This is a genomic window from Nakamurella deserti, assembly GCF_003260015.1.
GTDB classification, from domain to species: Bacteria; Actinomycetota; Actinomycetes; order Mycobacteriales; family Nakamurellaceae; genus Nakamurella; species Nakamurella deserti.
Genome location: NZ_QCXS01000002.1, coordinates 2,698,391 through 2,755,415 on the forward strand (window position 1 = coordinate 2,698,391; position 57,025 = coordinate 2,755,415).

Sequence of the window (57,025 nt, forward strand, 5' to 3'; positions counted from 1 at the left end):
CCGCTCCCGCTCACCGTCGCCGCGGCGGTCGGCATGGGCCGTTGGCACGACCGGGGCCACTGGCGGCGTTTCCGGTCCGACGACCGGGCGGTCGTCGCCCGCGCGATGGAACAGCTCGACGTCACCGACCTGGCCCAGCGGCAGCTCGGCGGTCTGTCGGGTGGTCAGCGGCAACGGGTCCTGGTCGCACAGGCGTTGGCGCAGCGGTCCGGGGTGTTGCTGCTCGACGAGCCGACCGCAGGCGTCGACGCCGCCGCGCGCGAACGCATCGAGAACGCGATGGCCGCCGAGGCCGAACGCGGCGTGGTGGTCGTGCACGTCACCCACGACGCCGACTCCGTCCGACGCGCCCATCGTCACGTGCACCTCGAGGCCGGACGCGTGGCCGTACCGGTGTCGCCGTCACCCGAGGACCATCCGCAGCGCCGCCGGCCGGCCTGACCCGCCGGCACGCCGGCCCGGTGCGGCACCGGGGTGACCGCCCGACAGTGGATGCCGGCGCGGGTGCCGCGGGTGACGGCGACGCCGACCTCGAGAGGTGGAGTGACAGCACGGCTCTCGGGGTGAGGTGCCGTCCGACGGCCGCCTCAGCGGTAGCGGCGCGGCACGGTCCAGGAACGGCCGAACACCTCGTCGAAGGATCGCGGATGGAAGGGGCTGTCACCGCCGGCGGGATAGTTCGTCAGCTCGCCGACCACGATGCGATCCGGGAGCAGGTACAGGTCCACCCGGACGAAATCGGTGTCGGCGGAGAGCCGCTCGGCCAGGTCGATCATCTCGTCCAGGCGGTCCGGGCGGGGAATCGGTGGGTGCGCCCACGGCGGGCCACCGCTGAACGGCATGTGCTCCCACGACCGCTGGAAGAAGTCCTGGGTACGGTCACCGAACCGACCTCCGTCGACCTGGACGAAATGGCACCGGCCGTGGAAGACGAAGAACTTGTAGTCCTCCGGCAGCGAACCCGCCGCCCCCAGCAGCCGCTCCTCCACCAGGACGCGGGGCGGGATCCTCCCGTACACCCACTCACGGTTGGGTCCCTGCCCGTACAGCTGCCCCAGCCAGGGCGCCGCGATGGCGGCCAGCTCGTCCCGGTCGGCTGCCGCCGGGCGGACGTGCCGGTAGACCCAGCTGTGCTGCGCCGGCGGGAGTCGCTCCTCGGGTGCGGCCATCGGTGAGACGACGATGACCGCTCCGCTGCCGTGCGTCGGTTTCACCACGAACGACTCCGGCAGCGACATCGTCCGCAGCGCCGCCGGGTCGTCCGCGACACCCACCAGCGCAGGCAGGTGACCGGGCCCGACGACGGACTCCACGTACGCCCGCACCGCCCACTTGTCGGCGAAGGTGACGAGGATGTCGCGGTGGTCACGCAGCATCTTGTAGCGGACCTTCTCCGAGAACGTCCGTGGCCGCGCCGTGGAAGCGAGCCGCCACAGACGCACCGCGCGACTGCGCTGTCGCCATCGTGGCCGCGACGGCGGCACGACCACGAGCGTGCAGCCGGGAGAGGAGGTGATGGGTGCGGGCATCCACGGATTGTGCCCTGCGTGACGGGCCCCGATCCCGGGCGGAGGAGACGCGCGCACCGGTGGCTGGCTCCCGAACGCCGTGAGGGTGCTCACCTCCCGGTCGGACCCTGCGCACGCGCTCGTCGTTAGCCAACTGTCGTGCTAACCTGCTAACTGGGTTCCGGTGGTGGGTACGCCGGCTGCCGCGCAGCTGTGGTGCGGTGGGAAGACCCTCCCTGGATCGTCCACCGGTGTCGTCCGCCCTTCCGCCGGCGACGCATCCGCGATCGACCTCGTCGCACATCACCGGAGTGACCGCACCTCCGGCCGCTGCGGCTCGTGCACGCACCCGAACGACGACGGCCGAAAGCTTCGGCCGTCGAAGACGCTTCCCACCGGATCAGGAGTGCCATGACCAGCACCGAGAACGAATTGACCACCGCACGCACCGTGAGCGCCGCGACCGACAGGTCGGTGAGCGCGTGGAAGGAGTCCGTCCACGCGGCGACGACGGGAGCCGGGCTGTGGTCGCGCGCCCCCCGGATCGACCCCACCGTCGGAGTCCAGCGGTACTTCGCGATGGTCCAGAACGCGATCGACGCGCAGCGCGAGCTGGCCGTCACCTGGGCGTCGTCGGTGAATGCGATCTCCGGCAGATGGAGCGATCAGGTGACCGCGGTGACCGGTGCCGCTCGCCGCCAGGTCGAGGTCGTCGCCGACGTCGTCAGCAGCCCTGCCCGGGCGGTCGAGCAGGCCGCCGAGCGCCGGGCCCAGCTCGCGGAGGCCGAAGCCGAGGCCGAGAGACGTCGGGTGCAGGCGGCACAGCGCGCCGCCGCGCGGGCCGCCGAGGAGCAGGCGGCACAGGCGGCCGAAGCGGCGAAGGCGGAGGAACGCCGGGCGCAGGCGGCACAGCGCGCCGCCGCGCGGGCCGCCGAGGAGCAGGCGGCACAGGCGGCCGAAGCGGCGAAGGCGGAGGAACGCCGGGTGCAGGCAGCACAGCGCGCCGCCGCGCGGGCCGCCGAGGAGCAGGCGGCACAGGCGGCCGAAGAGGCGAAGGCCGAAGAGCGTCGGGTGCGGGCCGAGGAGCGCGCGGCCGCCAAGGCAGCGCAGGAGAAAGCGGAGCTGGAGGCGACCAGGGCCGAGGAGCGTCGGGTGCGGGCTGCGGAGCGCGCAGCCGAGAAGGCGGCTCACGACCAGGCCCGCCAGGTGTACCAGGAGGCGACGAAGACCGAGTTGTCGGAGAAGCTGGCCGAGCGCGGCCTGGCCAGGTCCGGCACCGTCGAGGAACTCCTCGAGCGCATCGTCGAGTCCGACCTGGCCCGCGCCCCCTACCAGGACCTGACCAGGACGGAGCTGGCGGAAAAGCTCGCCCAGCGTGGCCTCACCAGGTCCGGCACCGTCGAGGAACTCCTCGAGCGCATCGTCGAGTCCGACCTGGCCCGCGCCCCCTACCAGGACCTGACCAGGACGGAACTGTCCGACGAGCTCGCCCGGCGCGACCTGCCGAAGTCGGGCACCGTCGAGGAGCTCCTGGGTCGCCTCACCGCGGCCGATCAGGCCGGAACCGACGCGAAGTAGGTCTCCGGGGCCGCGGTCGATCATCCGATCACCGCGGCCCGTGCCGGCGTCGGCGTGGCCGGTCACCGACCGCGCCGACGCCGCCGCGTGCATCGACAGGGGCGAGCGCATCGGAAGGACGGCGGGTGTGCGACTCACCGCCCGTCAGGCCGGCGGTCTCAGCCGAGACAACCGTTCGCCGGGCACCTGTCCCGAGTGGCGCCCGCCCCGCCCGCCCGAGAATCACTGTCCGGCAGACCTTCCCGTTCCGACCCGTTCCCGCGACCACAGGAGGATCCGAGATGACCGTGACGACACTGGAGCACGACCGCGCCGGCCGGGGCGAACCGCTGGTGCTGTTGCACGGGTTCGGCAGCACCCGGGACGACTTCACGGCCCTGCTGCCGGCGCTCACCGCGTCCTTCGAGGTGTGGTCGTTCGACCTGCCGGGACACGGCGCGTCCCCGATGATCGACGGGGTGCCGTCCGTGGCGGCCCTGACGGCAGCGGTCGTGGCGGAGCTGGACGCGCAGGGCCTGGACACGGTGCACGTGCTCGGGAACTCGCTGGGTGCGCGGATCGCCCTCGAACTGGCCTGCGAGGGCCGGGCACGGTCGGTCGTCGCGATCTCCCCCTCGGGGCTGGGGACACCGGCCGAACGGGTCCACCAGGCCAACCTGATGGTGACCTCACGCCTGCTGAACGTGGCCCGCCGACCCTTCATCGACGCCCTGTCCGAGACGGCCGCCGGCCGAACCCTGCTGCTGGCGGGCATGCGCGCCCGGCCGTGGCGGGCGTCGCCGACGGAGGCGAGGATCGGCAAGGACGGGTTCGGTGCCCAGCGCGGGTTCTGGTCGACCCTGGTGAACGCGATCGTCGTCGACGTCCCCCGGCACCTCCGACGCATCGACTGCCCGGTGATCGTCGCGCAGGGCTCGTGGGACATCGTCGGCTCCGGACAGACACCCCGGTACACGCCGTTCATCCGCGACGCCCGGTTCGTGGTGCTGCCCGGCGGCGGGCACGCCCCGATGTCGGACAATCCCGAGCTCATCGTCGATCTGGTGCATCACGCGGCGCGGCGGGCGGGCGCCGTCTCCACCCCGTGAGCGCGAACGCGGCCGCGTGACGCCACCGCGCACACCCGCACCGGGCGGTGGACGCCACCCCGACCGGAGACCGGGCGTGCTGCACCGAGCAGCCGGGTTGCAGCCGGGTCTGCGCCGACGAGGATGCCGCCGTACCGGTCGAGCGGCGACGAGCGAGGTCGCCGCCGCTCGACCGGTCCACGACCGATGCGACGTGGGCGGGACAGCGGCGGCGGCGACGCCCCGTCCGGCCCCGCCCTGCCGGGTGACCACCCGCCGGCGTCCGGCAGCGGACCCGAGCACCGACGCACCGGGGCGCCTCAGAACGAACGCTTGGTGAGCCGCCAGACCTGCCCGTCGCTGCCCGGGGTGCCGGTACCGGTACCGGGGGACATCGAGTTCACGGCCACATAGACGTTGCCGGGCTGGTCGACGACCACGCCGGCCGGGGCCGGGACGGACAGCACGACCCGCGCGCCGTTCTTCGGCACGAACACCAGCTGGCCGGTCCTGTTCGCGCCGCCGAAGAGCTCGCTGACGTACAGATTCCCCGCCTGGTCCTGCGCCGCCCCGGTCACGCCGGTGAACCCCGTCCAGGTCTGCTGGATCGCCCCGGTCCGGCGGTCGAGCTCCCAGACCCGTCCCGCACCGGGAACCAGTGACCCCAGGCCACCCACGATGATGTCGCCGTCACGGCTCAACGTCAGTGAGGTGGGGACCGGGTCGCAGAAGGATCCGCCCTGGTTCGGGCGGGAGTCACAGGCGCCACCGGTGACGTGGGGCAGGACCGCGAAAACGCTGATCCGGCCCCGGTCGTCCACGGCGAGGATGTCGTTGCCGGCGGCGTCGGCGACCAGCACCCGGTCTCCCAGGTCGAGCACCGCGTACGGGTTCGACTCGACCCCCTGACCGTCCGGGTCGTTCGCCGTCTCGAAAGCCCGGATGTCGGCGACCACGGCAGGCGGCCGGCCCGCCGCCGCACGCAGCAGCTTGCCTTCCTGCTCCTCCGGTAAGCCGGTGATCCCGTCCGGCACGTCGACGTCCTTGGCGACGAAGATCCGGTCGAGGGTCCGCGCACTGGCCCCGTCGTTCCCGGTCGCGCCGAACCCGCCCGGACCGGACTCCGACAGCAGGCCGGTCACCACGCGCTCCGCGAGGACGTTCTCGGCCTTGCTCGGACGTCGGACCACGCTGACCGCTGCGGTGGTCCCCACACACACCTCGTCCCCGTCGACGACCGCACAGTCATCGCCGCCGGTGCCGGACTCCGCGATGATCAAGGTCCCGTCGGTGGTCAGACCCAGCTGCCGCGGGTTGTCGAGTTGCTTCGCCACCGTCACCGGTGCCAACGGCGCCGCGAAGGCTGGCGTAATCATTATGGTTGATGCCGCGACGCTGATGGCGGCAGCGGTACACACGACACGTTTCATGATGACCTCATCGAGGTGAGAGTTCGGCCGCCCGTTGACCCGTTGTGATGAAACAGTCGCAGACCATCCGAGGGCTGTCAATGACGTCCTCGGAGCCCCCGGCGTCGTCGGATCCGCGGTCGCGATGGGCCGCCCGGGGTGTGCCCGACCCCGGCGTCGTGCCGCACCACACCTCCCCCTCTCCGAGCGGAGCGACCCTCTCACCGTCGCGGTATGGTGCGCAGGGAAGGACCGGACGGTGCGGCGGGACTCCGCGGATCGGCGCGCCGATACCGGTCGGTGAAGCCGACGGCGCCTGGCGCGCGCGTCGCCGACCGGACACCTGGGCATTCAGTTCCTACGAAGGGCAGCGACCCGGAGCCTCCACCCGGTGCTCGTGTCGCTGCAGCCGCCCCGCGTGCCGGGGCGCCACCCTCCACGCCCGGGGGTCTGTCCTCGGATCCGGGCAGGAGCGACGACATGCACTCCCATGAGACGACAGCGTGGATGGAAGCGCTGAGCGCGGCCGTCGTGGACGCGGACGGCGACGTGGATCCCTACGGCGCGGTGCTGGAGGCGGTGGTCTCGGCGCTGCCCGAAGTGGATGGCGCGGTGTTGTGTGTCGTGAAGGCCGGCAAGCCGGTGACGGTCGCCGTTCACGGGGACGTGGCCGATCCGTTCACGGAAGCGCAGCGGCATCTCGGGCAGGGCCCCACCGTGCAGACGTTCGAGCAGCGGACGACCATCACCTCCGCCGATCTGACCACGGACATCCGCTGGCCGAAACTGGGGCAGATGGTGGTCGCGCTGCCGGTGCGGTCGGTGGTGTGCTTCCCGATGGGCGATCCCGAGCGACCGGTCACGCTCACCCTCTACGCGGCGCAGCCGTCGGCGCTGGACCACCTCGACGCCGACCTGCTCCGGCTGGTGCTGGCCCACACGGGTATCGCCCTCGCCGCACTGGCCCAGCGCACCCGCGCGCAGAACCTGCAGCGCGCGATCAGGACGAACGAGCCGATCAGCGTGGCAACCGGGATCCTGATGACCCTGCACGGCTGTACGGAGGCCGACGCCATGGCGGTCATGACGGCGGCGAGCCGGGCACAGAACCGGAAACTCAGCGACATCGCCGCCGAGGTCGTCCTCACCGGAGCGATGCCGCCGCCACCGACCGGGTCGTAGCCCTACCGGCTCCGACGCCACCGACCGGGCCGCTGCGCGGTCGCCCCGCGGTCATCCTTCCGGCGGAGCCGTCCGGCGGCGACGGGTCGCGGAGCGGGGTGGACTCGCACGCATGTGGTCCCGCACCGGGGCGAGCAACGACGCGAGCGCATGGACGCCCTCGTCACCGAGGGGCGCGAGGAACATCTCCCGCAGGACGTCGACATGGCCCGGCAGGACGTCTCCGAGGCGTCGGCGGCCGGCCGCGGTGATGGTCACCATGATGCTGCGCTCGTCGTCCGGTGACGGGGCACGCGTGACGAGACCGGCCTGCTCGAGCAGACCCGCCTGGTAGGTCAGACCGCTGCGACTGTGGACCAGGCCGTCGGCGAGGTCGGTCATCCGGAGGCTGCCGGCCGGCGCGTCCAGACCCAGCCGGGCGAGCAGCTGGAACTGCACGTAGCTGAGGTCGGCCGCTTCCCGGAGCTGTTGTTCCACGCCGTGACGGAGCAGTCCGGCCACCTCCATCACGGCGAAGTACGCGCCCAGCTGGTCGGGTTCGAGGGGCTTCTCCGGGGTGTCCACGTCCCGAGTCTACGAGGCTATTGCTTCGAACTCGAAGCGCTGCTACCGTCCTGGTGTGCTTCGAATTCGGAGCAACACCCTCGGACGATGAAGAAGGTCACCATGAAGGCAGTCCGTTTCCACGAGTACGGCGATCCTGCGGTCCTGCGCCTGGAGGACGTCGAGGTGCCGGCGCCGGCCGCCGGCGAGGTGCGGGTGCAGGTCGCCGGGACGTCGTTCAACGGGGTCGACGGCAACATCCGCGCCGGTCGGATGCAGGGACCGATGCCCTTGGCACTCCCGCACACCCCGGGCCTGGACCTCGCGGGAACCGTGGACGCCCTCGGAGCCGGCGTGTCCGGGCTCCGGGTCGGCGATCCGGTGATCGGATTCCTGCCCTTCGCCGCCGACGGTGCGACCGCCGACTACGTCATCGCCGCGGCCGCCAGTCTGGCGACAGCCCCCTCGAGCATCCCGCTGGCCGACGCCGCCGCCCTGCCGGTGGTGGGCCTGACCGCCTGGCAGGCTCTGTTCGAACACGCGGAACTGCAGGCAGGACAACGGATCCTGATCAACGGTGCGGGCGGTGCGGTCGGCGGCTACGCCGTGCAGTTGGCCCGGACGGCGGGCGCGGTGGTCATCGCCGCCGGCAGCCCCCGCAGCCGCGACCGACTGACCATCGCGGGAGTCGACCAGTTCGTCGACCACACCGCGGCAGACACCGCCGCCCAGCTGCGCGAGCCGGTCGACGTGGTGCTCAACCTGGCCCCGATCACCCCGGAACAGTTCACCGCGCTCGCCGGTCGGGTCCGCGACGGCGGGGTCGTGGTCAACACGACGGTCTGGATGCCCGCCCCGTCCGACGAGGCGCGCGGGGTCCGCGGGATCGACCTGTTCGTGCGCAGCGACGCGGCGCAGCTGGCCGAGCTGGCCGGCCGGGTCGACCGCGGCGAACTCACGGTCGACGTCGCCGAGCGCGTACCGATGGCCGACCTCGCATCCGTGCACGAACGCGCGGCCGCCGGCATCCTGACCGGGAAGATCATCGTGGTGCCGACGGTGCGTTGACTTCGTAGCGGCGACCCGGTGGTTCAGCTGCCCGCGGCGCCACCGTCGATGTGTCGCCGGAGACCGGTGGCGAGCAGAACCAGCGCATCGGCCAGCTCCCCGAGGCGCCGGGGTGGGATGTCGGCGAACGCACCGAGCATGAAATCCGTACTGCGATCGGCGATCTCGCGGCCGCCGCGGGTCAGCTCGACGACGAAGCGGCGTCGATCCGTCGGATGCGGTGTGCGCTGGGCGATGGAGTGCGCCTCGAGACGGTCGACCAGCGACGTCACGCTCCCCGTGTTGAGTCCCAGCGCTTCCGCCAGATCCGACTGACCCATCGGGCCGCGGGTGTGGAGGTAGCTGATGGCCTGCGTCTGGCGGAGGTCCAGGCCGGTCTCGCCGGCCACTGCCTGACGGTAGTGCTCGGCCGCCAGGATCAGCACCCGCAGGGCCTCCCCCGCCCGACGCAGGTCTCCCGCCGGCCCCCCGGCTTTACCTGGGCTTTGACTTACCTCGTTCATCGAGTTGCTTGACCATCGAGCGACATCCGGTGATACTAGCAAGAGCTCCGGCAGGCTTCAGCAGCGTAGGTCTGTCGGGCTTCCCTCTCCGGGTCGCCCACCTCGGCAGCGGCAGCCGGCCCATGCCGGCAGCGCCGGCTGAGCCGTCACCGCTGTCGTCACTCGACGCCGCCGTCGGCGTGCGTTTCTCAGTCGGTACCGCGCTGCTCGGCGGAGCCCACTGCCGGCCGGTCGACCGCCAGCCGGTCCCGGCCGGCGGCTTTGGCCCGGTACAGCGCCGCATCGGCCCGCGTCAGCAGCGCAGCGGCCGTACCGATGTCGGCGGTTTCGGGGCCGGGGGTCCAGGTGGCCGCGCCGACCGACACCGTCGCCTGCCAGCCGGGCGCCTGACGGACGACGACGGCCCGGACCCGGTCGAGAAGCCGTGCGGCGACGGTCGCCGCATCGGCCGCACCGGTGCCCGGCAGGACGACCGCGAACTCCTCGCCGCCGTACCGCGCCACCACGTCACCCGCCCGGTCGATCGAGCCGGACAGCGCCCTGGCCACCGCGATCAGCGCGGCGTCGCCGACGAGGTGACCGAAGGTGTCGTTGAAGGTCTTGAAGTGGTCGAGATCGACCATCAGGACCGACAGCGGCAGTTGTTGCCGGGTGCAGCGCCGCCATTCGCTGCGGAGGGACTGGTCGAAGGACCGCCGGTTCGGCACTCCGGTCAGCGGGTCGCTCATCACCATGCGGAACATCTGATCCTGCATGGCTTTCTCGGCGGTGACGTCGAGGACCAGCCCGACCGCCCGCTGCGGGCGGCCGCGCCGATCGCGGGTGAGGACCTTGCCGCGGAGCGAGAGGTGGCGCAGGTCCGTGTCCGATCCGACGCGTACCTCGACCTCCATGGCGCCGGTGCCGACGAGTTGCTGCAGTGCTGCGGTGACGGAGTCGGCATCCGCGGGATGGACCGCGGAGGTGAGTGCCGCGATGGTGGTCGGTACCGCGTCCGGCGCCACGCCGAGGACACCGGCGGCCTGCGCCTCCCAGGTGAACATCCCGTCGGGCACGCCGAGTTCCCACATCGCGGCCGCGGTCTGCCCCAGTGCGAGATCCAGTCCGGCGCGCAGCGTCCGGCGCTGGGCGATCAGCCGGTGGAACTCGGTGGTGTCGCGGCCGGCCGCCCACCAGGTGTCGGTTCCGGGTACCGGTCGGGCCACCCACTGCAGATGCACCGCGTCGCCGCCACAGGGCAGGAAACGGGTCTCCATGAGCACCTCGGCCTGCCCACGTTCGAGGGCGGTGATACCGGCGACCACCTCGCTGATGTCCTCGGGGTGGACGAACTCCAGCAGGGAGCGGCCGTTGATCTGATCGACGTCCAGCCCGAGCAGGGAGGCGAAGGCGCGGTTGACCTCTCGGAGGTGTCCGTCGTGCCCACCGAGGGAGAACAGTTCGATCTCCGTGCCGGTGGCGGTGTCGAGGCGGGTCCGGTCGACGAGCGGGATCCCGGTCACCGGACGCGGTTCTTGGCGTACAGGGTCAACAGGGTCGTGGCGACTCCGGCGTTGCTGATCAGATCGGGGTTGACCAACGGGTACAGCGTGGCCGGCGTGAATCCGTCGACCTCGTCGGCGAGTTCCTCGTCGTCGACGTGCTCGAATCCCATGGTCCAGTCCGGGAAGAGGGCGGCGGACGTGGGGGCGTCGGCCAGCAGCCGCAGGTTGGTGTGCCGCTCGTCGGCGGCGATCCGGCCGTAGGCGGCGCTCAGCGCGTCCGGCTCGCCTTCCAGCACCTGCAGGAAGCTCTGGTTGCTGTACAGCAGCATGCCGCTCAGACCGGCCTGCGCGTTGTTGCGGCGGCACACGTCCAGCAGCGCGACGAGCTCGTCCGGGGCGATGTCGTAGGTGGCCTGACTGCAGTAGATGATGCGTCTCATGGTGACCTCGTGGGAGCGGAAGGGCTGGGCGCTGGACGATTCTCCGGCCGGCGGTGGCGGGTGCTTCCCGTCCGAGCGGTGCTGACGACGGCCGCGTCGCGGGCGGCGCCGTCGTCATGGGACCCGGGCGCCGGCGGCTGGGCGGGCCCCTGCCACCGCTGACGACGGTGCACGCTGTTCGACACCGGTCACACGCAGCGTAGCAACAAGCTTTCTCTGTGTGACTGCTTCGCCGAAGCTCGTGCCGACGGCCGCGGGCCGTGATTACGTTCGGTGACCACCGGACCCTCGGCTGCATGAGAGCCGGAGCGCTCGGCCCTTTCGCCGCTCGCATCGCGTGAGCAAAGTTGCACCGAGCGGAGTGCACAGGGTGATTCTTCGGCCGGAGAGCCGGCGAAAGACTCCGATGCGCGGCGGTAGGTGGTGTCATGGACGGTGGGCGGGGAGTCCCGACAGCCGACGAAACCATCGCCGGGGTGGCGCACGTGAGGGGTGCGCCGGGTACCACAGCAGGTACCCGGATCGAGGAGAAACGCGGTGGGTGTGCCGACAGTCGTTGAGCACCAGGTGGTGTCACACAGCGGGCGGATGCGGGACGTACCTGCCGGCGCCCGCTCACACGACGGCGGGGGCGTCCCGGCGACCACCGACCTGGACGATGTCCTCCGACGCGGCGCCGTCACGAGTCTCCTGCAACCGATCGTCGACCTCTCGACCGGCGCGGTGGTCGCCCACGAGGCGCTGGCCCGCGGACCGCTGGGTCCGCTGCACACACCCGACGCCCTGTTCGGCGCGGCCCAGCGGGCCGGCCGCGTCGCCGAGCTCGACGCACTCTGCCGCGAGGTGGCGGTCCGCACGGCCATCGACCACGGCCTGGCCGCCCCCGCAGCGGTTTTCGTCAACATCGAACCGTCGACCCTGCGGGCGAACGCCCTCGACCCTCTGGTCCACCAGGTGGCCTCGGCGCCCCGACCGTTGCAGGTGGTCCTGGAGATCACCGAGCGGGAGCTGGCGGCACGACCCGCGGAGCTGCTCGCCGCGGTGGCCCGGCTGCGGGCCGCCGGCTGGCGGATCGCACTGGACGACGTCGGAGCGGTGGACATGTCCCTGACGTTCCTGTCGCTGCTCGCCCCCGACGTCGTCAAGATCGACATGGGCACCGTCCAGCGACGGCCCGACGCAGCCACCGCCACGTTGATGAACGCACTGAACGCCTACGCCGAACGCACCGGCGCGGTGCTGCTCGCCGAAGGAGTCGAGACCGAGGCGCACCTGCGGACGGCACTGGCGCTGGGGGCGCGGCTCGGCCAGGGCTGGCTGTTCGGCCGCCCGAACCCCCACCCCGCGGCCGATCGCCCTGCGGGTGCACTGACGTTGCCGCCGCCGGTCCGCACCGAGCTGCCGGCCTCGCCGTTCCGCTGCCTCCCTGCCGGGGTCGAGCTGCGGGTGTCGACCAAGGCACTCCTGATCGAGGTCAGCAAGCACCTCGAGCGACAGGCCGCCGACATCGGGATCTCGGCGATGGTGCTGGCGACATTCCAGCAGGACCACCACTTCACGCCCGCCACCCGGACCCGCTACCGGCAGCTGGCCGGCGCGGTCGGCTTCGTCGGTGTCTTCGCCCGGGATCTCGCGTCCGCTCCGGTCGAGGGGGTGCGCGGCTGCGACCTCCCCGCCGGCGACCCGGTGGTCCAGGAGTGGGACATCGTCGTGCTCACACCGCATTTCGCGGCCGCTCTGCTGGCCCGGGACGTGACCGAGGGCCGGCCGACGGCCGACCGCGACCGACGGTTCGAATTCGCGCTCACCTACGACCGGGAGACGGTGACCGCAGCCGCCCGTTCCCTCATGGGGCGGATGCCGGACAGCCACTGACATCCGCCCGCGCTGTCGCGTACAGCGCGCCGGGCGTCGACAGCGCCGCACCTGCGGTCCGGGTCGGACGCGGGGACGGACGCCGGACCGAGTCGGCGTGAGCGGCCGCGAGGAGGCGCGCCCCGCCGCCGGGCGGTTGCCGGGCGGCTCTCCGGGCACCACGACGTCCGGGTGCACCGGGGCCGGCCGGCGACGCGATGGCCGGGCGGTTCCGGTCGACCGCGCAGGATCCTGCCCGACTGTTTCCGAACGACCGCATCGCCCGATCGGCGTCACGGGCCGGAACCATTCGATGAGACGTACGACGGGGGCGGCACGCCGCCGTGTCGTGACCGTCCGTAGATCGGCACCCGAAGCGCCCGGCGACCGTCCGGTGGAACTTCCGCGGAGTCGGGCCCGAGTCGAGATCCACGTCGTACCGTGGGGCCTGGGCCGACGGATGGTGACCGACGTCGGCTCCCCCACGTTCTGTCCTGCTCGCCACCTCCGCCCGATCGACGACGCCCGTCGCGTCCGGGGCGGACCCGATCTCGAAAGACCATTCCATGAAGAGTTTCTCGTGTGGTGACGTCGTCCCCGGTTGTGACGTCCGTTTTCTCTGTTCGTCCGAGGACGAGGTCCTGCACCAGGTGGCCGTCCACGCCCGTCAGGACCACGGTCTGACCAGCCTCTCCGACGACCTGGTCACAGCGGTGCGATCCGCCGTCGTGACCGTGTGACATGAGCGGTCCCCCGGCACCGCAGCACGGACCGGCTCCGGACTGGCCGGCACTTCTCGAGAGAGCCTGCCGGGGCGAGGGTCTGCGTTCGGTCTACCAGCCGATCGTCGACGTCGCGCGGGGCGTCGTGGCCGGATACGAGGCGCTGATCCGCTTCGAGGACGGGCCGGCCGATCCCGAGATGTGGTTCGCCGCAGCCGCCCGGCACGGTGTCGTCGACGCCCTCGACGCCGCCGCCGTCCGCAGCGCTCTGACCGGACGGTCGACGCTGCCCGGCAACTGCTTCCTGTCGGTCAACGTCTCCCCGATGTCGCTGGTGACACCGGCCGTCCGAGCGGTGTGGGCCGGGCAGGGCCACCTCGGCGGGCTGGTCGTCGAGCTGACCGAACAGACACCGATCGATTCCTACGACGTCCTCGACGGCGATCTGCGGCGTCTCCGCGGCGCCGGCGCGATGATCGCCATCGACGACGCCGGTTCCGGGTACGCCGGGCTGCGGCACCTGCTCACCATCCGACCCGAGATCGTGAAACTCGATCGTTCGCTCATCGTCGACATCGATCTCGACGAGGGCAAGCGCGCACTCGTGGAGATGATGGGTACGTTCTCCGGTCGTCTCGACGCGTGGCTGCTCGCCGAGGGTATCGAACGCGCGGCGGAGCTCGAGGTGCTGACCCGCCTGGGCGTGCCGTTGGCCCAGGGCTACCTGCTGGCCCGCCCCGGACCGGCCTGGCCGGCGTTGGATCCCTCGGTCGCTCTCCAACTGCTCACCGCGGTCGCGGAGCACCACGCCGGCGACACGTTGCGCGGCCTGCTGCAACCGGCTCCGACGGTACGCACGGTCGACGAAGCCCGGTCGCGGTTCACCGATCGCACCGTGGACGTGGTCGTGTTGCTCGACGAACACGGTCGCCCCACCGCCACGATGACCGCCGAGACCGCCCTGGTCGGCCAGGCGCACCCGGGTATCCGGTTCAACGTCGACACACCGCTGGCCGAAGCGGCTCTCCGAGCCATCGGCCGGGATCGACCATCGCGCTTCGCGCCTCTGCTGTGCACCGACGCCGGCGGCCGTTACGTCGGCATCGTGCCCGTCGAACGCATCCTGCAGGCCGCCGTCGGCGGCGTCGACGACGCGGCCCGATCCACCCGGGCGAAGTCCCGGTAGCAGCAGGGGACGACGGGCACTTCGGGTCACCGTGCGTGAGCCGGACGTCGACGGGGCATTATCGACCCGCCTGGCGGCACCGTTAACTAGCAGTGCTAGATTATGGCCATGTCGCCACGCCCCAGCCCGGACCTCGACCGCCGACGCTACGAGGTCGTCCAGATGGCCCGGGATCTCGCCGAGACCGAGGGCTGGGCTGCAGTGACCATCCGCCGCCTCGCATCCGAACTCGACGTCAGCCAACCGGTGTTGTACTCCGCCTTCGACAGCCGCGATGCGGTCGTGGATGCCGTGGCGGTCAGCGGTTTCACCGGGATCGCCGACGCTCTGCACGCCGTCGACGCCACCCCACGGGCACGGATGCGCACATACCTCGAGTTCGCCGCCGCACACCCCCAGGTGTACGAGGCGATGTTCTCGATGCCGTCGGGCCTCGCCTTCGCATCCGCCGACACCCCGGAAGCCCTCGCCCGGGCATTCCGCGGCATCGCCGACGCATTCCCCGGAGCCGGAGGCGCCGAGGTGGAGATCGCCTGGTCGGTGCTCCACGGACTGGCTACTCTCCAGGCCGGCGGGCGGTTGACTCCGGGCCAGGAACAGGCCCGGTTCGAGCTCGCCCACCGCATGCTGACCCATCACCTCAGCGCACCGACAGCCTCGCCGACCGAACGAGACCCGCAACGACGGCGCTGATCGACCGGCCATCCACCCGATGCCGATGACCACTCCGGAACCGAGCCCCACGGGGCACCAACGACGGGAGCACCGACCATGACAACCGTTCACATCACCGACAGCACGTCCCCGCCGGAGGGCTGGCGAATCCTGGGCTTCGGAAAACACCCCGACACCGCCGCCGCCGTGCAGGCCCACCTCCGGGGGCAGGGGCTCCGCGCCCGTAACTTCGCGCTCACCGACGACGCAGAGGGCGACGCCGCGTTGGTCGGACACCTCACCGACGGCGAGTACGACGGCATTCTCATCGGCAGCTACATCAACGGCCAGAACCCCAGCGAGCCACCCACTCCCGACACCACGGCATGGTTCAACCGGATCCTGAACATAACCCACCTGCATGCGCCGACGGCGAAGCTCATCCTCGTCCGCGATCCCGCTGACGCGCTCACCACCATCGAGAACGTTCTCGGCCCCCCCGGGCCGGCGGCACCCCGCACATCCGGTGCGGGTGGTGCACAGCCAACCGGCCAGGAGGTCTGAGTTCGACGGTGGACGCGACCTCCGCTGTGTCGGTGAGGATCCCGCACCCGGGACCAGGTGTCCGGCGGTGGTTCCGCTGGGCGGGCAGCCTGATCACGACAGCGCCGGCTCCCATGGCGCGTCGCATCCGTGGCCGCCAGGCGACGACACTCGGTCATCGGTCAGACCGGCACACCGGGAAACCGGTTTTCGGCCGACGTACGACCCTCGATGCCGGCCCGGGACCGACGCTCCGCCGGCGGCATTCGTTGTCCGGTGCGGTCGGGCACCGCCGGCGTCCTGTCACATCGATGTGTGGTCAACACGTCCCGGGTGAGTGCTCGCAGCCATTGATGGGCGTGGTCGGCCGTGAAGTGGTGATGCCAGGCGAGCACCACCCGCACCGGCGGCACCTGAACCGGTAGGGCGAACTCCGCGACCCCTCCGGCGGAGGTCAGGCGGGCGGCGACGGCGGCCGGCATCACCACGACAGCGTCCGTGTGGCGGACGATCTCCACTGCGGCCGCGGTCGAGGCGACGGCCGCCACCACGGTCCGGCTGTGGCCCGCCGCTTCTAGCTGCTCGTCGGTCCGGTCCCGTAGCCGGCCACGCCGCGACACCAGCACGTGGGGTGTGGCGATCCACTGCTGCAGGTCGACCGCCTCGCCCCGGGCACCCGCACCGGCACTGTCGAGCAGCTGGTGCCCGGTACGGGCCAACCCGACCAGCTGGTCATGACCGAGGTCGTCCCGGTCGATGTCGGGTGAGACGGGGGCCGCGGAACCGATCTCCAGGTCGACCATCCCACGACGCAGGTCCGTGCTGTCGCCTGCCGCCTCGCCGAGGAACCGCAACCCGACCCCGGGGGCCGCAGCCGACACCCGGTGCACCAACTCCGGGGCGAGGATCACGGTCAACGCGTCGTGCGCGCGCAGCGTGAATGTACGGCGCAATGCGGCCAGGTCCAGTGGCGCCTCGGGGGTGAGCACTTCGCGGCTGCGCAGCACCAACGCCCGCACCTCCGCCCGAAGTGCCACCGCACGCGGCGTGGGACGCATGATGCGTCCGTTGCGCACCAGTATCTGGTCACCGGTGGCCCGCCGGAGCCGCCCCAGGCTTCGACTCATCGCCGGCGCCGACAGGTGCAGACGCTCCGCCGCGCCGGTGACGCTCTCCTCCTCGAGCAGGGCGTCCAACGCGGTCAGCAAGTTCAGATCGAGTTGCATGAAACGCAATCTACTAGTGCACGGATTGTATTTGCCTACAACCCAACCGATTCATACCGTGATGACCGGCAGGTGACCGCAGAACCGACGACCGCAGGGACGAGAGATCATGACAGGAAACGAGTTTCAGTCACAGACCGAACAGGACCTCGCACTTCTGGACGGGATGACCGCGGCGGTCACCGCGGCGGGCCGGGTCCTGCTCGACCGGTTCTCCGCCAGCAACCGGGTCGGCGACATCACCGCGCTGCTCGCAGCGATCGACGCCAACGACATCGCCTCCACGGCGGTGCTGCGACCGGCCCTGGAACGGCTGCGCCCCGGCGCCCGGTGGGACGACGACGAAGAGGGCCGCGGTGGTCTGGGGCCCGGTGAGTGGTGGGTGGCCGACGCCGCCGAGGGCAACGTCAACCACATCCACGGCTCCGTCGACTGGGGAGTCACCGCGACCCTGGTCCGCGACGACGTGCCGGTCCTGACCGCGGTGTTCCTGCCCGCCCTCAACCGCACCTACACCGCGGTCCGGGGCGGCGGCGCCTTCCTGGACGGCGCCCCGATCACGGTGTCGGCGAAATCCGACCTCAAGGCTGCACTGGTGGGCACCGGCCAAGCCACACCCGGTGAAGACCCGACGATCCGGCACGCGATGAGCACCTCGATCGACCGGATGCTCGACGCGGCGCTGCTCGTCTCCGCCACCGTCCCAGCGACGCTGCAGCTCGTGCAGGTCGCCGCCGGCCACACCGACGCGTTCTGGCAGTACGGGCAGGTCCGTTCCGGGCTGCTCGCCGGGGCGCTGCTCGTGCAGGAAGCCCACGGCACGGTCATCGACACCTCCGGCGCCCCATGGACCCTCACCAGCGCCGACTTCATCGCCACCACACCAGGCCTCGCCGCCCCCCTCTCCGCCGCCCTCACCTCCTGAACCACCACAGGAAGAAGAATCCCGATGTCCCCCACCACCCGCATCCACACCACGATCGCCGTTCTCGGTGCCGGCCGGGTCGGCTCCAACCTCGCCACCGGCCTCAGCGGTGCCGGTCACCGCATCGTCCTCGGCGTCCGTCAGCCCGATGTCACCCGCGGCCAGTGGGCCGGCTCCCCCGTGACGGTGACCGACACCGCCGCGGCGATCACCGCGGCGGAGCTGGTCATCAACGCCACCCCCGGGGACACCACCCTGGAGCGGCTCTCCGTCCTGCGTGACGCTCTCGCGGGCAGGGTGCTCCTCGATGTGGCCAACGCGACCACCCGCACCCCGGACGGGATGCCCGGCGGGTTACTCTACGAGGGCTCCAGCCTGGGCGCGCAACTCCAGGCCGCGCTCCCCCACACCCGCGTCGTGAAAAGCCTGAACACGATGCTGTTCTCGGTGATGACCTCACCCGCGGCACTCGCCGCCGCCCCCACCGCGTTCCTGTCCGGCGACGACATCACCGCCAAGACGCTGGTTCGGGACGTCCTGCACAGCCTCGGCTGGGCCGATCGATGGCTGGTCGACCTCGGCCCGATCAGCACCGCGCGGGGCCCCGAAGCGATGGCGCTGATGGTGCCGGCCCTGCTCGGCGCGTTCGGGTTCACCCCGTTCGCACTGTCGGTCGCCCGGTGACGCCCGCAGCTGCACCCGGGTGACTCCACTGCCGACGCGGCGGCACCGACCCGTAGCCTCGGGCGACGTCTCCCGCCCGCAAGCCCACCTGCGTTGCCGCCGCGGTGTCGCCGATTTCGCCGCGGTCCGGAGACGTTGTACCGGGAAGGGGTGCGGGGTCTGTACCCGGGGGCTGCGTCGATGTCGTCTGTGGACTCAGCGGCCGTCGTAGTGCTCTCCACCCGGGTGCAGGCCGCGATGACCGCCGTGATCGACGGCCACACCCGACAGGGCATCGGTGCCTACGCCGGCTGGGGCGCCCAGGCCGATGTCGTACGGATGTCGGTTGCCCAGCTTGTGGGCGGCCACCCCCACCAGGTCACGTTCACCCAGGACACCAGCACCGTGTTGGCGATCGTCATCAACAGCCTGGACTGGCGCGGCGGGGACAACGTCGTGGTCCCGGCCGCGGAATCCGCCAGCAACTTCTGTCCCCGGCTTGGAACTGCGGCGCCACGCCGCGGGCGCCGCGGGTACGGCCTCTACGCCGTGCTGCGGGTCCAGCTGTCGGTCAAAGGTGGCATCACGCAGGCTGAGCCGGCCGACTTCGTCGGCGTTACGCAGCCCCGCAGGTTATGGACTCTGCGGCCCCTGCGGGAAGAGAACTTGGTCGACCGTGATCGTCTCGGCTGGACTTGTCACCGATCGGGGCGCGGCGATCGATTGGTCGGTTCAGCACCACCCAGGTCCCGGCAAGACCCGGGTGCTGGGAGCTTTCGGACCATCCTTCAGTCATCGCTGGTCGTACCAGCCACGATCTCGCGGACACTGCTTGCAGACATCCCGAAGGCAAGAAGACCTCGGATGGTCCGGACCCGCGCCACGTCCGCGATGTCATAGCGACGTCTTCGACCGACGCGCAGGGCGGTGATGAGCCCACTGCGTTCGTAAGCATGGAGATCGGACTTGTTGACCCCGGTCTGGGCGGCTAATTCGTTGATGTCCACGCAGGCCCTCCAACAGGTGTCCATGCTGGCCTTTTGACAGTTCCGTTCGAGGCAGGTCTGTAGCTCGCAGTTCTCGACTGTGCTGATCGCGAGTATGTCGACGGCTAGGGGGCGCCAGGGATCGGAGTGAACCACCTCGGTGTCACTGGCGGCTCCGCCGGGTTGAGGTCGCGGCAACCGGGTCGAACGTGGGTTGATGCGCGGCCACGTGGCCGCTGGGGCTGCATCGGGGGTCAGGAAGCTGTCGCCGGCTACGTCGCAACGGAGTCACGAGAATTCGAAGAAGCTCGCCGGGCCCAGGTTGGGTTCGTGCCATTGACGCAGGGCCCACCGGATCGTGTTGTCCGGTGTCACCTCCAACAGCTGAACCGATTGGAGTTGGTCGCGTGCGGGAGTCCGGTCGCTGCACCAGTTGGCGAAGACGGTGTTTCCATTGGGCAGCCTGGTCGCCTGTTGTATGGCGTCCAGCTTCAAGCCGTCCTCGAGCGCGTCGACGCGGTTGTACTCCCATACGATATTTCCCGACGGCTCCACTTCTCGGACGTAGCCGCTGTGGTCGCCGCTGATGAGCGTGTTGCCGTTGGCGAGTCGTTCGACGCCCCAGGGGGTTTCAGCGGTGATGGACCACATCGCTCGCCCGTCGAGGTCGTATTCGACCACCTCCTGGCGATCCATGTGCGCCAAGAGAACCGTTCGGTCGGTGGTGAAGGCGCAGGACCGGAACATGGAGTGCGGGTCTGTCCCTGAGGTGCTGATCTCGATGCGATGCTCGACCGCGTTGTCACGCTTGCGCAGAATCAGCGCTGCGGCCGGGTTGCCGTTGATGACGACGAACACGTGATCGGCGTCGACGGGCCGGCAGGTGTGGATCTCGGTGCCGGGCGCTGCAGGATAGTCCCAGACTCGTCGTCCATGGGGGTCGATTTCGCTGGCTCCGTGGAGCCTGGCGAACAACACGTTGCCGTTGGGCAGCGTGTTGATCTGGCCGAATTCGCCGGGTTCTGGCAGTTCGTAGGTCCACGCGACGCGCCCGCCGGTGATGCGGAACATCCGTTGGTGGTGGAACGAGGCGTTCTGCCATTCGCCTGCGTAGAGGAAGGAGTGCTGGTGCAGTCCGTTGCCGGGCAGGGGTGCTGTCGCTGGGCTCGGGACATCCACGTGGGTGGGGCGGGGCTGGAAGATGCCTTGCGCCGCGATGGTGTTGCTGTTCACGCCGTTTACCTTTCGGCCGTCTGGGGTGGGCGGCGCGTTGTTACTGCGAGGGGTGTGTCGGGTGCCGTTGCGTCGGTCAGCGCACCGGTGTGAGGGCGACGTCGATGGCATCCAGCTCGGCCTGTTCGAAGTCGAGGTGTCGGCTCGCCGCGTGGGTGAGGGTGAGCTGTTCGGGACTGCTCGCACCGACGAGCGCCGATGTGATGGTCGGGCGACGAAGGATCCAGGAGATCGCCATCTGGGCGAGGGTCTGTTCGCGTTGGGCGGCGATGTCGCTGAGCCGCCGGAGGGTTTGTTGCAGCTCGGGTGTGATGGCCTGCCCCTGGAGGAAAGGGCTGTTGCCGGCTGCTCGGGACCCGGCAGGGATCCCATCGCGGTATCGGTCGGTGAGCAGGCCCTGGGCGAGCGGTGAGAAGGCGATGCCGCCGATGCTCAGCGCGTCGATGGCCCCGAACAGTGCTTCCTCAGGACCGCGTGAAAGCATCGAGTAGCGCATCTGGTGCATGAGAAGCGGTGTCCCGTGCGCCGCCAACACAGCATGGGCGGCTCGTGTCTGCTCCGCGTTGTAGTTGGAGACCGCGACATACAACGCCTTGCCTTGGTCGACGATGCTCGCGAGGGCACCCATCGTTTCCTCGATGGGCGTGTCGGGGTCGGGGCGGTGGTGGTAGTAGATGTCGACGTACTCGACGCCCATCCTGGTGAGGCTCTGGTCCAGGCTTGCCATCAGGTACTTGCGCGAGCCGTGGTCACCGTACGGGCCGGGCCACATGTCGTAGCCGGCTTTGGTGGAGATCACGATCTCGTCGCGGTGGCGGCGGAAGTCGCGCCTGTAGATGTCGCCGAACAGCGATTCGGCGGACCCGTAGGGCGGTCCGTAGTTGTTCGCGAGGTCGAAGTGGGTGACACCCAGGTCGAAGGCCCGCCGCAGGATGGCTTGTGCGGTGATGCGGTTGTGGTCTGCACCGAAGTTGTGCCACAGGCCCAATGAGATCACCGGCAGCAGCAGACCACTGCGTCCGGTGCGGCGGTAGGGCTGCTGTTCGTAGCGGTTGGGATCAGCGCGGTAACTGGTCTCAAGATCCATTGACGGTGAACCCCTGCTGCCGGCCGTAGCTGACGATCTGCTCCTGCCACTGCGACAGGCCCGCCGCCAGGTCGAAGCCTGACGCGACCTGCTGACCCGCGGTGTCCTTGTACAGGTTGTTGGCGTAGAGCTGGTACGGCAGGAACTGCCAGCCTTCGGCGACGTCACCGGACAGCTGGACGTAGAGCTGGGCCGCAAGTTGGCCACCGAGGATTTCCGACGGGGCGTTGAGGTACGCCGGGTCCTTCTGCACGGTCAGGCTCGCCGGGAAGGTGGCACCGCCGGCCTTGCCAACGTTGGCCAGCGGCCAGTCGGTGCCGTACCACTGCGCGAACGCCACGGCCGCGGCTTTGTTCGGGCTGGTCGAGCTGACGGCGGTACCCGAGCCGCCCATGGCCGCGTTCACCGCGGTTCCGGCTTCCCAATTGGGGATGGCCGCCGCTCGCCACAGTCCGTTGTTCTGGGTGAGCGACTGCGCGAGCACCGACGACCCCCAGGCGCCGGCGAACCAGGTGGCGTAGGTGCCGGATCCCATCTGGTTGAACCAGTCGGCGGTGAATCCGGGCACCGGGTTGACGAGGCCGTCGCGGAGCATGCCGGACCAGTAGGTGGCGTACTTGGTGGTTCCTTCGTCGGCGAGGTCGACGGCCAGGTTGGTGCCGTCGAGCTGGAAGGGCCGACCACCGGCCTGCCAGATCAGCCCGAGAGCCTCGGTGGAGTCCCCGGGGTCGAGGTTGGAGATGAAGGCGTCGGGTGCGGCTTTCTTGAGAGCCTCTGCTGTCTGACGGTACTCGTCCCAGGTGGTCGGGACGGTGAGGCCGAACTTGTCGAAGACGTCGGTGCGGTAGTACATGACCATCGGCCCGTAGTCAGTCGGGACGGCGTACAGCTTCCCGCCGAACTGCGAAGCGCGCGCTGCGGACGCGTCGTAGGCATCCACCGACGCCCCGTAGGGGGTCATGTCCTCGAGGTACCCGGCGGCCGCGTAGGTGGGCATCATCGGAAGTTCCAGCGCGGTGCAGTCAGGTGCCCCGGTGCCGGCCTTGTAGACCGTGGCGAGCTTCGGGTACAGGTCCGCGGTGGACCCGACGGCGGTCACCTGCAGATCGACGTACGGGTGCAGCTTCTTGTACGCCGGGACCAGCGCCGGGTCAGGGGTGCCCCAGGTCCAGAAGCTGACGGTGACGGGTTTGTCCGCGGTGCCGAACTTCTCGCCGTCCCCGGCCGGGCCGGCGGAGCCCGTCGAGGTGGACGAGGTGCCAGACGGCGCCGAGGTGCCGCAGGCGGCGAGAGCGCCGGCGAGGGCCGCGGAGCCGCTGATCGCGAGGAAGCGGCGTCGGTTGAGCAGTGGGTTGACAGGCATGGCCTTACTCCTTTGTGAAGGTCGTGCAGAAGCGCGGCGCCGGATCTGGGCGCAGCGTTAACCGGCGCGGAGGTGGCCCCCCGGCGGGGTGAATCCGGACGCTGCCCGGAGGCGTGAGCTACATCTTGACACTGCCGGTCGCCAGACCGGATTGCCAAAATCGTTGCAGCACAAGGAAAGCCAAGATCAGTGGAACGATCGCCACGAGTGAGCCGACGAGGACGAGCGGATAGACCCCTTCGACCGTGACGGTCTGATTGGTCTGGTTCGCCTGGCCGTTGAGCTGGGCCAGGCCCACCGCGATGGGGAACTTCTCCGGGCTGGTCAGCAGGATCAGCGGGAAGAAGTAGTTGTTCCACGCGCCGGTGAGCCCGAAGAGGATCACGGAGGTGATCCCGGGGGCCATCAGCCGCAGGACGACGGAGCGGAAGATGCGGAATTCCGACGCTCCGTCGGAGCGGGCGGCCTCGATGATCTCCTGGGGTACGGAACGTTCGGCGTAGACCCACATGAGGTACAGGCCGAAGGGGCTGGCCAGGCCGGGCAGGATCACCGCGGCCGCGGTGTCGGCGAGCCCGACCTTGCTGCTGAGCAGGAAGATCGGGACCGCCAGCACCGAACCGGGAATCATCACCGCGCCCAGGACGACGGCGAAGAACAGCCGTTTGCCGGGGAACTCGAATCGCGCCATGGCGTAGCCGGCCAAGGCGCTGACCAGGGCGGAGCCGACGGCGGTGACTACCGCATAGAACACGGTGTTCAGCAACCACTTGCCGTAGATGCCGTCCTGGATCGTGAACAGCCGTTTGAGGTTGTCCCAGAGCGCGAAGGTGTGCCCGAACTCGAGACCACCGGTGGCATACAGATCGACCTGAGTCTTGGTGCTGTTGATGACCAACCAGACGAGCGGCACCATGAAATACAGCAGTGCCGCGATCATCACCACGGTCAGCGTGGTGCTCTTGCGCTGACCAGGTCTGCTCCCATGGATCCGCTGCTCGACAACGGTTGTGGTGACGTCGAGCGCGTCGAGCTGTGCAGTCACTTGCTCAGGCCTGTCTGTGTTCGCCGTGAACGGCCCAGGAAGAATTGGAAAGCGACCGCCAACATCACGGTGGTCAACCCGAGGGACACCGCGACGGCCGCGGAGTAGTTGTACGAGTTACCGGCGAACGCCAGATTGTAGGAATACAGGTTGGGCGTGAAACCCGAGGTGATCACAGTGGGCGCGAGCGACTGCAGGATGCTCGGCTCGGTGAACAGCTGGATGGCGCCGATGACACTGAAGAACATCGTCAGACCGATGGTCGACCGCAGCGCAGGCAGTTTGATGCTGATCAACTTGCGGAACTCGCCGGCACCGTCGATCTCGGCGGCCTCGTACAGCTCCTCCGGGATCGACTTCAGGGTCGAGAAGAAGATCAGCATGTTGTATCCGGCGCCCTGCCAGATCGTGATGTTGGCCATCGACGGCAGGATCCAACCCCGGTCCAGCAGGTTCGGCGGCGTGACGTCCAGCCACTGTGCGACGTCCCCGACGAGACCGAATTTCGGCCCGTACATGTATCCCCACATGAGAGCGGCCACCACGGTGGGCACGGCGAAGGGCACGAACATCCCCAGTCGGAACAGCCCGGCACCTCGAAGCCGCCGGCTGTCGATCGCCACTGCCGCACCAAGCGCGATCAGCAGCCCGATCGGGATCTGGATGGCCATGAAGACCAGCACCCGACCCAGGCCGGACCTGAGCACAGGGTCCTCGAACGCGCGGACGTAGTTGGCGAGACCGACGAAGGTGTTGCCGCCGACCATCTGCTCCCGGTACAGGCTGAGCCACGCGGCATAGGCCAGCGGCAGAATGAGCGTCGCGACGAACAGGATCGCGAAGGGGGCGATGAAGGCCAGGCCGGTGCGGGCCAGCCGGCGCTGGAACGCCGGCGTGCGTCGGGTGGTGGGCGCCCGCTGCGGCGGCGCTGACGAAGCGAGCAACGATGCTCCCGTGAGATGTGGGCGGCCTTCCGATGCACACGTGTGCTCTTCGGAGGAATGGTAGGGCTACCAGTCGACGCCTGACAGATTTCTACTCGATGACAAACCTGGTGTCAACGGTCCGAAGCAACCTTCTCGCAGAGTCGTCGATCGCGCGGCGCGATACGCCAGAATGAGAGGATTCGAGTGGGGCACGACCGTGCGTGCTCGTGCGCGACGATCCAGCGATGCCGCTATGGTAGGGCTACCAACTCGACCCCGTACACGTGCCGGATGCAGCTCAACAGGAGAGGCGCCAGGAATGACCAGATCCGGACGACCGACGCTCGATGACGTGGCGCGTGAAGCCGGTGTATCCAGAATGGTCGCCTCGCGCGCCGTCAACGGGGCGGCGAATGTGAGTCCCCGCGCGGCAGCGCGGGTACACGAGGCGATCGCGGCGTTGGGCTACGTCCAGCATGCCGGCGCCCGAGCGATGGCCCTCAACCGGACAGGAACCATCGGGTTCATCGCGCCGATGGCCAACCAGCGTTTCTTCGCCGACCCCAACGTCGCCGCCGTCCTCGGCGGCATCAAGGAGGTACTACAGGACAGCCCCATCCAGTTGGTCACCCTCATCGTCGAGGACCAGCAGGATCAGCTCAAAGCAGCTCGGTACGTCAAGGGCGGCCACGTCGACGGCGTCATCGTGCTCACGCCTGAACTTCTTGAACCACTCGTGGTCGACATTGCCGGCGCCGGGGTGCCCATCGCTGCCAACGGACTCGTCGACGGGGCACCCCGCATGGACAGCCTCGTCACCGACACCCGGAAGGGCGCCGGCGACATGTGCACCTATCTGGCGAGAGCCGGAGTCACGCGATGCGCGGTCATCGCGGGCCAGCGCGACGTTCCCAGTACCTGGAACATGATCGCCGGAATCCGAGACGTTTTCCCGGGCACCAGCGAAGACCACATCACCTTCGGTGATCACACGCCGGAAGCGGGACGCAACCGCATGCACGAACTGTTGGACCGGGACCTGGGTTTCGATGGCGTGTTCGTAGCTTCGGATGTGATGGCCAGCGCCGCGTTGCCCGTGCTCATCGATCGGGGGTTCCGGGTACCGGATGACGTGCAGCTCGTCGGCTGGGACAACTCCCTCCCCGCGGACACCTGCCGCCCCTCCCTCACCACCATGAGCATCCCCTTCCACGGGATCGGCCGGTCCCTTGCCTCCATGCTGACCGACCGGATCAATGGCGCCGCCGGCGGCCGCGTGACTCCCGTGACGACCGCGATCGTCCGACGAGGATCATCCCGACCGGTCCGGTCGCCGGACTGAACCCACGGGTCTGACGCGGCTGGAGCCTGGGGCGGCTCGCGACGACGTCATGGCCCCTGGAGTGCCTTGATCGCCCTCCGGTGCGCTGCCGATGCGTACCGAAGACGTGAGCGTCACCGGGTTCGGTAACTACCTGCATGCAACATCATCGCGCGGTCACGAACAGGCGTCGGATGGCGATGAGCACACATGTCGGCGTGGGGAGCTCGCCGCCCGGCTCTACTGCCGCACCAATTCCCACAGGAGATCGCAGTTGCGGTCAGCCGTACAGCGAGGTCATCCGAGTTCGTCTGATGTCCCGCCTCCGCGCCGTGCTCGGTGGCGGCAGGTTCCTGGGCCGCCGCAGTTCGCGTGAACGACCCAGCGGTATCGACCCACCAGCGCCGACACCCGCTCTCTATCGTGGGCGGCGCCCGTCTTCCGATCGTCAACTGGAGGCCACCGTGAACAGCGTCCGTTTGCCGCGTCCAGAAGCCGGCGAGCCGCGCATCGTAGGTGTCGTGACTCCGGGCTTCGAGACCGTCATGGAGCCCTTCCGGGCCGGCGTGGCCGACCCGGCCCGCACAGGAGCGGCATTGTCGGTGTGGCACCACGGGCACGAGGTCGTCAACATCTGGTGCGGCACCGCTGACGAGCGCACCGGCCGCCCCTGGGGCCAAGACACCACCAGCGTGCTGTTCTCGTGTTCCAAGGGCCTCGTGGCGGTCCTGATCGCCCGGCTCGCCCAGGCAGGGCTGCTCGACGTGGAAGCGCCGTTGGCCGACCTCTGGCCCGACTTCAGCGCCCACGGTAAGGACCGCGTTTCGATCGCCGATGTCCTCGCCCATCGCGGCGGCGTTTCGGCGCCTCTCGAGGACCTGGCGCTGGACGATGTCCTCGACGGCGACAGCTGGGCTGCGCGTATCGCCGCTCAGCAGCCGTTGTGGACGCCCGGATCCGGGCACTCGTATCACGCCTTGACGTTCGGCCCGATTGTCGAGCGGATCGTTGCGTCAGCGACAGACCGACAACTCCACGAGTTGTTCGTCGATGAGGTCGCCGCTCCGCTGGGAGCCGACGTCTCGTTCCGCCCCGACGCCTCGGACTTGCGGCGCGTGTCGCGACTGGTGACCGACGACACCTGGGAATCTGCGGTCAGCGGTGCGTCCCCGGCCGACGACGAGTGGATCGCGCGCGGCTCCACCCTGGGTACCGTGTTCCCCCGCGGGCTGGTGCGCGGCGACACAGGTTTCAACGACGCCCGAGTGCAGCGGGCCGGCCTGGCCGCCGCCGGCGCCATTGGCACGGCCTCCGGCCTGGCACGCATCTGGTCGGCGACGGTCGCGAAGACCCTCGGGGTTCGGCTCCTCGACGACGAAAGCGCCGCAGCCATGCGGCGGCCGAGGAGCGAGGGACCCTGGGTGTTCGATCCTGGCCCTCCCTATCAGCGTTGGGGCGCCGGCGTTCAACTGTCGTCCGCCGTCACCCCGTGGTGGAGTGCCGATTCGTTCGGGCACGACGGCGCGGGCGGCCAGTCTGGGTTTGCCGACCCACAGGCCCGCCTGGCCATCGGATACCTCACCAACGCCATGGACCGCCGGGACCGCGTCGCCCCGATTCTCGAGGCCTTGAGAAAGGTGATCCCCGGCCCCGACGCCGTCTGACCCGCCGACGCCGGTCGCCGTCGTCGACCGGGCCCACCCGGCGCCACGCGCACTCACGGGTGCCCGATCCCGTGATCGCAGGGACGAAACGAAAGCTCACAACCGCCTTTCGTAAACCCAGCGGGAACACTTACGTCGCAACACGAATCGGCACTTGCTCGACACCCTCCACGCATGCGATGCTCCGATTGCAACGTTTTACTTCGCCTCGATGGAGAGGTTCGATCGATGTCTGGTACGTCGGAGACTGGTCAGGACGTGGTCCTGCGGGCTCAGCATCTACAGCGTCACTACGGGGCCGTCGTGGCGTTGGCCGATGCGTCAATGGAACTGCGCCGCGGCGAGGTCATGGGACTGGTCGGCGACAACGGCGCCGGAAAGTCCACCATGCTGAAAACCCTGTCCGGGTCGGTCATCCCGGATTCCGGGACGATCGAGGTGGAGGGCGCGTCGGTGCAGTTCCGTCGGCCGAGCGACGCCCTGCAGGCTGGAATCGAGACCGTGTACCAGGACCTCGCACTGGTCGACACGATGTCCGCCGTACAGAACGTCTACGTCGGACGTGAGCCGCTGTCAACCAACCCGTTGCTGCGCATGCTGAACGTGGTGGACGACCGGGGGATGCGGCGGCGCGCCCGTGAAGTGCTCACCGACCTCGGTGTTGGGATCCAATCCGTCAACGTGTCCGTGAAGGGCATGTCCGGCGGGCAGCGGCAGTGCCTGGCCATCGCCCGCGCCATCCTGTGGGGACGCCGCATCGTCATCCTCGACGAGCCCACCGCGGCACTTGGAGTGCGCGAATCAGCGCATGTCCTCGGGATCATCGGCCGGCTTCGCGATCACGGCATCAGTGTCATCCTCGTAAGCCACAACATGCAGCAACTCGTGCAGGTGGCGGACCGCATCACGGTCATGCGCCTGGGCCGCACGATCGCCACCCGCGACGTCGCGGCCGTCAACCCGGAGCACCTTGTCGGTCTCATCACCGGGGCGATCCCGGCCGACGTGCGCACCCCTGAGGACTCGGCCACCGTTGTCGCCTGACGCCGTCTCCCACGGCACGCCCGACGGCGTCATCTGAGACGCCGTCATCGCTGACCCGGACAGCTCCGGTGTCGGCCCGTTCGTCCCGTCCTCCCTCGCCGTCCGCGCGAGGGACCGCATCACATTCCTAGGAGAGTCTGCAATGACGCACGCATCCGTTCGCCGGTTTCTCCCGACTGCAGGTCTACTGACCGCCGCTCTGGTCCTGACGGCCTGCGGTGGCAGCTCCACGCCGGCCGCGAACTCGACCACGTCCTCGTCGAGCGCTGCGGCCGCCGGTTCCGCCCCTGGGTCCGCGAGCGGTGGTGGCGCCGCCGGCGACTTCACCCTCGGGTTCGCTGTCGGTGGTCAGCCCAACGCCGACTGGCAGGACCTGCAGGGCGACGTCGCCAAGGCCCTCGCCGAGGAGCGCGGCTGGAAGTTCGTTGAGCTGAGCAACGACAACTCCGAGGCGACCGCGACCAAGAACGCGGACCTGTTCATCCAGCAGGGCGTCGATGCGGTGATGATGTTCAACGGTCAGCCGTCTGCGAACCCCGTCATCGCCAAGAAGTATGCCGACGCCGGCATTCCGGTCATGACCTTCGACATCGCCCAGCCCGGCTGGTACTTCGTCGGTGTGGACAACGCCAAGGCCGGCACCGAGGGCGGCACCGCGCTTGCCGAGATGGCCAAGGAGAAATGGGACTGCCAGGTCGATCTGGTGATGTCCGCGGAGGGCACCGCCGCCGGCCAGATCAACGAGTGGCGCACCGGCAATGCGCGCGATGCCGTCAAGTCGGTGTGCCCGGATATTCCGGCCGACGCCTACGTCTCCTACGAGGCGGACGGCAACCTGACCACCTCGCTGGCCAACGCCCCCGGCGTGCTGGCCGCCCACCCGGACGCTACCAAGATCCTCGTCGTAGGCCTGAACGATCAGGCGGTTGTCGGAGCCCTCCAGGCTGCCACCCAGCTGGGCCGTGACTCCGACATCATGGGCTGGGGCCAGGACGGCGGCCTCATCACCGGTGACAACGTCGACCCGCATCTGGTCGGGAGTGTCATGTACTTCCTGGAGGGCTACCCGGCGTACGCGTTCGAGATCGCCGATCAGATCGCCGCCGGCGACGCCCCCGCGGTGAAGGACACCGGTGCCGATGCGGCTGCCAGCGTGCAGCCGTGCCCGGTCACGCAGGAGGACGCCGCGGCGATCCCCTCCATCGCCGATCGTGTCGCCGAGCTCGCCGCCAACCCGGACAAGACGGCGTACGACCTGTTCTGCAAGGCCTGAGCCACAACGGACGGACGGTTTCGATTTCGATGAGTACTCTCCACCAGCGCCAGTCGGCGGCGACGGACACCGGGGGCGACAATGCCCCGGTCCGCACCGCCGATCGGCGGACCGGCGCGGTCCGTCGCGATGCCCTCAGCATCGCCGCTGTCTGGCTCGTGCTGGTGATTGCCACTACGGCGACCCGACCGGACTTCCTGTCGCGACAGTCGTTGCTGGCGGTCACGTTCGCGATGTCCATCGTCGGGATCCTCGCGGTGGCTCAGAGTCTCGTGGTGATCAGCGGTGCCCTGCTGGACCTGAGCATCCCGGTCGGCCTTGTCTTCAGTGCCTGGGCGACGGTCACGGCCCTGACGGCAGGGTGGGGCACCGGGGTCGCGGTGCTGCTGGGTATCGGCGCCGGCGGTGTGTGGGGTCTGCTCAACGGAACCATTGTGACGGTGTTGAAGTTGAATCCGATCATCGTGACGCTGGCGACCGGCTTCGGCGGTCTCGCCCTGATGCTCATCGGTTTCAAGGCGGCACAGATCCCGTCGAAGTCGGCTCTGCGGAGCTTCGGACTCGGTCGGTTCCTCGGTCTGCCCAACGTGTTCTGGCCGATGGTGCTCATCGTCGTGGTGGTCGGTCTCGCCGTCGCCTACACCCGTTGGGGCCGGCATCTGGTGGCGGTAGGAGGCAACCCGGCCGCTGCCAAGTCGCGGGGCATCTCGCTGCGAAGGGTCCGGCTCGGCGTCTTCACCGGCTCCGGGCTCATCGTCGGCGTCGCGGGCGTGCTCTTCTCGACGGTGAACCCGAGTTTCACCCCGGCGGCAGGTGAGGGCTTCCAGCTCACCGTCATCGCGGCGGTCATCCTGGCCGGCATCAGCCTGTCCGGCGGCAAGGGCAACTTCGTGGTGCTGCTCCTCAGCGTCGGGTTCCTGTCCACCATCGCGGTGTCCATCGCCTTTTTCGGGTTGCCGCCCGCCTTCACCCTGGTCTTCCAAGGCAGCCTGCTCATCCTCGCCGTCGGCATCGACGGCTACCGCCAGAAGAGAGGAGCGCGATGACCACGTCGGCCGCACCCGCCTCGACAATGCTCGACCAGCAGCCGGTCTCGCTCGCACGTCGGGCGGTGGGGACACTCGCCGGTCCCGTCGGCAGTATCTCCATCGCCCTGGTCGTCACCGTGGTGGTCGCCATGGCCTGGGTCGGACCCGACTTCTTCGCCGAGTCGAACCTGCGCATCATCGCCACCGACGTGGCTATTCCGCTGTTTGTCGGGGTGCTGGCGTCGTTCGCTCTGCTGGCCGGAGTCGTGGACCTGTCGATCGGGTCGATGGCGGGTTTCGGTGCCGTCGCCTTCAACCAGCTCGTGGCCGCCGGCACGCCGACGTGGACCGCAGCTGCGGCGACCGTGGGAATCGGTGTGGCCGTGGGCGCGGTCAACGCCTACTTCATCGTCGGGCTGGGAGCGCAACCGCTCGCGGTCACCCTCGGTATGCTGACCCTGCTGCGAGGGTTGTCCAACGTCGTGGTGGTCTCGGCACCGCCGTCCACGCTCATCGACTCCCTGTACACCTTCACCCAGGGCAGCGCGACATCGGTACCGACGTTGTTCCTGGTGGCCATCGGCGTCGCTCTGGTTGCCGCCGGGATCGTGACCAAGACCCGGGTCGGGCGCAAGATCCAGGCGGTCGGCGGTGATGCCGCGGCCGCCGCGCGCGCCGGCATCTCGGTCACCCGGGTCCGCGTCGGTGCGCTGCTGCTGTCGTCCGTGGGTGCCGCCGTCGGCGGCATCTTCTACGTCGGTCAGCTCGGCTCGGCCTCCAACATTCTCGGTACCGGCCTGGAGTTCAGCATCTACGCCGCCCTCATGATCGGCGGGTACTCCATCACCCGCGGAGGTGTCGGCAACCCCGTCGGCGCTCTGCTCGGGCTGATCGTGGTCGCCGCCATCACCAACATCCTCAACGTGCAGTTCATCGACCCCGACTACCTCGACGTCATCGTCGCCCTGGTGCTGCTGACCGCGGTGCTCGTCGACCGGCTCCGACAGGGCGATGCTTTCGAATGACCCACGACGCCACGACTCAGACACATACCGCTGCACACCCGGCCGGGCGCATCGTCCTGGGCCGCACCGGCCTGGTGGTCTCCCGGATCTGTGTGGGCACCGGGGCGTGGGGTCCGGGTTCGGTGGCCCACGGGCCGGTGGACGCCGACGACACAGCGGCGACCGCGGCGCTCGTGTTCCGGGGCCCGCTGAACTTCCTCGACACCTCCAACAACTACGGCGACGGCGACAGCGAGCGCCGCCTCGGGGCGGCGATCCGCCGACACGGCGGGCTGCCGAGCGGGTTCGTCGTGCAGACCAAACTGGACCGGGATCCGCACACCGACTCCTTCGGCGGCGCCCGGATGCGCCGCTCGTTCGAGGAGAGTCTGCAGCGGCTGGGCCTGGACCGCGTACCGCTGCTCTATCTGCATGATCCCGAGGTGATGGGGTTCGACGGCGCGATGGCGGCCGGCGGTCCGGTGGACGCACTCGTCGCACTGCGCGACGAAGGGCTCGTGGACCACATCGGCGTGGCCGGTGGACCGGTGCCGATGCTGCGGAGCTTCGTCGCCACCGACCTGTTCGACGCGGTGATCACGCACAACCGTTACTCCCTGGTCGACCGGTCCGCCGATGCGCTGCTGACCGAGGCGGCCGAGCGGGGAGTCGGCGTCCTCAACGCCGCGGTCTACGGCGGAGGGATACTGTCCCGCTGGCCGCGCGTCACCGACCGATACCACTACCGGCCGGCCCGCCGTGAGCTGCTCGCCGCCGTGGACGCGATCGGCGCATTGTGCGACCGCCACGGAATCCCATTGATCGCAGCCGCTCTGCAGTTCTCGATGCGTGACCCGCGGGTACACGCCACGATCTGCGGGATGGTCTCACCCGAGCAGTTGACCGAGACGCTGCGGTGGGCGGACCTGCCGATCCCGGCCGAGTTCTGGGTGGAGCTGGAACCGTTGGTCCCGCCGCGGTCCTCGTGGATCAACGATCAGTGACGACCTTCCTGTCGCCGGGCGTGAGCCAGTGCAGACAATTCCCCAGCATCGCGACATGACCGGGTGCGTCGTAGGACTCCACCCCATGGCCGAGGGCGCTGTACACGACCCGCCCGTGGGACCCGTCGCCGTCCCGTACCCAGACCAGCGGATGCGGCAGACCGTCCTCCGTGTGCAGCGCCAGGGGCGTGCTCCCCGGGTTCAGCTCCAGGTCGGTGTAACGCTCGTCGTAGACCACGAAGTTCCCCACCGCCGGGACGTCGGTCTCCGTGGTAGGGAGCGCCTGCACCACGGCGTGGCCGATCTGCGGGTGTCCGGTCACGCCGGCCACCCACCGACCGCCCAGGAGGCCGGTCCACCGTGGATCGCCGGCGAAGGCCAAGCTGGCCGTATGAAGGCCCAGCAGCCCCCCGCCACCCGCAGCGTGATCCACCAGTGCATCCACGATGCTGGCGGTGTCCGGTACCGCCCCGCCCGGGATGCCGGACACGTTGACCACCACCAGGTCGGCCGCGGGAAGCCCCGCCGCGGCGACGTCGTCGGTGGAGACCAGGCGCCAGCGGTACTGCGGCCCGAAGGTCGCGGCGACGGCGGCGCTCGTCGCCGGCAGATGGTGCCAGCGATCGGTGTGGGCGGACACGCCCGTGAGGATGACGCAGGTCGGAAGGGCCATCGTGTGCTCCCGGGAGAGGCGGTGCGTTGGCGCTCGGGCGTTGGGACGGCCCTCAGAACACGGACAGGACACAGCATGTCGGCGTGGCACGGAGGACTGTTCTTCAATGCCGTCGACTACGAGATCATCAGTGTAGGCAGCGATCGTGCCGCGGTGGGGCCGCAGAATTTCACCGATTTCTGGGTGACCGGCCACCCGCGGTGGCGGCTGGTCTGCGGGTACCTGGCCGTAGCCGTGGACCTCGACGCGCCGGACCTGATCGTGACCAGTCACGGGTATCCGGCCGCCCGGTTGCGGCTGGGGGACGCGGGCCCGGCCGGACTGCGCCGGTTGACCGTCGCCGCCCACGAGGACGCGGAACCGGCGGCGGCCGTGTTGGCCGGCGCTGACGGAAACGTGTGGAGCGTCGGCGGAGTCGGGTTCCTGGTCGAGGACACCCCAGCCGGCGTGGAGACGGCAGACGGCGTGGAGGTCGGCTGCACACCAGGCTGGCGCCTCACCCTGGTGCACGGGCCGTCGGCCGCCAAGATCGGGCACCGACTGGCCCTGCTCGAAGCCTTGCGGTCGGTTGGTGGTCGACGTGGCTGAGATCAGCATCCGGGAGGTGGCGGCGCACGCAGGGGTGTCGATGAGCACCGTGTCCAACGCACTCAACCGTCCGGAGAGAGTATCCCCACGGTCGGCCGCGCGGGTGGCCACCGCGATCGCCGAGCTCGGGTACGTGCCCAACACCGCGGCCCGCCAGCTGCGCGCCGGCCGCAGCCAGGCCATCGGCATGGCCGTCATGAACATCACCAACCCCTTCTTCGCCGAAGTCGCCTTGGGGGCGGAAGAGACCGCCCACGAGCGGGGTTATGCGGTCATCCTCGGCAACAGCTACGACTCGGTGGAACGCGAGCGCCGCTACCTCGAGTTGTTCGAGCGGCAGCGGCTGGACGGAGTGTTGATCGCCCCGGTCCGCGGCCACGACGCGATCCGACGCCAGTTCGAGAAGCGGGGCATCCCCGTCGTGCTCATCGACCGCGCCGACCCGCAGGACCTGTGCAGTTCGGTATCCCTCGACGACGTGTTGGGTGGCCGAATGGCGTGCGAACACCTGGTCGCGAGTGGCTGTCGCGAGATCGCCTTCCTGGGCGGGCCTTTCGTCGTTCCGCAGATGCGTGACCGGTTGGCGGGCTGTCGGGCGGCGGCCGCGGACGCGGGGGTCGGTTTCCGGCTCATCGAAACCGACACCCTCAATCCCGGCCTCGGGCGGCATCTCGGCGCGCAGATCGCTGACCTGCCGGTAGCCGACCGGCCAGACGGCATCTTCGCGGCCAACGACGTCTTGGCCCTCGGCGTGATGCAGAGCCTGATCAGTCACGGCGTTCGGGTACCCGAGGACGTCGGGGTGGTGGGCTACGACGACATCGACTTCGCCGCCGCCTCCATCGTTCCGCTGACCTCGGTGCGTCAACCCAGCTACAGCATGGGTGTAGCAGCCGCGACGTTGCTGCTCGACGGCCTGCAGAACGGCGACAACCACCGGTCCATCCGATTCGATCCGGAGCTGATGGTGCGCCAGTCCACCAAGGCGGTGCCTCCGCCCCCCTCCGTGGTGACCGGACGTGCCCGCAAGACCATCCGTACCCGCGCGTCGGCCACCACGGCCGCCGGCACACCGACATCGGAGGAAGCACATGCATTACGGCGGTGACTACAACCCGGAGCAGTGGGAGGAAGCAACGTGGCGCGAGGACGTCGCTCTCATGCGCGAGGCCGGCGTGACGATGGTCAGTGTCGGTATCTTCGCCTGGTCCCGCATTCAGCCGGCGGAGGGCCGTTTTGATTGGGACTGGCTGGACACCGTGCTGGATCTGCTGCACGAGGGTGGAATCGCCGCCGACCTCGCCACCGCGACGGCGTCTCCCCCACCGTGGGCGACGGCCGCCTATCCCGGCATGCACGCCCGCGACGCCGACGGTTCGATCTTCTGGCACGGCAGTCGTCAGCACTACGCACCCACCTCGCCCGAATATCGGCGCCTGGCCGGAGAGCTCGTCCACGCTCTCGCCCAGCGGTACGCCTCGCACCCGGCGGTGGTGATGTGGCACGTCAACAACGAGTACGGCTGCCACCTGCACTACGACTACTCCGACCATGCCCGCGACGCATTCCGCGATTGGCTGCGGCAGCGCTACGGATCCATCGAATCGCTGAACCGCGCGTGGGGCACCGACTTCTGGTCCCAGCGCTACACCGACTTCGACCAGATCGTGCCGCCGCGGAAGGCGCCCTACAGCCACAACCCCAGCGGTCTCGTGGACTTCAAACGCTTCACCTCGGACGCTCTGCTGGAATTGTTCACGATGGAGAAACAGATCCTGCGTGAACACGGCGCGACGCAACCGGTGACCACCAACTTCATGGGCGCCTTCCCGCCCGCGGACTACCGGCGGTGGGCGCGCGAGATCGACGTCATCACCGATGACAACTACGCCGACCCCAACGACCCGGAGTCGTTCCGCAGCGCCGCATTCAGCCGCGACCTGATGAGATCGCTGAAGCCAGGGGTTCCGTGGATCCTCACCGAGCAAGCCACGAGCGCGGTGAACTGGCGACCCAGCAACGCCCCGAAAGCACCGGGCCAGATGGCTGCCTTGAGCATGCAGGCGGTGGCCCGCGGAGCCGACGGCATCATGTTCTTCCAGTGGCGCCAGTCCCGCCGCGGCAGCGAGAAGTTCCACTCCGCGATGCTCCCCCACGCCGGCCGGCAGACCCGCACCTGGCGTGAGGTCACCGAACTCGGCAGTGTCCTGGCCGCGCTGCCGACGCTGCCGGCCGGGCCGAGCGGCGCCCGGGTCGCGTTGATCTTCGACTGGGAGAACTGGTGGGCCATCGGCAATCCGGACCACCCCGTGCGGTTGGACTATGCACATCTGGTGCAACGCTGGTACAGCGCTCTGCATCGTCAGCACGTGAGCGTCGACATCCGCGGCCCCGAGGAGGATCTGAGCGGTTACGGCCTGGTGGTGGTCCCTCAGCTGTACCTGGTCAGTGACGCCGCCGCCGCGAACCTGAACCGCTACGTCGCCGACGGCGGGCATCTGTTCGTGTCGTCGTTCACCGATGTGGTGGACTCCGATGACGCCTTCCGTGACGGCGGCTTCACCACCGTGCTGGGACCGATCCTCGGTATGAGGGTGGACGACTTCGGGGCCCTCGTCGCCCCGGCCGGCCCGGCCGGTGTCGACAGCGCCGGCGGCGCTCTCGACGGGCCGCCTTCGCCGGCGGGGCCGGGACAACGGCACGCCACCGTGAGTACGCCTCTCGGGCCCGTCGTCGGGCAGTACTTCGCCGAAGAGCTCAGGGTCCTGGATGCCACCGTCGTCGGCACTTTCACCGATGGACGGTCGGCGCGTTGGCCCGCGCTGACCACCCGGGTCAGCGGTGCCGGACAGGCCCATTACCTGGCCACCATCCCGGACGATCCCGGGATGACGACCGTTCTGCGCTGGGCGCTCGACCGGGCCGTTATCGCTCCCGAGCTGCCGGGGCTGCCGGAATGCGTGGAGGTGGCGCGCCGGGGCAGTGTCCTCACGGTCATCAACCACGGGGCGTACCCGGTGTCGCTGTCACTACCAGGATCCAATCTGCTCACCGGCGACCCACTCGACGATGTGACCCTCGCCCCGTTCGCCTGGGTGATGACCGACCAGCCGACACTCGAGGAGAAGTGATGCACTACACCGCGTTGGGACGCTCGGGCGCCGTCGTGAGCCGGATCGCCCTGGGGACGATGAACATGGGACCCATCGTTGATCAGGAGGAATCCTTCCGGCTCCTCGACCACGCAAGGGATCAGGGCATCACCTTCTTCGACACCGCCGACGTCTACGGCGGCGCGCCGTGGGGCGACCACCCGGGGCAGACGGAAAACATCGTCGGGCAGTGGCTGCACAGCCGGGGATGCCGTGACGATGTGGTGCTGGCCACCAAAGTGCACGGCCCCATGGGCCCGGGCGGGAACGAGTCCGGGTTGTCGGCCCTCTACATCCGGCGCGCCGTCGACGCCTCACTCCGGCGGCTGAAGACCGACCACATCGACCTGTACCAGATGCACCACATCGACCGGACGGTCCCGGCGGACGAGGTACTCGCGGCGTTCTCGTTGCTCCACGCCCAAGGCAAGATCACCTACCTGGGGTCGTCGAACTTCGCCGGCTGGAACATCGCCCAGTACCGCGAATTGGCCGCCGCCACCGGGGGCCTCCCGCTGGTCACCGAGCAGTCCGTGTACAGCCTCCTCAAGCGCGACATCGAACTCGAAGTCGTCCCGGCGACACGGCACTACGCCATGGGACTGCTGCCCTGGTCGCCGTTGGCCAGTGGACTGCTCGGAGGTGTGCTGGCCAAGAGCACCGCTGGGCCGCGTAGCAGCCGCGCCCCCATCGACGGTCTCCTGCGCTCTCAGCTGGAGGAGTTCGAGACATTCGCGCGTCAGCGAAATCTCGCGCCGGCCATCCTCGGGTTGGCGTGGCTCCTCGCCCAACCGGTGGTCACCGCCCCGGTCGTCGGACCTCGAACCACAGCCCACATCGACGACGCCGTCGCAGCGCTGGACGTCGAGCTGACTCCGGACGACCTCGCGCGGCTCGACGCGATCTTTCCCGGCCCAGGCGGGCAGGCGCCCGAAGCGTATGCATGGTGATCTGACGACCCGCCGGTCGGCGACGTTCTTCGTAGCTTTGGGCTGTATCCAGGTCATCTGGCCACTCACCATGGACCTGTACCTCGCCGCCTTCCCGGTCATCCAGGACGGTTTGCGCGCCAATCCTGCCGCCGTCCAATTCACCTTGACCGGCGCCTTCATCGGGATGGCGGCGGGACAGCTGATCACCGGTCCATTGTCAGACCGGATGGGAAGGATGCGGCCGCTCGCGGTGGCTCTGGTGGTGTTCTGCGTGGCAACCTTCGGGTGCGCGGTGGCGCCCAACGTTTCCGCACTCATCGGCTTCCGCGCTCTGCAGGGCTTCGGCGCGGCGGGCGCGGCCGTGATCAACCTGGCGATCGTGCGCGATGTGACATCAGGCTCGCGGATGGTGGCGTTGCTGGCCCGGCTGCAGCTGGTCAATGGCGTCTTCGTCGTCGGTGCCCCAGCCATGGGCGCGCAGCTACTGCCCCTCACCGGCTGGCGGGGCTTGTTCTGGGTGCTGCTCGGTTACGGCGTCGCCCTGCTGGTCGTCACTGTGGCGGTACTGCTCCGCTCGGAGACGTTGGCCGCCACTCGCGGTCGTGACCGAGCTGCCCTGCGTTCGGATTACCGGCTGCTGGTCGGCGACCCGCAATACCGCAGCGTCGTCATCGGTGGGGCGCTGCTGTGGGCCGGGATGATGAGCTACATGGCGGCGTCGTCTTTCCTGTTCCAGGAGGTCTTCGGACTGTCGGCAACCGCATATGCCATCGTGTTCGGCGGACACGGCGCGCTCATGGTCGTCGGCGCTCAGGTCAGTTCACGGGTCGCCGTCACAGTCGATCTCGGCCGTCTCGTGCGTTATGGCACCGCTGTGGTGCTGACAGCCGCCGTGGGCCTGCTGATATCGGTCGTCGCGTTCCCCGGGTGGGGGTTCGTCGGGTTCCTGGTGCCGCTGCTGGTGTTCACCACCGGGTTCGGAATGGTGTCACCCACGATTCAGTCCGTGGCCCTGTTACGTCACGGCGACAGGGCGGGAACAGCCGCGTCGCTGTTGGGTGCGTCGAACATGGTGTCCGCCGCGGCCGCCGCCCCGCTCGCCGGTCTCATGGGACTCGACACGGCCTTGCCGGCTGCGTGTTTCGTCGCCGGCGGGGCGCTCCTGGGAAGCGTCTTCCTGATCGTCGGCACTCGGAGCGCGGCGGCTCAGACGTCGGCGGCCGCGCCCGAACGCGCCTCGCGACGGTGATTCGGCCTGTGCTGCTCAGGAAAGGTGCGGCACTGAAGGACCTGCCGTGTTGTCGACCGCCGTCACCATCCCCCAACGGACGGGATAACGGCTCTCCATGGTGGCTGGGTGACCGGCGGCCGGAATCGGTGCTGATTGTCGCCGACTGGCGATCGGCGGCTGACGCTGTGCTCGAACCTGCACACCACTGCCCGTCGTCATCTCTACGGTGAGAGTTCGCTCGCGAGAGACGAGTCAGGGCCAGACGTCGAGCTGCGTGGTAGGCGTCGTCGTCGTGCGGGTGACGTCGCGACACGGCAGGTACCCAGCACGAGCATCAGTGTCGGAGAGCCGAGGTCACCACCCTGCGCCGACTCGTGTCCGTCACTCCCGGAAGCGGGTCCTGTCGAACACCGGCTCACTCGTCACTGGCGGATTCTGCAGGCAGTGGGTGCGTGGTGGCCAACACGCCGTCGACGCGGCGCGGGAGGTCCGTGCGGCCATCTCGTAGGAGCGGCGGCAGCATCGCTTCGGGGAGGTTCTGGTAGCAGACCGGGGTGAGGAAACGACGTATCGACGTCGGGCCGACCGAGGTGTGCAGGGATCCGGTGGTGGCCGGCCAGGGCCCGCCGTGGTGCATCGCCCAGGACACGGCGACGCCAGTGGGCCACCCGTTGAGGATGACGCGGCCACACCGTCTGCTGAGGCGGGCGGTCAGCCGGGTGGCCAAGGCGACATCACCGGCATCGGCGAGATCGGCGTGGATGGTGGCGGTCAACGAACCGGGCAGGACATCGACGAAGCGGTCCAGTGTCTCGCCGAGGGTGGCGGCATCCTTGTCGTCGTATTCGACGAGCAGCGCAGCCGGGCCGAAACGCTCACCGCTGTACGACACGGGGTCGGCCAGGAAGCGTGTGATCGCGACGGTGCCGAGCCAGGGGTTCACCGCGCCTTCGACGCTGAGTCCGTCGTGGACCACCTGGATCTCAGGGTCGGCCGACCAGCTGTCGACCCCGTCGCGGAATGCCCGGTCGATGCCGGGGGTGAGCATCGGACCCGGAGCTTCGCCGGAGAGGTGTTCACCGACCGCGGCGGCGACCGATTCCGCGTCCGGGACAGCGACGAGGCCGGGCTTGGTGCAGAACTGGCCGCGCCCCATGGTCAGTGACGCCGCGAACCCGGCAGCGACCGTGTCCGCCTGCCGGCGGGCAGCACCCGGTAGCACGATGACCGGGTTGACCGAACCGAGTTCACCGTAGAAGGGGATCGGTTCGTCCCGGTTGTCGGCCACTGCCAGCAGGAGTCGTCCGACGCGTTCGGAGCCGGTGAAGGAGCCGGCCCGGACCCGCGGGTGCGCCAGGACGTCGAGACCGGCCTGCTGACCGTCGAACCCGATGATGAGGTCCGCCGGTGCACCGGCGTCTTCGAGTGCGCGTCGCGCGACACGCAACGTCGCCTGGGACAGCTGCGGGTGCCCGGGATGGGTCTTCATCAGGACGGAGCATCCCGCGGCCCAGGCCGCTGCGGTGTCGCCGCCCAGGACGCTGAAGGCGAAGGGGAAGTTGCCCGCGGCGAAGACGACGACCGGCCCGACGGCGTGCAGCATCCTGCGGAGGTCCGGTGTCGGCGGGGTCGCGGTCGGGTCGGCGTGATCGATGGTGACCTCGAAGCAGGCGCCCTCGCGTGCGGCGGCGGCGAGCAGCCGGAGTTGACCCGAGGTGCGCGCGACCTCGCTGGAGAGCCTGGTGGCAGCCAGGTGGGTTTCCTGCTGGGCGAGGACGACGAGTTCACCACCGGCCGCGTCGAGGGCATCGGCGACGGCGGCCATCCACCGGGCCCTGTCGGCGGGCTCGCTCGCGGTTGCCAGGGCGAACGCCTGATCGCTGCGGCCCACCAGTTCGTCGATGGCCTGTGGTGCGGCGCCTCGGGACGGCCGTGTCAGGTCACTGGGCATGGAGGTTCACTGCTTCCTCGTCGATGGTGATTCCGAAGCCGGGCGCGGCCGACGGAGTGATCCAGCCGTTGTCGGGCGTGGGCGCACCCCGGACCACGGTGGGGGCGGTGTGCCACCCGGCGCCGGGGGCGGATCCGACGAACCATTCGGCGAGTTCGTCGGGGCACCGCGCGGCGACCAAGGGCAGGGAGAACGGGCCGGCACCCAGATGAGGGACGAGACGACAATGCTCGTCTCCCCCGGTGGTGGCCACCGGAGTGCGCTGGGCGAGGTCGGCCAACTGCAGTGCCGCGGTCAGTCCACCGCACCACATGACATCCGGCTGCCAGATCCTTACACCGGCGGCGGCGAGGGCGCTGAACTCGTGCGGGTGGACCAGGTGTTCGCCGCTGGCCACCGGCACCGCCCCCGAGTGTCCCGCTGCCGCGCTCATCCCGGGATGGTCCGGCGGAAGCGGCTCCTCGAGCCAGCGCAGTCCCACGTCCGCCATGACCGGAGCGACCGCGGCGATGAATTCCGGCGTCCATCCCATCCAGGCGTCGGCCATCAGCGCGAGATCCGGTCCTGCGTCGCCGCGTGCCCGGGTCAACCTGTCCTGGACGGCGGCGGCAGCACCGGGGCCGTCCCACGGCCCGTACGACATGCCGATCTTCACGGCGGTGAACCCGGCGGCGGCGAACTCGGCGACCCGATCACCGGTGGCGTACACCGGGATCGGCGCTGTGCCGCCGCCCAACCACTCCGTCACCGGGACACCCGCGGCGCGGCCACGGATGTCCCAGAGCGCGAGGTCGAGCGCGGAGCGCGCCATCGCCGCGAGACCACCGGTTCCGTAGGGGTAACAGGCACGACGGAGTCGGTCCCAGTGAGCCTCGACGTCGGTGGGGTCCGTCCCGACGAGGAGTGGGCCTAGGTGGGTGCGGATGAGCGCGGTCACGGCCTGACCACCATGCGTCATGCCCACGCCTCGTAGGCTGCCCGCGGCGACCTCGACGAGGACCTCACCCATCGACCCGTACCAGCTGGCACGCCGGTGTCGGTGCTGTGGCACGGCGTCCATCGGGGACGTGATGTCGGCACTGGCCAACACGGTGGGCACATTCAGCGCCACCACCCGGACGGCGTCGATCGGGGGCAGCGTCACGCCGACGCCCGCGTGGCGTCGGGCAGCGCGACGGCCCCGCCTCGTCGGCCGGCGAGCGTCACCGCTTCGACCACCGACATCGCCCGGAGACCGGTCACGCCGTCGACCTCGGGTGCACCGCCGGTACGCACGGCGTCGATGAAGTCGCCGAGTTCGATGGCGATCAGGGTGCCGTCGATCCGCGAGAAGTCGCCGATGCTCACCGTCGTCCGGGAATCGCCCCACAGCGCCGCCTCCAACGGAGTCAGTGCCCAGGGTCGCCCCCCGGGGGGATCGGCGAGTCCGGCGAGATCGAGGTCGTGGACCCGGTCCCCGTCCACGATCACCCGCGGCGTCAGGCCGGAGCGGTCCGGCGGCATCTCCAGGGATCCACGGGCACACCAGATGGTGCGTTCGGCGCGCCGTAGGCCGTGGGCCGCTTGGTGTTGCACCCACTGCCCGATGGCTCCGCTCCGGAAAGCCAGTAGCGCGGCGAGGACATCGTCGGCGTCGGCTTCCACGGTCTCCGGCAGCTCGGGTGTGAACCGGTCGTAGAACTCCGCCGACGCGACCGTCATGGTGCTCGATCGGCGACGAACCGGCTCGTCCAGCCTGGTGGTGCCGCCGAGGACGGTCTCCACCGGGCCCAGCAGGTACTCCAGGACATCGGCGTTGTGGACGGCCACGTCCAACAGCAGGCCGCCCGACTCCGCCCGGTGCCGCCAGGGCGTGAGCTGGATGGCGTCCGCACCGGTGAACACCTGGTCGAGGACGAACCGGGGTCGGCCGAGCCGCCCGGAGGCGAGGACGGCGCGCGCCCACCGGTTGACCGGCTCCCGCCGCACGTTCTCGGCCACCGCCAGTACCGTCCCGGTGGCCCGCGCCGCCGCGACGACCTCCCGGCCACGAGCGACATCGGTGGTCAACGGTTTCTCGACCAGCATCGCGATACCGGCGGCAGCCAGTTCGAGGCACGTGTCGGCGTGGGCAATCGTGGAGGATGCGACGACTGCACCGTCCACGTGCCCGAGAGCCCGGGCCTCCTGGATGGAGGCGGCCACCGAAGGACGTCGGCCGGTGGCCGTGGCGACGTCGTCGGCCAGTGCATGCGCGCGCTCGGGTGTCCGGTCCACCAGGCAGCTGAACCGGACGTCGTCGGGGCCGAGCCCGGGATGGCCGCTGGCGGCGAGGCGGGTCAGGCCGGCGACGTAGCGTCGGCCCATCCCGCCGCAGCCGATGAGCATCAGGGCGAAGGGGCGACCGGGGGACGAGCCCGCGGTGGCGCTGCCTCCGGCCGGCGGCGCGTCGTGTGGAGGGATGTGCCGAGTCATGGGGACGGGTCCGCCTCGATCTCCAGCAGCACCAACCCGTGCATGGGCACGGTCACCGTCAGGGTGCTGACGCCGGCGTTCGGCACGAGCGCGACCGGCTCCGGCTGCAACCTGCCGGATCGCCGGAGGTGCTCGACCTGGTCGGCGTCAGGCCACGCCGGACGGCCGAGTCGTTCCCAGGCCCGGTAGGTGTTGGCGTGGCCGGCGTCGAGTCGGTACAGCCGACCCGCTCCCCCCACAGGCAGGTGCACGGTGATCTCGGCGGCTCCTTCGGCCCACCAATGGTCATGGTGGTGGATCAGCAGGACCCGCACCGTGTCGCCGTCCCGGCCGGCGAGGACCGCGACGTCGGTTGCGGCGTCGTCGATCTCGACGGGAAGGCGGTCCGACCCGGACAGCGCTTCGAGCATGCGCAGCCCGTTGAGGATCGGCTTCTCCACGTCCTCGTTGTCGATGAGGGTCCGGTTGCCTTCGAACCACCGCTTGCCCTCCATGTAGAAGGCCCAGTGCGTGATCTGTTCCACCGGATCGAACCGGGTCTCCTGCAGGTCGTGGACGAGGCGGGCGACGAAGGACGGGTAGTGCTCGGAGTTGGTGACCGCGAAGGAGGGATTGTCGAACTCGCCGTAGACCGTGCCGACGGCCGGGTCGCACTCGTCGACCAGGACCGGCAGGTGCGCCAGTTCGGGATACGCCGCGATGACGGCCAGGTTGCGGCTGATGTCGTCGAGCATGACTGCGCGGGACGGTGTCTGCTTCGGAGGAGTCCCGAAGTGGTCGTAGACGCGGCGCGGGTCGTAGTGGGCACCCTTGGTGTGGAAGGACAGGAAGTCCGGCACGGTGTCGTGGTCGATGGCGTGGCGGCAGAATCTGGCGAGTTCGTCGGACCCGTGCGCGGTGGTGGCGGGGCCGCCGATCTGGCCGTCCGGAAGCACCTCCCGGAACGCCCGGCAGGTCACGTCCCACAGCCTGAGGTAGTCGTCCCAGGAGGCTTTCCAGTAGTTGGGGATGTCGGGCTCGTTCCACATCTCGAAGCGCCATCGCACGACGGCCTCCCGGCCGTACCGCTGAACGAAGTGCTGGGCCACCGCACGGATCAGGTCCGCCCACTCCCCCTCGTCGGCGGGCGGGTACTTCCAGTTGCCCAGTTCGTAGTCCTCGTAGCCGACGTCGACGCCGGGTTCGAAGCTGGCGCTGCGACTCTGCACCACCGAGAGGCCTCGGGGCATGAATCCCAGTTCGACCAGTGGGGTTCCGCCGGCGGCGGTGATCGCGTCGTAGGTGGTGTCGAGGATGTCCCACCGGTAGCGCACCGACCCGTCGGACAACCGGTGGAAGACGTCCCCGGCCCCCCAGGCCGGCGTCGACCAGCCGTTGCCGCTCGTCAGGGTGTTGTGCATGCGGATGCTGTAGCCACCGGGCAGCACCTCGGATCCCAGGAGATCGAGCAGCGCCGGGTCGCAGTCCAGTTCAGCTCGTCGTAGCCCACTCCGTGCCACAACCGGCGGATCGTGCCGGCGGCGGCGGCGCCGACCTGCACCTGCGCGGTCGTGCGCTGCTGCTCGTCGGTACCGGCGGTCACTGGGCCTGCCCCGCGATGACCTTGAGCTCGCCGTCGAGGATGGACAGGGCGCTGTCCACGGTCTGCGCTCCGGTGAAGACGTCGAGGACGGCCTTGCTGAACAGGCCCTTGCCTTCCGCCTCGCCCAGGTACGGCACGTTGCCGAACTCGGGGCCGCCGTAGCGGACCGCTGTGGCGAGCTGCTCGACCAGGACCTTGCGATGCGGGTCGGAGGAGAAGAAGGGGTCGGCGGCCAGTTCCTTGGTGACCGGCAGCGCGGCGCCGTTGGTGGCTTTGATGTAGTCGCCGTACCACTGGGCGTCGAACATGTAGGAGATCAACGCCTTGGCGTCGTCAGGCGACTGGGTGCCGGCGAACGCGAACAGCTCGAAGCCACCGAGGAACGACCGGGACACGTCGCCGGCCCTGGGTACCGGGGTCAGGACCGCGCCGATGTTGTCCCCCAGCGTCGGGTCGATGCTCTGCAGCGCCAGCAGCACCTCGCCGTTGGCCCAGTACATGGCTGCCTTCTTCTGCGCGAACAGCTGCGTGACATCGTTGTTCTTGTAGGTGGGGAACGCCTTGGGGATGGCGCCCGCATCGAACATGTCCTTCAACAACTGCAGGGCCTGCCTGTGCCCCGCGGTGTCGGCGGAGATCTGGCCCTGTGCGTCCAGCAGCGGAGCCCCGGCAGCGGTGGCCAGCGGGATGAGCAACTGACCGGGCTGGGGTCCTTCCGGTCCGAACAGGAACCCGAACTGGTCCTCACCCCGGGTGGTCGCCTGGGCGACGGCGAGCCATTCGTCCCACGTGGTGGGCGGCTCGACACCGGCCTGCTCGAGAAGGTCCTTGTGGTAGAACAACACCCGCGTCTCCAGGTACCACGGAACGCCGTACGTCTTGTCCTCGTAGACGACGAAGGCGTCCTTCTGCAGTTCGGAGTACCTGTCCTCGAGACCGGCGAAGACGTCGTCGATGGCCAGGAGGTTGCCGGCGGAGGCGAACCCCAGGCTCACATCCGGGCCCTGCTGACCGACGTCCGGGGGGTTGCCCGCGGCCAGCGCGGCCTGGGTCTTCTGCACCGACTCCTGGAACACCAGGAACTGCGGCGTGATGGTGGTGCCCCGCTCGGCGTCGAACGCGGCCAGCCGCTCGATGATCCGCGGCTGCCGGGCGCCGTTGTCCTGGGTTTCGCGGGTCCAGAACTCCAGCGCCTTGGTCCCGGCGGAGCCGCCGCCATCGCCCGCACTCGCCGGGGCGGTCCCGGTGGAGCAGGCGGCGAGGCCACCGGCGGCGGGCAGCGCAGCGAGGATCGACAGCGCCTTCAGGACCTGACGGCGGTTCATGTGCTGTGACACGGGGGCTCCTGAGGAGAAGGGCGGGGTCATCCTTTGACCCCGCCGGCGGCCAGCCCACCGACCAGGTGGCGCTGGAACAGCAGGAAGACGGCGACGATGGGAATCGTGGTCAGGGTCGCCATCGCGAAGAGACCGCTGTAGTCGGCCGTGAACTGTTCGATGAAGGACGCGAGGCCGGTTGAGAGAACCCGCTTGTCGCTGTCCTTGATGAGGATGAAAGCGAACAGGTACTCGTTCCAGGCACTGACCATCGCCAGCGTCGCAGCGGCGGCGATCCCGGGCTTCGCCAGCGGCAGCACGATCCGCACCAGGACGCCGAGGTGGGTGCACCCGTCGATGCGGGCGGCTTCGCCCAGCTCCTCGGGGATGGACAGGAAATAGCCCCGCAGGAACCACACGACGAATGGCAGGTTCGTGGTGCTGTACGCGAGGATCAGGCCCAGGTAGGAGTTCGTCAGGTTCAGATTGACGAGCACGACGAACAACGGGATGACCAGCAGGACCCCGGGGAACAACTGGACGATGAGCAGGGTCATCCCGAACGCGCGACGACCGACGAAGCGTAACCGGGCCAGCGCATAGGCTCCGGTGATCCCGAAGACGATGACCAATGCGGTCGTCACCGTGGACACCAACAGTGTGTTGAGGAACTGCTGTACGAAGGGCGCGGTCGGCGAGGTCAGGACCCGACCGAAGTTGCTCATCGTCCACGAGTCCGGCAGCAGGCTCGGATCGGTCGAGAACGCCTGCGGGGCAGGGGTCAGTGCGGTGCGGATCATCCACAGGAACGGGAACAGACACACCAGCACGGTGATGGTCAGCGTGATGAAGACCAGGACGGATTCCAGCGTCGATGGCGCGTTCACGTTGCGCCTGGGCCGGCGTCGCCGCCCGGTGGGTTCGGGGTCGCTCTCCTGGGTCACCAGGATCGCCTCGCCCGCGAGGAGAGGTCCGGTCATGTCTGTCGCAACTCCCGGTAGTAGGAGCGGAGGAAGGGCAGCGCGGCGAGAAGGATCACCGCGAACATGAACACCGCTGCCGCCGAGCCGTACCCGAGATCCCCCGCGTTGAAGGCGATGTTGTAGGTGGCCACGGGGATGACGTCGGTGGCCTTGGACGGTCCGCCCTGCGTCATGATCCAGGGGATCGGGAAGTAGTGGAACGCGTTGATCGCCGCGAGCAGGACCGCGATCGCCGACACCGGCCGCAACATGGGCAGGGTGATGGAGAAGAACTGCCGCCACTTCCCCGCCCCGTCGACGCTCGACGATTCGTACAGTTCTCTGGGGATGGCCTGCAGACCGGCCAGCAGCATGACGAACTGGAACGGGAAGCTCTTCCAGACCATGACGGCGATCAGTGACGTCAACGCCCACGTCTGGTCGAGCCACGTCGGGGGGTTGTCCACGCCGGCGTCGCCCAGGAGCGAGTTGATGATGCCGAACTGGTCGTTGTACATCCAGGCCCACACGAGCGCCGCGACGAACGCCGGCACCGCCCACGGCACGATGATCGCCGCGCGCACCACGCCCCGGGCACGCATCGGACGGTTCAGCAGCACAGCGAGAGCCAGACCGATGGACCAGGAGAAGAAGACCGACAGGCCGACGAACAACGCGGAGATCCACAGCGAGTGCCATACCGCGGGGTCCGACAGCAGGACGCGGTAGTTCTCGAATCCGATGAACTTCGGCGACGGGTTACGGAGTTTGTTGTCCTGCAACGAAATCTGCACGGCCTGGATCAGCGGGAAGATGCTGATGAGCACCACGGCGGCGGCGGTCGGGAGCACCAGGATCCACCCGATGCGCCGGTCGACGAAGTCGGCGACGCGGCTGGACCTGGGCAGGCCGGGACCCGTCGTGGCCGGCGGCTTCAGGGTGGTCGAACCGGTCATCGAACGGCCTCCGGTGTCGGACCTGACGGCGTGGTGGCCAACGCCTCCCGGCCCGCCTCGATGATCTGCTGCAGGCGCTCGAGGTGTCCGGGCGTGGGGTCCATCAACGGTTCGCGCACGTTACCGAAAGCAGGATCGGTCAGTTGCAGTGCAGCCTTGACCAAGGCGACGGCGTACCCGGGCACTTCGTCGCGGAGGCGGCCGAGCGGCCGGTAGAAGCCGTCCAGCAGGTGCTGCAGCCGCTCGGTGTTCCCGTCGGCGAGGGCGTCCTTGTAGGCGACGGCCATCTCGGGGAAGAATGCGAAGACGGCCGAGGAGTAGCTGCGGACCCCGAGTTCGCGGAATTCAATCTGGTTCAGCTCTGCCGTGGGGAGCCCGTTGCAGAACACCCACTGGTCCCCCAACGCTTGCACGAGGTCTCGGATCTGGTCGAGGTCACCCAGTCCGTCCTTGAGGCCGACGATCGTCGGCGTCTCCGCGAGACGCAGGCAGGTGTCCCGATCCAGTCGCACCTGATTGCGCTGATAGACGATGACCGGCAGGTCGGTCGTCTCGGCGATCCGACGGTAGTACTCGAGCCAGCCGCTCTGGGGCGCTTCGTTGAGGTACGGCGGCAGGACGAGCAGTCCGGATGCACCGGCGTCCTCGGCGGCCAGGGCCTGCGCTCGGGCGACACCGAGCCCACCCCCGATTCCGGCGAAGACCGGTACGTCGCCGCAACTCTCGGCGGCGGTGCGCACGACTTCGCGGTGTTCGGTCATGCCCAGCGAGGCCAGCTCCCCCGTGCCGCAGGCGGCGAACACCGCCGGCGGCCCGTACGGCAACCGTTCTCGCAGATGGGAGGCGAACACGTCGTGGTCGACCGCGCCGTCGGAACGGAACGGGGTCACGGGGAAGAAGAGCATCTCACGCACCCCTGCCGTCGCGAGGTCGGCATCGGCGGGGATGGGTGGAAGAAACCTGGACGTCGTCGTCACGGTGCTCCTAGTTCACAAATGTGAACACTAGTTCTTGTGGATGGACCATAAGTTAGACCAGGAGTCCGGCCACTGCAAGCAGTTCGCGCTCTGAACTGGTTGTTCTCGGACGGGCGCCCCGATGCATCCGGTGCTATGTTCACATTCGTGAACCACTGAGCGGAATGGGGCAGCATGGCGAATCCGGTCACAGCCACGACGGCGAGTTCAGCGGTCAAATCGGCCGACCGCGCGATGACGGTGGTCGAGCTCGTCGCCGACGCTCCGGACGGCGTCACCTTCACCCAGATCCAGCAGGCGCTGGCGCTGCCCAAGAGCAGCCTGCACGCCCTGCTGTCGACCCTGGTCGGCCGTGACTGGTTGGAACTGAGCGCGAGAGGCGTGTACAGCATCGGGCACCGGCTGCGAACCCTGAGCACCTCCGGTGATCACAACGACTCGGTGATCGATGCAGCTGTGGACCTGTTGGAACAGGCAAGGGATCAGCTCGGCGAGACGGTGCACCTGGCCACCCTGACCGGAACGGACATCCTCTACCTCGCGTCCCGCTACTCCCGTCAGGCACTGGGCGTGCGATTCCACTCCGGCCGGCGCCTGCCGCTGCACGCGACCGGACTGGGGAAGGCGATCCTGTCCACGTTGGATCCGGCTGAGGTGCCCGCGCACCTGCCGGAGACGTTGGCGCCGCTCACACCGAACACCATCACCGACCCTCAGCACCTGACTGACGAGTTGATCCGCGTCCGGGAGCAGGGCTATGCGGTCGATCTGGAAGAGGGCACGCCGGGTCTGTGCTGCGTCGCCGTCCCGTTCCTCGCCCACGGCCGCCATTACGCGATCAGCTGCTCCAAACCCAGTGCACGGTGGAGCTCCGGTGAAGAGGTCACCACAGCGTCACTGCTCAACGAGGTGACCCGCACCATCCTGCGGCGGCTGCGCTGACGCACACCACCGCCTCGCAACGGCCACCGCTCGACGTCGACACGACGTCCGGGTCCACGTCACCCATCTGCACGGCTCTGCCGGCACAGGGGTGGCTCGACCGTGGCGCGCTCCGGTCCGCCGCGAGGGATCCCACGTCCGGTCCCGACGGTGGGCTCCGCCGGACACGGCGATTCCGCCACCGCCGGGAGACCCCTTCAGCGTCCACCGGTTCGGCTGCCCGCGGCGGCGCCGGACAGCGGGACGGACGGGCGACCCTGGAGCGGTGACGGGCGCGAACTGGCGGTCTCCGGTAACGCCGCCGGTCGGGATCCGCCGGATGGCAGCGCCCGCCGGTGCCGCCCGGCCACCCACGGTCCGAGCGACGACCCGTCCCCGACCAGCGCTCGGACGGGAACGGGTGGGGCACATCACCTGCCACCACCGGGTTCGTGAGACACGGTCGGCCGGAATCGCTTCGACGTGGTGCGAGAAGGGAATACCGACAGGGTGCGAGCGAACCGATTCGGCATCCGCTGGTGGATGGCAGTGGGAGCGGCCGTGGCCGTCGTCGTCTCCGGATGCGCCGACCCGGCGCCTCCCGAGCCCCCCACCGTCACCGGCATCCCCCTCTCGTGGGTGCAACGCACGAGCCAGGGGTGGCCGGACTCGGACGGGCATGAAGCGTCGATGCCCGTGCTCCAGAGCGGATCCTGCCTCCTGGCCGACACTCCCCCCGAGCTGCTGGGCCGCACCGCCGACGTCACCGACGTCGGTTGGGGCCCGTTCGGCGACGACGACGCCGACGACACCAGCTACCGGTACGTCTGCGACTTCTGGGCCGACGGCGACTACGCCGGACAACTCCAACTGATCAAGGCCGACAGCGCCGCCCAGGCGCAGCGCACCGTCGACGACTTCCTGGACCGACCCAGCACCACGCAACAGGACAACTCCGTCCAGACGCTCCGGTCGGGCGAGCTGGACGTCCACGTGCTCAGCCGCTGGTACCCCACGAATCCCCAGGGCCTGTACCAGGCGATGTACTTCGACCCGGCCGCCCTCGCCGTCGTCGTCCTCGAGGTCAACTCACTCGACGAATCCCGGTACGCACAGACCTCGCCCCAGCAGATCGCCGACGCGCTGGTGTCCACCTTCGCCTGAGCGGCCACCGACACCGCCGGAAGCCAACACCCGCTCCGAGCGGGATCTGGGGCGGGAGGCCGTTCCGCGGCCACCACCGCCCCGACCTTCGTTGCCGCAGCGGAACTCTCACGGTCGGGCGGCGACCGTCCTCACTCCGGTGCAGTCGCCACTGCCGACTCGCCGGCGGGCCGATGGTGATCGGTGCTGTCCCTCGCCGCCGACCGGCGACCGGACCGCGCCGAGGACGACAACGCCGTCGACCGTCGAGCCCACGGAGCGCGCCGGACACCGGTGACCGGACGGGCCGCCGAGCCGTCAGGAGCCGACACGACCGGCGGGTCGACGCGGCGATGCCCGCATCCGTGCCGTCCGGGCCTCGCCGGCGGTGCCGCAGCCGGCCCTCGTCCGGTCAGCTGGTACCGAGGGCCGTGGTGAGCTGGTCGGCGAAATCGACGAGGGCGACCAGAGGGGTGTCGCCGCCGTCGGCGGATGCGTTGATGACGCCGTCGGCGGTCTTGAGGTAGCAGGTCAGGTTGGTCTCGACCGAGGTCGACCCGCAGACTCCGGCACCCACGTTGGTCCGGCTGTTGGTGACGTTGCTGGCGATGCCGTCGTAGTCCGAGCCGGCCAGGAAGCTCAGGGTGATCGCGCTGTCCCCGCTGGTGTAGGTGGAGTACTCCCCCCCGCCGGCAGCCTTGACCCACGTTCCCACTTCGGCCGGCAGGTTCGTGGCCGCACCGGCCTTGATGACCCCGCCGCTTCCCGAGATCGTCGACTCCGTTCCCGGAGCTGACGTCGCCACGGACGAACTGTCCGCCGTCACGCTGGAACTGCTGGAACTGCTGGAACTGCTGGAGGTGCTGGAGACCGACGTGGAGCTGGTCTGCGACTCCGGGGAGGAGGTGACGGTGGACGCCGGAGAGGAGCTCGACGGCACCGACGCCGTGGTCTGGGTCGACACCGACGACGCGGAGCTGATTGCACCGGCCGTGGTCGTCGCGGCCGGTTCGGAGCTCCCGCAACCGGTCACGAACACAGCCGCGGCGGCGATGGTGGTGATGAACACGGACTTCGATGCATCGATGCACTTCATGGTGGCGATGGTAGCGGTCGGCCGACCCCGGTGGGCCCGATTCCGGACCCGGATCCGGGAGATGCACGGCGCCGGCGGTAAAAGGGACTGCCGCACCACGCATTCACCGCATCAGCGAGGCCGTCGCCCGGGCCGGTCGATGCGTCGCCGGCGCGTGACCACGTCGCCGGAGCCGCTCCGGGGCCGCTCGTGCGATGTGCCGACGCCCGGGTCCGGCAGCACCGAGGACACTCCTGCGGGCCCGCCGCCGGCCGCGAGAACCCGGCCCGGGCGGAGGCACCGGACGCCCGGCACCGGGAACCGGATCCGGCCACCGTCGACAGGCCAGGTCGGTTCGGTGCTCACCGGCCCCCCGACGTCTACCGTCGAACTCGTGACGGAACCGGGTTCGACGGATGCCGCTGTCGGTGGCGTCAGGGTCGGGCTCTGCGGGTGGACGATCGCGCAGGCGTCGTACGTGCGCCGCTTCCCTCTCGTAGAGGTGCAGCACACGTTCTACGAACCACCCGCGGACGCGATGCTGGCCCGCTGGCGGGCCGGTGTCCCGCCCCAGTTCGAGTTCACCGTCAAAGCGTGGCAGTTGGTGACCCACGAGTCGGGCAGTCCCACCTACCGTCGGCTGAAACGACCGCTGCCCCCGGAACACCGTGGGCAGGTGGGTGGCTTCCGGATCTCGCCGCCGGTGCTCGCGGCCTGGGAGCGGACGCTGGAGTGCGCGCGCGTGCTGCGGGCCACCGCGATCCTGCTGCAGTGCCCGAAGAGCTTCCGGCCGACCGCGGTCGACGTCGACCGGATGCGCACGTTCCTCACCACCGTCGAACGGCCCGCTGCCCGCCTGCTGTGGGAACCCCGCGGCGACTGGCCCGCGTCGCTGATCAGCGAGTTGTGCCGTGACCTCGACCTGGCCCATGTCGTGGACCCGATGCAGACGGAGACCGTGACGCCGGAACAGACCTATTACCGGCTGCACGGCACCAGTGGCATGCGGCACGTCCACTCCGACGAGGAGCTCCGCCGCCTCCGCGACGCGGTGGCCGGCCGACCCCACCCGTACGTGCTGTTCAACAACCTGCCGCGCGCCACGGACGCCGAGCGGTTCCTGGCCGTGCTGGACGGCCGCGCCGGGGTCTGAGGTGCGCTGGACCGTGGCCGACCATCCCGGGACCATCGACAGGCAGCGGCCCCGGTTCACCGGCGGAGAGGACCCGGCGGCGGCGCGGCACCACCGGAGCCTCCCGCGCCGCCGCGGCGTCGGAAGCGTCGGCATCCGGCAGTTCGAGTCAGGACCTCACCGGACCGGCGGAGAAGCGCCTCTGGACTACCATTCCCGTACCGTCCTCCGGCGACGGCCGGACGGCCCACCCACGAACCTCGAACGGAACCGGCCATGCATCCCGCCAGCGACGACGGCGCCGGCCGGCTGCCCCGGGTCGCCGCGGTCGTGCTCGGGGCCGGCAGCGGCTCCCGGGTCGGCAGTGTCCACAACAAGGTGTTCCTGCCCCTGGCCGGCCGCCGGGTCATCTCCTGGAGCTTCGACGCCTTCATCCGGGTCCCGTCGATCCGCCGGTTCGTCATGGTGATCCGGGACGCCGACCGCGCGCTCGCCGAGCAGACCGTCGACACGGAAGTACCCGACGTCCCCGTCGAGATCATCGTCGGCGGAGACACCCGGCACGAGTCCGAGTTGGCCGCGCTGCGCCACCTCGAGCCCGCGATCCGTTCCGGGGACGTGGATGTGGTGCTGGTCCACGACGGCGCCCGGCCGCTGATCTCACCCACGCTGACCCGGGAGCTGATCGACGTCGCCGTCGAACACGGGGGCGTCTTCCCCGGTCTGGAGACCGACGAGATCCGTTACCTGCTCCCCGACGGGACGCTCGACACCGGCCGGGTGCCACGCATGATCCGCGCGCAGACCCCACAGGTGTTCCGCGCCCTGCCGCTGCTCCAGGCCTACGAACGGGCCGCTGAGGACGGCTTCGTCGGGACCGACACCGGCGTCTGCTTCCAGCAGTACCGCGACGAAGCACTGCTCTACCGGACCGGCGACCCGCGCAACATCAAGATCACCTACCCCGACGACCTCGTCACCGCAGAAGAGATCCTGCGGCACGCCCGGTTCCGCATCACCTGAGGCCCGGACCCCGCTCCCCGGTGGTCGGAGCGCGGACGCCCGTCCGGTCACGTCGGCGGCCGTCGCCACCGCTGCGGACCGCGCTCCCGGAGCGCCCGGCCCGGTGGGCCGGTCGCGTGGACCCAGGGTCAGTGGCCCAGCACCAGGTCGCGCATCGGACCCAGCCCCATCGGCCCCCGGCGCAGCGTCTCGGTGTGGAACCGGCGCGCGTCGAAGTCGTCGCCCTGCCCGGCTCTCGCCGCCGCCAGCGTCTCGGCCCAGAGCCGCGCACCGACCCGGAAGGCCAGGGCCTGGGCCGGCCAGCCGAGGTACCGGTCGACCTCGAACCGGGCCGACCGCTCGTCGACCCCGGCGGCGTCCACCAGGAAGCGGACGCCGACCTCCGGGGTCCAGCGGGTGGCGGTGGTGACACCGTTGTCCGCCGGGATCGGCAGGTCCAGGTGCAGGCCGGCGTCGATGACGATCCGTGCGGCCCGCCACGCCTGGCCGAACAACATCCCGAGCCGCTCCCCCGGGCTCCGCAACAACCCGATCTCACCGGCGTAGGACTCGACGTGGTGCGCCCAGCCCTCCACGTACCCGTGCACGTGACACAGCGCCCGCTGCCACGGATGCAGACCCGGCGCGGTCAGCGCGGTCACCGTCTGCAGGTGATGACCGGGGATGCCCTCGTGGTGCACGGTCGTCACCTCCCGCCAGGTACGGGTCACTGCGTCCCCGGGCGGGCGGGTCCAGAACACCCGGCCCGGCCGGGTCAGCAGCGCATCCGGCGGTGTGTAGTACATGACCCCGCTGGTCGCCGCCGAGATCCGGCACTCGGGCAGCCGCGCCGCCGGGGGCAGGTCGAAGTGCACTCCGTCGACGCTGTCGGCGATCTCGCGCATCCGGGAGTCCAGCCACCCGGCGAGGGCGTCGCTGCCGCGCAGGTGGTACGCCGGGTCGGCGTCGAGCACGGCCACCGCCGCCTGCACCCCGTCGGGACTGATCGTGGCCGCCACCGCGGCGATCTCACCCCGGATCCGGCGCAGCTCCGACCACCCCCACGCGTAGGTGTCGTCGAGGTCGACGGTGCTGCCGAGGAACGCCGATGCGGTCACCGCGTACATCTCACGGCCGACGGCGTCCGGCGCGGTCGCCCGCGGCAGCAGGTCGGACGAGAGCATGTCCGCGAACGCCGCCGTCGCCGCCGTCGCCCCGGCGGCATCACGGACCAGACGCCGCCGCAACGGATCCGGCACGTCCGCCCGCGCCACCAACCGGGGGTAGAAGTCGTCACCGGCCGGGTCGATCCACGCGCGGCACTGCGCCACCACCCCGGCGATCTGCCGGGGCGCCACCAACTGCCCGCGGTCGGCGGCCCGCCGCAGGGTCTCACCGTAGCCGGCGAGTGCGGCCGGGACCTCCGCCAGCGCCCGGCCGATCCG

The 57,025-nt window shown here is 69.7% G+C and carries 52 protein-coding genes (2 of these 52 cut by a window edge); 28 read left to right on the plus strand and 24 right to left on the minus strand.

Annotation, left to right across the window (positions count from 1 at the left end):
• Positions 1–441: the 3' portion of a zinc ABC transporter ATP-binding protein AztA gene (gene aztA / locus DB033_RS12345; RefSeq protein WP_205843782.1), read on the plus strand. Its footprint begins 237 nt before the window's first position; only the last 441 of its 678 coding nucleotides appear in the window; its start codon lies off the left edge, out of view; the stop codon is at positions 439–441.
• 146 nt (positions 442–587) lie between these two features.
• On the opposite strand, the gene DB033_RS12350 is transcribed toward aztA, so the two are convergent.
• On the minus strand, positions 588–1,529 hold the full coding sequence (locus tag DB033_RS12350; protein WP_111766937.1) for an ATP-grasp fold amidoligase family protein: 942 nt from the start codon (positions 1,527–1,529) through the stop codon (positions 588–590).
• Positions 1,530–1,919: 390 nt separating this feature from the next.
• Here DB033_RS12350 and DB033_RS12355 point away from each other — a divergent pair, with 390 nt between their 5' ends.
• Positions 1,920–3,086: a hypothetical protein gene (locus DB033_RS12355; RefSeq protein WP_111766938.1), complete on the plus strand. Its 1,167-nt coding sequence runs from the start codon at positions 1,920–1,922 to the stop codon at positions 3,084–3,086.
• 281 nt (positions 3,087–3,367) lie between these two features.
• A complete protein-coding gene (locus tag DB033_RS12360; protein WP_205843783.1) occupies positions 3,368–4,174 on the plus strand; it encodes an alpha/beta fold hydrolase in 807 nt (268 codons plus the stop codon).
• A 299-nt stretch (positions 4,175–4,473) separates the two neighbouring features.
• On the opposite strand, the gene DB033_RS12365 is transcribed toward DB033_RS12360, so the two are convergent.
• Positions 4,474–5,529, minus strand: coding sequence for a ScyD/ScyE family protein (locus DB033_RS12365; RefSeq protein ID WP_157970651.1), 1,056 nt, complete (start codon positions 5,527–5,529; stop codon positions 4,474–4,476).
• 513 nt (positions 5,530–6,042) lie between these two features.
• Between DB033_RS12365 and DB033_RS12370 the strand changes: the two genes are divergently transcribed.
• Positions 6,043–6,744, plus strand: coding sequence for a GAF and ANTAR domain-containing protein (locus tag DB033_RS12370; RefSeq protein WP_170315528.1), 702 nt, complete (start codon positions 6,043–6,045; stop codon positions 6,742–6,744).
• Positions 6,745–6,795: 51 nt separating this feature from the next.
• Here the strand turns inward: DB033_RS12370 and DB033_RS12380 are convergent, their stop codons facing one another.
• Positions 6,796–7,251 carry a MarR family winged helix-turn-helix transcriptional regulator gene (locus DB033_RS12380; RefSeq protein WP_111767458.1) on the minus strand — a complete coding sequence of 152 codons (456 nt, stop codon included), beginning with the start codon at positions 7,249–7,251 and terminating at the stop codon, positions 6,796–6,798.
• A 159-nt stretch (positions 7,252–7,410) separates the two neighbouring features.
• Between DB033_RS12380 and DB033_RS12385 the strand changes: the two genes are divergently transcribed.
• Positions 7,411–8,355, plus strand: coding sequence for an NADP-dependent oxidoreductase (locus DB033_RS12385; protein ID WP_111767459.1), 945 nt, complete (start codon positions 7,411–7,413; stop codon positions 8,353–8,355).
• Between the two features lie 23 nt (positions 8,356–8,378).
• Here DB033_RS12385 and DB033_RS12390 read toward each other — a convergent pair whose 3' ends face one another.
• From DB033_RS12390 to DB033_RS20960, 3 genes are all read right to left on the minus strand, one after another.
• Entirely contained in the window at positions 8,379–8,744 is a 366-nt protein-coding gene (locus DB033_RS12390; protein WP_157970653.1) for a MarR family winged helix-turn-helix transcriptional regulator, read from the minus strand.
• Between the two features lie 302 nt (positions 8,745–9,046).
• Complete coding sequence (locus tag DB033_RS12395; RefSeq protein ID WP_170315529.1) at positions 9,047–10,360, minus strand: GGDEF domain-containing protein; 1,314 nt, start codon at positions 10,358–10,360, stop codon at positions 9,047–9,049.
• Positions 10,357–10,782: a BLUF domain-containing protein gene (locus tag DB033_RS20960; protein WP_170315530.1), complete on the minus strand. Its 426-nt coding sequence runs from the start codon at positions 10,780–10,782 to the stop codon at positions 10,357–10,359. Before DB033_RS20960 ends, DB033_RS12395 begins: the two co-directional genes overlap by 4 nt.
• Positions 10,783–11,370: 588 nt before the next feature.
• Between DB033_RS20960 and DB033_RS12400 the strand changes: the two genes are divergently transcribed.
• The 5 genes from DB033_RS12400 to DB033_RS12420 all read left to right on the plus strand — a co-directional run bounded on the left by DB033_RS12400 (position 11,371) and on the right by DB033_RS12420 (position 15,762).
• On the plus strand, positions 11,371–12,657 hold the full coding sequence (locus DB033_RS12400) for a sensor domain-containing phosphodiesterase (protein ID WP_111766943.1): 1,287 nt from the start codon (positions 11,371–11,373) through the stop codon (positions 12,655–12,657).
• 545 nt (positions 12,658–13,202) lie between these two features.
• A complete protein-coding gene (locus DB033_RS12405) occupies positions 13,203–13,376 on the plus strand; it encodes a DUF1059 domain-containing protein (protein ID WP_111766944.1) in 174 nt (57 codons plus the stop codon).
• Position 13,377: 1 nt separating this feature from the next.
• The gene (locus DB033_RS12410; RefSeq protein ID WP_111766945.1) at positions 13,378–14,544 is read left to right on the plus strand and encodes an EAL domain-containing protein; all 1,167 of its coding nucleotides are present in this window, start codon (positions 13,378–13,380) and stop codon (positions 14,542–14,544) included.
• A 108-nt stretch (positions 14,545–14,652) separates the two neighbouring features.
• Positions 14,653–15,237: a TetR/AcrR family transcriptional regulator gene (locus DB033_RS12415; protein WP_111767460.1), complete on the plus strand. Its 585-nt coding sequence runs from the start codon at positions 14,653–14,655 to the stop codon at positions 15,235–15,237.
• Between the two features lie 78 nt (positions 15,238–15,315).
• Positions 15,316–15,762 carry a hypothetical protein gene (locus DB033_RS12420; protein WP_111766946.1) on the plus strand — a complete coding sequence of 149 codons (447 nt, stop codon included), beginning with the start codon at positions 15,316–15,318 and terminating at the stop codon, positions 15,760–15,762.
• 161 nt (positions 15,763–15,923) lie between these two features.
• Here the strand turns inward: DB033_RS12420 and DB033_RS12425 are convergent, their stop codons facing one another.
• The gene (locus DB033_RS12425) at positions 15,924–16,967 is read right to left on the minus strand and encodes a LysR family transcriptional regulator (RefSeq protein WP_111766947.1); all 1,044 of its coding nucleotides are present in this window, start codon (positions 16,965–16,967) and stop codon (positions 15,924–15,926) included.
• Positions 16,968–17,076: 109 nt separating this feature from the next.
• On the opposite strand from DB033_RS12425, the gene DB033_RS12430 reads away from it, so the two are divergent.
• Entirely contained in the window at positions 17,077–17,892 is an 816-nt protein-coding gene (locus tag DB033_RS12430; protein ID WP_111766948.1) for an inositol monophosphatase family protein, read from the plus strand.
• A 24-nt stretch (positions 17,893–17,916) separates the two neighbouring features.
• Positions 17,917–18,576: an NADPH-dependent F420 reductase gene (locus tag DB033_RS12435; protein WP_111766949.1), complete on the plus strand. Its 660-nt coding sequence runs from the start codon at positions 17,917–17,919 to the stop codon at positions 18,574–18,576.
• A 767-nt stretch (positions 18,577–19,343) separates the two neighbouring features.
• On the opposite strand, the gene DB033_RS20720 is transcribed toward DB033_RS12435, so the two are convergent.
• From DB033_RS20720 to DB033_RS12465, 6 genes are all read right to left on the minus strand, one after another.
• On the minus strand, positions 19,344–19,562 hold the full coding sequence (locus DB033_RS20720; RefSeq protein WP_157970654.1) for a MerR family transcriptional regulator: 219 nt from the start codon (positions 19,560–19,562) through the stop codon (positions 19,344–19,346).
• Positions 19,563–19,829: 267 nt separating this feature from the next.
• The gene (locus DB033_RS12445) at positions 19,830–20,774 is read right to left on the minus strand and encodes an outer membrane protein assembly factor BamB family protein (RefSeq protein WP_111766951.1); all 945 of its coding nucleotides are present in this window, start codon (positions 20,772–20,774) and stop codon (positions 19,830–19,832) included.
• Between the two features lie 76 nt (positions 20,775–20,850).
• Complete coding sequence (locus DB033_RS12450) at positions 20,851–21,861, minus strand: aldo/keto reductase (protein ID WP_111766952.1); 1,011 nt, start codon at positions 21,859–21,861, stop codon at positions 20,851–20,853.
• A complete protein-coding gene (locus DB033_RS12455; RefSeq protein ID WP_111766953.1) occupies positions 21,851–23,224 on the minus strand; it encodes an ABC transporter substrate-binding protein in 1,374 nt (457 codons plus the stop codon). The genes DB033_RS12450 and DB033_RS12455 overlap by 11 nt, the downstream gene beginning before the upstream one ends.
• 118 nt (positions 23,225–23,342) lie before the next feature.
• Positions 23,343–24,269 carry a carbohydrate ABC transporter permease gene (locus tag DB033_RS12460; RefSeq protein ID WP_205843785.1) on the minus strand — a complete coding sequence of 309 codons (927 nt, stop codon included), beginning with the start codon at positions 24,267–24,269 and terminating at the stop codon, positions 23,343–23,345.
• Positions 24,266–25,213, minus strand: a complete 948-nt coding sequence (locus DB033_RS12465; protein ID WP_111766955.1) for a carbohydrate ABC transporter permease — start codon at positions 25,211–25,213, stop codon at positions 24,266–24,268. The genes DB033_RS12460 and DB033_RS12465 overlap by 4 nt, the downstream gene beginning before the upstream one ends.
• Positions 25,214–25,514: 301 nt before the next feature.
• Here DB033_RS12465 and DB033_RS12470 point away from each other — a divergent pair, with 301 nt between their 5' ends.
• The 7 genes from DB033_RS12470 to DB033_RS12500 all read left to right on the plus strand — a co-directional run bounded on the left by DB033_RS12470 (position 25,515) and on the right by DB033_RS12500 (position 33,533).
• Positions 25,515–26,537, plus strand: a complete 1,023-nt coding sequence (locus tag DB033_RS12470; RefSeq protein ID WP_170315531.1) for a LacI family DNA-binding transcriptional regulator — start codon at positions 25,515–25,517, stop codon at positions 26,535–26,537.
• Positions 26,538–26,980: 443 nt separating this feature from the next.
• Positions 26,981–28,180, plus strand: coding sequence for a serine hydrolase domain-containing protein (locus DB033_RS12475; RefSeq protein ID WP_157970655.1), 1,200 nt, complete (start codon positions 26,981–26,983; stop codon positions 28,178–28,180).
• Positions 28,181–28,483: 303 nt separating this feature from the next.
• A complete protein-coding gene (locus DB033_RS12480; protein WP_240615853.1) occupies positions 28,484–29,224 on the plus strand; it encodes an ATP-binding cassette domain-containing protein in 741 nt (246 codons plus the stop codon).
• A 142-nt stretch (positions 29,225–29,366) separates the two neighbouring features.
• Positions 29,367–30,497 (plus strand): sugar ABC transporter substrate-binding protein, encoded by a 1,131-nt coding sequence (locus tag DB033_RS12485; RefSeq protein WP_111766959.1) that lies wholly within the window; start codon positions 29,367–29,369, stop codon positions 30,495–30,497.
• A gap of 29 nt (positions 30,498–30,526) precedes the next feature.
• The gene (locus DB033_RS12490; protein ID WP_111766960.1) at positions 30,527–31,543 is read left to right on the plus strand and encodes an ABC transporter permease; all 1,017 of its coding nucleotides are present in this window, start codon (positions 30,527–30,529) and stop codon (positions 31,541–31,543) included.
• The gene (locus DB033_RS12495) at positions 31,540–32,550 is read left to right on the plus strand and encodes an ABC transporter permease (protein ID WP_111766961.1); all 1,011 of its coding nucleotides are present in this window, start codon (positions 31,540–31,542) and stop codon (positions 32,548–32,550) included. The genes DB033_RS12490 and DB033_RS12495 overlap by 4 nt, the downstream gene beginning before the upstream one ends.
• The gene (locus DB033_RS12500) at positions 32,547–33,533 is read left to right on the plus strand and encodes an aldo/keto reductase (protein ID WP_111766962.1); all 987 of its coding nucleotides are present in this window, start codon (positions 32,547–32,549) and stop codon (positions 33,531–33,533) included. Before DB033_RS12495 ends, DB033_RS12500 begins: the two co-directional genes overlap by 4 nt.
• Here DB033_RS12500 and DB033_RS12505 read toward each other — a convergent pair.
• Positions 33,520–34,206, minus strand: a complete 687-nt coding sequence (locus DB033_RS12505; protein ID WP_111766963.1) for a ThuA domain-containing protein — start codon at positions 34,204–34,206, stop codon at positions 33,520–33,522. The genes DB033_RS12500 and DB033_RS12505 overlap by 14 nt on opposite strands.
• A 75-nt stretch (positions 34,207–34,281) precedes the next feature.
• Between DB033_RS12505 and DB033_RS12510 the strand changes: the two genes are divergently transcribed.
• Genes DB033_RS12510 through DB033_RS12530 form a run of 5 tightly spaced genes read left to right on the plus strand, consistent with a single transcriptional unit; the run spans position 34,282 to position 40,127 of the window.
• Positions 34,282–34,794, plus strand: coding sequence for a hypothetical protein (locus tag DB033_RS12510; protein ID WP_111766964.1), 513 nt, complete (start codon positions 34,282–34,284; stop codon positions 34,792–34,794).
• A complete protein-coding gene (locus DB033_RS12515; protein ID WP_240615892.1) occupies positions 34,778–35,902 on the plus strand; it encodes a LacI family DNA-binding transcriptional regulator in 1,125 nt (374 codons plus the stop codon). The genes DB033_RS12510 and DB033_RS12515 overlap by 17 nt, the downstream gene beginning before the upstream one ends.
• Complete coding sequence (locus DB033_RS12520) at positions 35,886–37,925, plus strand: beta-galactosidase (RefSeq protein ID WP_111766965.1); 2,040 nt, start codon at positions 35,886–35,888, stop codon at positions 37,923–37,925. The genes DB033_RS12515 and DB033_RS12520 overlap by 17 nt, the downstream gene beginning before the upstream one ends.
• Positions 37,925–38,896 carry an aldo/keto reductase gene (locus DB033_RS12525; protein WP_111766966.1) on the plus strand — a complete coding sequence of 324 codons (972 nt, stop codon included), beginning with the start codon at positions 37,925–37,927 and terminating at the stop codon, positions 38,894–38,896. The genes DB033_RS12520 and DB033_RS12525 overlap by 1 nt, the downstream gene beginning before the upstream one ends.
• Complete coding sequence (locus DB033_RS12530; RefSeq protein ID WP_111766967.1) at positions 38,886–40,127, plus strand: MFS transporter; 1,242 nt, start codon at positions 38,886–38,888, stop codon at positions 40,125–40,127. Before DB033_RS12525 ends, DB033_RS12530 begins: the two co-directional genes overlap by 11 nt.
• Before the next feature lie 397 nt (positions 40,128–40,524).
• On the opposite strand, the gene DB033_RS12535 is transcribed toward DB033_RS12530, so the two are convergent.
• From DB033_RS12535 to DB033_RS12570, 8 genes are all read right to left on the minus strand, one after another.
• A complete protein-coding gene (locus tag DB033_RS12535; protein WP_111766968.1) occupies positions 40,525–42,060 on the minus strand; it encodes an aldehyde dehydrogenase family protein in 1,536 nt (511 codons plus the stop codon).
• Complete coding sequence (locus DB033_RS12540) at positions 42,050–43,204, minus strand: enolase C-terminal domain-like protein (RefSeq protein ID WP_111766969.1); 1,155 nt, start codon at positions 43,202–43,204, stop codon at positions 42,050–42,052. Before DB033_RS12540 ends, DB033_RS12535 begins: the two co-directional genes overlap by 11 nt.
• A complete protein-coding gene (locus DB033_RS12545) occupies positions 43,201–44,514 on the minus strand; it encodes a Gfo/Idh/MocA family protein (protein ID WP_111766970.1) in 1,314 nt (437 codons plus the stop codon). The genes DB033_RS12540 and DB033_RS12545 overlap by 4 nt, the downstream gene beginning before the upstream one ends.
• Complete coding sequence (locus tag DB033_RS12550; RefSeq protein WP_157970657.1) at positions 44,511–46,013, minus strand: GH39 family glycosyl hydrolase; 1,503 nt, start codon at positions 46,011–46,013, stop codon at positions 44,511–44,513. The genes DB033_RS12545 and DB033_RS12550 overlap by 4 nt, the downstream gene beginning before the upstream one ends.
• Positions 46,014–46,092: 79 nt before the next feature.
• Positions 46,093–47,433 (minus strand): ABC transporter substrate-binding protein, encoded by a 1,341-nt coding sequence (locus DB033_RS12555; protein WP_157970658.1) that lies wholly within the window; start codon positions 47,431–47,433, stop codon positions 46,093–46,095.
• A gap of 26 nt (positions 47,434–47,459) precedes the next feature.
• Entirely contained in the window at positions 47,460–48,392 is a 933-nt protein-coding gene (locus DB033_RS12560; RefSeq protein WP_111766973.1) for a carbohydrate ABC transporter permease, read from the minus strand.
• Positions 48,389–49,330 carry a carbohydrate ABC transporter permease gene (locus tag DB033_RS12565; protein WP_111766974.1) on the minus strand — a complete coding sequence of 314 codons (942 nt, stop codon included), beginning with the start codon at positions 49,328–49,330 and terminating at the stop codon, positions 48,389–48,391. Before DB033_RS12565 ends, DB033_RS12560 begins: the two co-directional genes overlap by 4 nt.
• Positions 49,327–50,307, minus strand: a complete 981-nt coding sequence (locus DB033_RS12570; RefSeq protein ID WP_338066264.1) for a 5-dehydro-4-deoxyglucarate dehydratase — start codon at positions 50,305–50,307, stop codon at positions 49,327–49,329. Before DB033_RS12570 ends, DB033_RS12565 begins: the two co-directional genes overlap by 4 nt.
• Before the next feature lie 174 nt (positions 50,308–50,481).
• On the opposite strand from DB033_RS12570, the gene DB033_RS12575 reads away from it, so the two are divergent.
• Both DB033_RS12575 and DB033_RS12580 read left to right on the plus strand, forming a co-directional pair.
• Positions 50,482–51,249: an IclR family transcriptional regulator gene (locus DB033_RS12575; RefSeq protein ID WP_111766975.1), complete on the plus strand. Its 768-nt coding sequence runs from the start codon at positions 50,482–50,484 to the stop codon at positions 51,247–51,249.
• A 669-nt stretch (positions 51,250–51,918) separates the two neighbouring features.
• Positions 51,919–52,392, plus strand: coding sequence for a type 2 periplasmic-binding domain-containing protein (locus DB033_RS12580; RefSeq protein ID WP_157970659.1), 474 nt, complete (start codon positions 51,919–51,921; stop codon positions 52,390–52,392).
• Between the two features lie 391 nt (positions 52,393–52,783).
• Here DB033_RS12580 and DB033_RS20725 read toward each other — a convergent pair whose 3' ends face one another.
• Positions 52,784–53,467 carry a hypothetical protein gene (locus DB033_RS20725; RefSeq protein WP_157970660.1) on the minus strand — a complete coding sequence of 228 codons (684 nt, stop codon included), beginning with the start codon at positions 53,465–53,467 and terminating at the stop codon, positions 52,784–52,786.
• Between the two features lie 373 nt (positions 53,468–53,840).
• On the opposite strand from DB033_RS20725, the gene DB033_RS12590 reads away from it, so the two are divergent.
• Positions 53,841–54,599, plus strand: a complete 759-nt coding sequence (locus tag DB033_RS12590; RefSeq protein WP_205843786.1) for a DUF72 domain-containing protein — start codon at positions 53,841–53,843, stop codon at positions 54,597–54,599.
• Between the two features lie 255 nt (positions 54,600–54,854).
• The gene (locus tag DB033_RS12595) at positions 54,855–55,601 is read left to right on the plus strand and encodes an IspD/TarI family cytidylyltransferase (protein WP_111766978.1); all 747 of its coding nucleotides are present in this window, start codon (positions 54,855–54,857) and stop codon (positions 55,599–55,601) included.
• Positions 55,602–55,729: 128 nt separating this feature from the next.
• On the opposite strand, the gene DB033_RS12600 is transcribed toward DB033_RS12595, so the two are convergent.
• Positions 55,730–57,025, minus strand: partial view of a DUF885 domain-containing protein gene (locus DB033_RS12600; protein WP_205843787.1) — the 3' portion only. The gene runs 354 nt beyond the window's last position; only the last 1,296 of its 1,650 coding nucleotides appear in the window; its start codon lies beyond the right edge, outside the window; its stop codon occupies positions 55,730–55,732.

Coding starts and splice junctions, on each gene's coding strand:
- DB033_RS12575 (WP_111766975.1), top strand. CDS start 50,482: ATGGCGAATCCGGTCACAGCCACGACGGCGAGTTCAGCGGTCAAATCG.
- DB033_RS12470 (WP_170315531.1), top strand. CDS start 25,515: ATGACCAGATCCGGACGACCGACGCTCGATGACGTGGCGCGTGAAGCC.
- DB033_RS12485 (WP_111766959.1), top strand. CDS start 29,367: ATGACGCACGCATCCGTTCGCCGGTTTCTCCCGACTGCAGGTCTACTG.
- DB033_RS12435 (WP_111766949.1), top strand. CDS start 17,917: ATGTCCCCCACCACCCGCATCCACACCACGATCGCCGTTCTCGGTGCC.
- DB033_RS12525 (WP_111766966.1), top strand. CDS start 37,925: ATGCACTACACCGCGTTGGGACGCTCGGGCGCCGTCGTGAGCCGGATC.
- DB033_RS12355 (WP_111766938.1), top strand. CDS start 1,920: ATGACCAGCACCGAGAACGAATTGACCACCGCACGCACCGTGAGCGCC.
- DB033_RS12365 (WP_157970651.1), bottom strand. CDS start 5,529: ATGATTACGCCAGCCTTCGCGGCGCCGTTGGCACCGGTGACGGTGGCG.
- DB033_RS12545 (WP_111766970.1), bottom strand. CDS start 44,514: ATGACTCGGCACATCCCTCCACACGACGCGCCGCCGGCCGGAGGCAGC.
- DB033_RS12425 (WP_111766947.1), bottom strand. CDS start 16,967: ATGCAACTCGATCTGAACTTGCTGACCGCGTTGGACGCCCTGCTCGAG.
- DB033_RS12350 (WP_111766937.1), bottom strand. CDS start 1,529: ATGCCCGCACCCATCACCTCCTCTCCCGGCTGCACGCTCGTGGTCGTG.
- DB033_RS12580 (WP_157970659.1), top strand. CDS start 51,919: ATGCCCGTGCTCCAGAGCGGATCCTGCCTCCTGGCCGACACTCCCCCC.
- DB033_RS12495 (WP_111766961.1), top strand. CDS start 31,540: ATGACCACGTCGGCCGCACCCGCCTCGACAATGCTCGACCAGCAGCCG.
- DB033_RS12490 (WP_111766960.1), top strand. CDS start 30,527: ATGAGTACTCTCCACCAGCGCCAGTCGGCGGCGACGGACACCGGGGGC.
- DB033_RS20960 (WP_170315530.1), bottom strand. CDS start 10,782: ATGAGACGCATCATCTACTGCAGTCAGGCCACCTACGACATCGCCCCG.
- DB033_RS12450 (WP_111766952.1), bottom strand. CDS start 21,861: ATGGATCTTGAGACCAGTTACCGCGCTGATCCCAACCGCTACGAACAG.
- DB033_RS12410 (WP_111766945.1), top strand. CDS start 13,378: ATGAGCGGTCCCCCGGCACCGCAGCACGGACCGGCTCCGGACTGGCCG.
- DB033_RS12380 (WP_111767458.1), bottom strand. CDS start 7,251: ATGGAGGTGGCCGGACTGCTCCGTCACGGCGTGGAACAACAGCTCCGG.
- DB033_RS12500 (WP_111766962.1), top strand. CDS start 32,547: ATGACCCACGACGCCACGACTCAGACACATACCGCTGCACACCCGGCC.
- DB033_RS20725 (WP_157970660.1), bottom strand. CDS start 53,467: ATGAAGTGCATCGATGCATCGAAGTCCGTGTTCATCACCACCATCGCC.
- DB033_RS12565 (WP_111766974.1), bottom strand. CDS start 49,330: ATGACCGGTTCGACCACCCTGAAGCCGCCGGCCACGACGGGTCCCGGC.
- DB033_RS12415 (WP_111767460.1), top strand. CDS start 14,653: ATGTCGCCACGCCCCAGCCCGGACCTCGACCGCCGACGCTACGAGGTC.
- DB033_RS12595 (WP_111766978.1), top strand. CDS start 54,855: ATGCATCCCGCCAGCGACGACGGCGCCGGCCGGCTGCCCCGGGTCGCC.
- DB033_RS12510 (WP_111766964.1), top strand. CDS start 34,282: ATGTCGGCGTGGCACGGAGGACTGTTCTTCAATGCCGTCGACTACGAG.
- DB033_RS12385 (WP_111767459.1), top strand. CDS start 7,411: ATGAAGGCAGTCCGTTTCCACGAGTACGGCGATCCTGCGGTCCTGCGC.
- DB033_RS12560 (WP_111766973.1), bottom strand. CDS start 48,392: ATGACCGGACCTCTCCTCGCGGGCGAGGCGATCCTGGTGACCCAGGAG.
- DB033_RS12405 (WP_111766944.1), top strand. CDS start 13,203: ATGAAGAGTTTCTCGTGTGGTGACGTCGTCCCCGGTTGTGACGTCCGT.
- DB033_RS12505 (WP_111766963.1), bottom strand. CDS start 34,206: ATGGCCCTTCCGACCTGCGTCATCCTCACGGGCGTGTCCGCCCACACC.
- DB033_RS12400 (WP_111766943.1), top strand. CDS start 11,371: ATGCGGGACGTACCTGCCGGCGCCCGCTCACACGACGGCGGGGGCGTC.
- DB033_RS12370 (WP_170315528.1), top strand. CDS start 6,043: ATGCACTCCCATGAGACGACAGCGTGGATGGAAGCGCTGAGCGCGGCC.
- DB033_RS12430 (WP_111766948.1), top strand. CDS start 17,077: ATGACAGGAAACGAGTTTCAGTCACAGACCGAACAGGACCTCGCACTT.
- DB033_RS12420 (WP_111766946.1), top strand. CDS start 15,316: ATGACAACCGTTCACATCACCGACAGCACGTCCCCGCCGGAGGGCTGG.
- DB033_RS12530 (WP_111766967.1), top strand. CDS start 38,886: ATGCATGGTGATCTGACGACCCGCCGGTCGGCGACGTTCTTCGTAGCT.
- DB033_RS12455 (WP_111766953.1), bottom strand. CDS start 23,224: ATGCCTGTCAACCCACTGCTCAACCGACGCCGCTTCCTCGCGATCAGC.
- DB033_RS12360 (WP_205843783.1), top strand. CDS start 3,368: ATGACCGTGACGACACTGGAGCACGACCGCGCCGGCCGGGGCGAACCG.
- DB033_RS12520 (WP_111766965.1), top strand. CDS start 35,886: ATGCATTACGGCGGTGACTACAACCCGGAGCAGTGGGAGGAAGCAACG.
- DB033_RS12535 (WP_111766968.1), bottom strand. CDS start 42,060: ATGCCCAGTGACCTGACACGGCCGTCCCGAGGCGCCGCACCACAGGCC.